61 protein-coding genes (2 of these 61 cut by a window edge) are annotated in these 53,985 nt (G+C 63.5%); 24 read left to right on the top strand and 37 right to left on the bottom strand.

What is annotated here, in order from left to right; genetic code table 11:
- Together tldD and AC04SH_RS19580 are read left to right on the top strand one after the other, a co-directional pair.
- On the top strand, window positions 1-314 hold the 3' end of the coding sequence (tldD, locus tag AC04SH_RS19585; protein WP_436258871.1) for a metalloprotease TldD. It extends 1,099 nt beyond the left edge of the window; 314 of the gene's 1,413 nt are visible here — the last part of the coding sequence; its start codon lies beyond the left edge, outside the window; the stop codon is at window positions 312-314.
- A gap of 135 nt (window positions 315-449) precedes the next feature.
- Window positions 450-1,103, top strand: a complete 654-nt coding sequence (locus AC04SH_RS19580) for a transglutaminase-like cysteine peptidase (RefSeq protein WP_488576284.1) — start codon at window positions 450-452, stop codon at window positions 1,101-1,103.
- Window positions 1,104-1,162: 59 nt separating this feature from the next.
- On the opposite strand, the gene AC04SH_RS19575 is transcribed toward AC04SH_RS19580, so the two are convergent.
- Both AC04SH_RS19575 and AC04SH_RS19570 read right to left on the bottom strand, forming a co-directional pair.
- Window positions 1,163-2,398 carry a class I SAM-dependent RNA methyltransferase gene (locus AC04SH_RS19575; protein ID WP_488576283.1) on the bottom strand — a complete coding sequence of 412 codons (1,236 nt, stop codon included), beginning with the start codon at window positions 2,396-2,398 and terminating at the stop codon, window positions 1,163-1,165.
- Window positions 2,395-3,159 carry a TlyA family RNA methyltransferase gene (locus AC04SH_RS19570; RefSeq protein WP_488576282.1) on the bottom strand — a complete coding sequence of 255 codons (765 nt, stop codon included), beginning with the start codon at window positions 3,157-3,159 and terminating at the stop codon, window positions 2,395-2,397. Before AC04SH_RS19570 ends, AC04SH_RS19575 begins: the two co-directional genes overlap by 4 nt.
- Window positions 3,160-3,299: 140 nt before the next feature.
- Here AC04SH_RS19570 and AC04SH_RS19565 point away from each other — a divergent pair, with 140 nt between their 5' ends.
- Complete coding sequence (locus AC04SH_RS19565; RefSeq protein WP_488576281.1) at window positions 3,300-3,701, top strand: GFA family protein; 402 nt, start codon at window positions 3,300-3,302, stop codon at window positions 3,699-3,701.
- Here the strand turns inward: AC04SH_RS19565 and AC04SH_RS19560 are convergent.
- The 8 genes from AC04SH_RS19560 to AC04SH_RS19525 all read right to left on the bottom strand — a co-directional run bounded on the left by AC04SH_RS19560 (window position 3,698) and on the right by AC04SH_RS19525 (window position 10,330).
- Window positions 3,698-3,982 (bottom strand): hypothetical protein, encoded by a 285-nt coding sequence (locus AC04SH_RS19560; RefSeq protein ID WP_488576280.1) that lies wholly within the window; start codon window positions 3,980-3,982, stop codon window positions 3,698-3,700. The genes AC04SH_RS19565 and AC04SH_RS19560 overlap by 4 nt on opposite strands.
- A 150-nt stretch (window positions 3,983-4,132) precedes the next feature.
- A complete protein-coding gene (dxs, locus tag AC04SH_RS19555) occupies window positions 4,133-6,046 on the bottom strand; it encodes a 1-deoxy-D-xylulose-5-phosphate synthase (protein WP_488576279.1) in 1,914 nt (637 codons plus the stop codon).
- A gap of 109 nt (window positions 6,047-6,155) precedes the next feature.
- Window positions 6,156-7,076, bottom strand: coding sequence for a pirin family protein (locus tag AC04SH_RS19550; protein ID WP_488576278.1), 921 nt, complete (start codon window positions 7,074-7,076; stop codon window positions 6,156-6,158).
- A gap of 10 nt (window positions 7,077-7,086) precedes the next feature.
- Complete coding sequence (locus AC04SH_RS19545; RefSeq protein WP_112563862.1) at window positions 7,087-7,353, bottom strand: DUF2277 domain-containing protein; 267 nt, start codon at window positions 7,351-7,353, stop codon at window positions 7,087-7,089.
- 45 nt (window positions 7,354-7,398) lie between these two features.
- The gene (locus AC04SH_RS19540; protein WP_112396785.1) at window positions 7,399-7,650 is read right to left on the bottom strand and encodes an exodeoxyribonuclease VII small subunit; all 252 of its coding nucleotides are present in this window, start codon (window positions 7,648-7,650) and stop codon (window positions 7,399-7,401) included.
- Between the two features lie 3 nt (window positions 7,651-7,653).
- Window positions 7,654-8,580, bottom strand: a complete 927-nt coding sequence (locus AC04SH_RS19535) for a histone deacetylase family protein (protein WP_488576277.1) — start codon at window positions 8,578-8,580, stop codon at window positions 7,654-7,656.
- A gap of 71 nt (window positions 8,581-8,651) precedes the next feature.
- Complete coding sequence (locus AC04SH_RS19530; protein ID WP_488576276.1) at window positions 8,652-9,629, bottom strand: hypothetical protein; 978 nt, start codon at window positions 9,627-9,629, stop codon at window positions 8,652-8,654.
- A 92-nt stretch (window positions 9,630-9,721) separates the two neighbouring features.
- Window positions 9,722-10,330, bottom strand: coding sequence for a TetR/AcrR family transcriptional regulator (locus tag AC04SH_RS19525; RefSeq protein ID WP_488576275.1), 609 nt, complete (start codon window positions 10,328-10,330; stop codon window positions 9,722-9,724).
- A 120-nt stretch (window positions 10,331-10,450) separates the two neighbouring features.
- On the opposite strand from AC04SH_RS19525, the gene AC04SH_RS19520 reads away from it, so the two are divergent.
- Window positions 10,451-11,674, top strand: a complete 1,224-nt coding sequence (locus AC04SH_RS19520; protein ID WP_488576274.1) for an MFS transporter — start codon at window positions 10,451-10,453, stop codon at window positions 11,672-11,674.
- 337 nt (window positions 11,675-12,011) lie between these two features.
- Here AC04SH_RS19520 and ribB read toward each other — a convergent pair whose 3' ends face one another.
- Window positions 12,012-13,112, bottom strand: a complete 1,101-nt coding sequence (gene ribB / locus AC04SH_RS19515) for a 3,4-dihydroxy-2-butanone-4-phosphate synthase (protein ID WP_488576273.1) — start codon at window positions 13,110-13,112, stop codon at window positions 12,012-12,014.
- Between the two features lie 115 nt (window positions 13,113-13,227).
- Entirely contained in the window at window positions 13,228-14,334 is a 1,107-nt protein-coding gene (gene aroC / locus AC04SH_RS19510; RefSeq protein WP_488576272.1) for a chorismate synthase, read from the bottom strand.
- Between the two features lie 184 nt (window positions 14,335-14,518).
- Between aroC and AC04SH_RS19505 the strand changes: the two genes are divergently transcribed.
- Window positions 14,519-14,773, top strand: a complete 255-nt coding sequence (locus tag AC04SH_RS19505; RefSeq protein ID WP_023747552.1) for a DUF1344 domain-containing protein — start codon at window positions 14,519-14,521, stop codon at window positions 14,771-14,773.
- Window positions 14,774-14,951: 178 nt separating this feature from the next.
- Here AC04SH_RS19505 and AC04SH_RS19500 read toward each other — a convergent pair whose 3' ends face one another.
- The 3 genes from AC04SH_RS19500 to mddA all read right to left on the bottom strand — a co-directional run bounded on the left by AC04SH_RS19500 (window position 14,952) and on the right by mddA (window position 17,368).
- Window positions 14,952-15,539: a histidine phosphatase family protein gene (locus AC04SH_RS19500; protein WP_488576271.1), complete on the bottom strand. Its 588-nt coding sequence runs from the start codon at window positions 15,537-15,539 to the stop codon at window positions 14,952-14,954.
- Between the two features lie 46 nt (window positions 15,540-15,585).
- Window positions 15,586-16,407, bottom strand: a complete 822-nt coding sequence (gene fabI, locus AC04SH_RS19495; RefSeq protein ID WP_203279085.1) for an enoyl-ACP reductase FabI — start codon at window positions 16,405-16,407, stop codon at window positions 15,586-15,588.
- A 226-nt stretch (window positions 16,408-16,633) separates the two neighbouring features.
- The gene (gene mddA, locus AC04SH_RS19490) at window positions 16,634-17,368 is read right to left on the bottom strand and encodes a methanethiol S-methyltransferase (RefSeq protein WP_488576270.1); all 735 of its coding nucleotides are present in this window, start codon (window positions 17,366-17,368) and stop codon (window positions 16,634-16,636) included.
- Between the two features lie 187 nt (window positions 17,369-17,555).
- On the opposite strand from mddA, the gene AC04SH_RS19485 reads away from it, so the two are divergent.
- On the top strand, window positions 17,556-18,191 hold the full coding sequence (locus tag AC04SH_RS19485) for a TetR/AcrR family transcriptional regulator (RefSeq protein ID WP_488576269.1): 636 nt from the start codon (window positions 17,556-17,558) through the stop codon (window positions 18,189-18,191).
- 142 nt (window positions 18,192-18,333) lie between these two features.
- Here AC04SH_RS19485 and AC04SH_RS19480 read toward each other — a convergent pair whose 3' ends face one another.
- A complete protein-coding gene (locus AC04SH_RS19480) occupies window positions 18,334-19,257 on the bottom strand; it encodes a DnaJ C-terminal domain-containing protein (RefSeq protein ID WP_436258855.1) in 924 nt (307 codons plus the stop codon).
- Between the two features lie 144 nt (window positions 19,258-19,401).
- Between AC04SH_RS19480 and AC04SH_RS19475 the strand changes: the two genes are divergently transcribed.
- On the top strand, window positions 19,402-20,829 hold the full coding sequence (locus tag AC04SH_RS19475; protein WP_488576268.1) for a M20 family metallopeptidase: 1,428 nt from the start codon (window positions 19,402-19,404) through the stop codon (window positions 20,827-20,829).
- 60 nt (window positions 20,830-20,889) lie between these two features.
- On the opposite strand, the gene AC04SH_RS19470 is transcribed toward AC04SH_RS19475, so the two are convergent.
- On the bottom strand, window positions 20,890-21,351 hold the full coding sequence (locus AC04SH_RS19470) for an RT0821/Lpp0805 family surface protein (RefSeq protein WP_477233773.1): 462 nt from the start codon (window positions 21,349-21,351) through the stop codon (window positions 20,890-20,892).
- Window positions 21,352-21,391: 40 nt separating this feature from the next.
- Between AC04SH_RS19470 and pdxH the strand changes: the two genes are divergently transcribed.
- Together pdxH and AC04SH_RS19460 are read left to right on the top strand one after the other, a co-directional pair.
- Window positions 21,392-22,009, top strand: coding sequence for a pyridoxamine 5'-phosphate oxidase (gene pdxH, locus AC04SH_RS19465; RefSeq protein WP_488576267.1), 618 nt, complete (start codon window positions 21,392-21,394; stop codon window positions 22,007-22,009).
- Window positions 22,010-22,065: 56 nt separating this feature from the next.
- Window positions 22,066-22,698: a LysE family translocator gene (locus AC04SH_RS19460; protein WP_488576266.1), complete on the top strand. Its 633-nt coding sequence runs from the start codon at window positions 22,066-22,068 to the stop codon at window positions 22,696-22,698.
- A gap of 99 nt (window positions 22,699-22,797) precedes the next feature.
- On the opposite strand, the gene AC04SH_RS19455 is transcribed toward AC04SH_RS19460, so the two are convergent.
- From AC04SH_RS19455 to AC04SH_RS19430, 6 genes are all read right to left on the bottom strand, one after another.
- A complete protein-coding gene (locus tag AC04SH_RS19455) occupies window positions 22,798-23,367 on the bottom strand; it encodes a hypothetical protein (protein ID WP_488576265.1) in 570 nt (189 codons plus the stop codon).
- Window positions 23,364-23,960 carry a hypothetical protein gene (locus AC04SH_RS19450; protein WP_488576264.1) on the bottom strand — a complete coding sequence of 199 codons (597 nt, stop codon included), beginning with the start codon at window positions 23,958-23,960 and terminating at the stop codon, window positions 23,364-23,366. Before AC04SH_RS19450 ends, AC04SH_RS19455 begins: the two co-directional genes overlap by 4 nt.
- Window positions 23,957-24,541 carry a hypothetical protein gene (locus AC04SH_RS19445; protein WP_488576263.1) on the bottom strand — a complete coding sequence of 195 codons (585 nt, stop codon included), beginning with the start codon at window positions 24,539-24,541 and terminating at the stop codon, window positions 23,957-23,959. The genes AC04SH_RS19450 and AC04SH_RS19445 overlap by 4 nt, the downstream gene beginning before the upstream one ends.
- Window positions 24,534-25,859, bottom strand: a complete 1,326-nt coding sequence (locus tag AC04SH_RS19440; protein ID WP_488576262.1) for a hypothetical protein — start codon at window positions 25,857-25,859, stop codon at window positions 24,534-24,536. Before AC04SH_RS19440 ends, AC04SH_RS19445 begins: the two co-directional genes overlap by 8 nt.
- Window positions 25,860-26,197: 338 nt before the next feature.
- A complete protein-coding gene (locus AC04SH_RS19435) occupies window positions 26,198-26,953 on the bottom strand; it encodes a crotonase/enoyl-CoA hydratase family protein (protein ID WP_488576261.1) in 756 nt (251 codons plus the stop codon).
- A 32-nt stretch (window positions 26,954-26,985) separates the two neighbouring features.
- On the bottom strand, window positions 26,986-28,755 hold the full coding sequence (locus tag AC04SH_RS19430) for an acyl-CoA dehydrogenase family protein (protein ID WP_488576260.1): 1,770 nt from the start codon (window positions 28,753-28,755) through the stop codon (window positions 26,986-26,988).
- Between the two features lie 201 nt (window positions 28,756-28,956).
- Here AC04SH_RS19430 and AC04SH_RS19425 point away from each other — a divergent pair, with 201 nt between their 5' ends.
- Together AC04SH_RS19425 and AC04SH_RS19420 are read left to right on the top strand one after the other, a co-directional pair.
- A complete protein-coding gene (locus AC04SH_RS19425) occupies window positions 28,957-29,193 on the top strand; it encodes a hypothetical protein (protein WP_488576259.1) in 237 nt (78 codons plus the stop codon).
- Window positions 29,194-29,356: 163 nt separating this feature from the next.
- A complete protein-coding gene (locus tag AC04SH_RS19420; protein ID WP_488576308.1) occupies window positions 29,357-30,469 on the top strand; it encodes a glycoside hydrolase family 25 protein in 1,113 nt (370 codons plus the stop codon).
- Between the two features lie 59 nt (window positions 30,470-30,528).
- Here the strand turns inward: AC04SH_RS19420 and purD are convergent, their stop codons facing one another.
- A complete protein-coding gene (purD, locus tag AC04SH_RS19415) occupies window positions 30,529-31,815 on the bottom strand; it encodes a phosphoribosylamine--glycine ligase (protein ID WP_488576258.1) in 1,287 nt (428 codons plus the stop codon).
- A gap of 132 nt (window positions 31,816-31,947) precedes the next feature.
- Window positions 31,948-32,742: a phytanoyl-CoA dioxygenase family protein gene (locus AC04SH_RS19410; RefSeq protein ID WP_488576257.1), complete on the bottom strand. Its 795-nt coding sequence runs from the start codon at window positions 32,740-32,742 to the stop codon at window positions 31,948-31,950.
- An 88-nt stretch (window positions 32,743-32,830) separates the two neighbouring features.
- Between AC04SH_RS19410 and AC04SH_RS19405 the strand changes: the two genes are divergently transcribed.
- Window positions 32,831-33,742, top strand: coding sequence for a LysR family transcriptional regulator (locus AC04SH_RS19405; RefSeq protein WP_488576256.1), 912 nt, complete (start codon window positions 32,831-32,833; stop codon window positions 33,740-33,742).
- Between the two features lie 51 nt (window positions 33,743-33,793).
- Window positions 33,794-34,777 carry a 4-hydroxybenzoate octaprenyltransferase gene (ubiA, locus tag AC04SH_RS19400; RefSeq protein WP_488576307.1) on the top strand — a complete coding sequence of 328 codons (984 nt, stop codon included), beginning with the start codon at window positions 33,794-33,796 and terminating at the stop codon, window positions 34,775-34,777.
- Window positions 34,778-35,027: 250 nt separating this feature from the next.
- On the opposite strand, the gene AC04SH_RS19395 is transcribed toward ubiA, so the two are convergent.
- The 3 genes from AC04SH_RS19395 to AC04SH_RS19385 all read right to left on the bottom strand — a co-directional run bounded on the left by AC04SH_RS19395 (window position 35,028) and on the right by AC04SH_RS19385 (window position 38,193).
- A complete protein-coding gene (locus tag AC04SH_RS19395) occupies window positions 35,028-35,594 on the bottom strand; it encodes a DUF6101 family protein (protein WP_112563807.1) in 567 nt (188 codons plus the stop codon).
- A gap of 184 nt (window positions 35,595-35,778) precedes the next feature.
- On the bottom strand, window positions 35,779-37,209 hold the full coding sequence (locus AC04SH_RS19390) for an FAD-binding oxidoreductase (RefSeq protein ID WP_488576255.1): 1,431 nt from the start codon (window positions 37,207-37,209) through the stop codon (window positions 35,779-35,781).
- Window positions 37,210-37,227: 18 nt separating this feature from the next.
- Complete coding sequence (locus AC04SH_RS19385; protein WP_488576254.1) at window positions 37,228-38,193, bottom strand: L-threonylcarbamoyladenylate synthase; 966 nt, start codon at window positions 38,191-38,193, stop codon at window positions 37,228-37,230.
- Window positions 38,194-38,351: 158 nt separating this feature from the next.
- Here AC04SH_RS19385 and AC04SH_RS19380 point away from each other — a divergent pair, with 158 nt between their 5' ends.
- A complete protein-coding gene (locus tag AC04SH_RS19380; RefSeq protein WP_488576253.1) occupies window positions 38,352-38,825 on the top strand; it encodes a hypothetical protein in 474 nt (157 codons plus the stop codon).
- 141 nt (window positions 38,826-38,966) lie between these two features.
- The gene (locus tag AC04SH_RS19375; RefSeq protein ID WP_488576252.1) at window positions 38,967-39,359 is read left to right on the top strand and encodes a hypothetical protein; all 393 of its coding nucleotides are present in this window, start codon (window positions 38,967-38,969) and stop codon (window positions 39,357-39,359) included.
- 148 nt (window positions 39,360-39,507) lie between these two features.
- Here AC04SH_RS19375 and AC04SH_RS19370 read toward each other — a convergent pair whose 3' ends face one another.
- The 3 genes from AC04SH_RS19370 to AC04SH_RS19360 all read right to left on the bottom strand — a co-directional run bounded on the left by AC04SH_RS19370 (window position 39,508) and on the right by AC04SH_RS19360 (window position 42,633).
- Complete coding sequence (locus AC04SH_RS19370) at window positions 39,508-39,822, bottom strand: ATPase (protein WP_488576251.1); 315 nt, start codon at window positions 39,820-39,822, stop codon at window positions 39,508-39,510.
- A gap of 121 nt (window positions 39,823-39,943) precedes the next feature.
- A complete protein-coding gene (gene glyS, locus AC04SH_RS19365) occupies window positions 39,944-42,163 on the bottom strand; it encodes a glycine--tRNA ligase subunit beta (RefSeq protein WP_488576250.1) in 2,220 nt (739 codons plus the stop codon).
- 68 nt (window positions 42,164-42,231) lie between these two features.
- Window positions 42,232-42,633, bottom strand: a complete 402-nt coding sequence (locus AC04SH_RS19360) for an endonuclease domain-containing protein (protein ID WP_488576249.1) — start codon at window positions 42,631-42,633, stop codon at window positions 42,232-42,234.
- A gap of 223 nt (window positions 42,634-42,856) precedes the next feature.
- On the opposite strand from AC04SH_RS19360, the gene AC04SH_RS19355 reads away from it, so the two are divergent.
- Window positions 42,857-43,033, top strand: coding sequence for a hypothetical protein (locus tag AC04SH_RS19355; protein WP_488576248.1), 177 nt, complete (start codon window positions 42,857-42,859; stop codon window positions 43,031-43,033).
- On the opposite strand, the gene AC04SH_RS19350 is transcribed toward AC04SH_RS19355, so the two are convergent.
- Complete coding sequence (locus AC04SH_RS19350) at window positions 43,030-43,950, bottom strand: glycine--tRNA ligase subunit alpha (protein ID WP_488576306.1); 921 nt, start codon at window positions 43,948-43,950, stop codon at window positions 43,030-43,032. The two genes, AC04SH_RS19355 and AC04SH_RS19350, sit on opposite strands and share 4 nt — an antisense overlap.
- A gap of 295 nt (window positions 43,951-44,245) precedes the next feature.
- On the opposite strand from AC04SH_RS19350, the gene AC04SH_RS19345 reads away from it, so the two are divergent.
- Complete coding sequence (locus tag AC04SH_RS19345; protein WP_488576247.1) at window positions 44,246-44,707, top strand: GNAT family N-acetyltransferase; 462 nt, start codon at window positions 44,246-44,248, stop codon at window positions 44,705-44,707.
- Between the two features lie 50 nt (window positions 44,708-44,757).
- On the opposite strand, the gene AC04SH_RS19340 is transcribed toward AC04SH_RS19345, so the two are convergent.
- The 5 genes from AC04SH_RS19340 to AC04SH_RS19320 form a co-directional block, all read right to left on the bottom strand.
- A complete protein-coding gene (locus AC04SH_RS19340) occupies window positions 44,758-46,536 on the bottom strand; it encodes a tetratricopeptide repeat protein (protein ID WP_488576246.1) in 1,779 nt (592 codons plus the stop codon).
- A gap of 192 nt (window positions 46,537-46,728) precedes the next feature.
- A complete protein-coding gene (locus AC04SH_RS19335; protein ID WP_488576245.1) occupies window positions 46,729-47,145 on the bottom strand; it encodes a DUF1284 domain-containing protein in 417 nt (138 codons plus the stop codon).
- A gap of 6 nt (window positions 47,146-47,151) precedes the next feature.
- Window positions 47,152-47,748, bottom strand: coding sequence for a biotin transporter BioY (locus AC04SH_RS19330; protein WP_488576244.1), 597 nt, complete (start codon window positions 47,746-47,748; stop codon window positions 47,152-47,154).
- 165 nt (window positions 47,749-47,913) lie between these two features.
- Window positions 47,914-48,582 (bottom strand): GntR family transcriptional regulator, encoded by a 669-nt coding sequence (locus tag AC04SH_RS19325; protein WP_455860045.1) that lies wholly within the window; start codon window positions 48,580-48,582, stop codon window positions 47,914-47,916.
- A gap of 88 nt (window positions 48,583-48,670) precedes the next feature.
- Window positions 48,671-49,687 (bottom strand): polyprenyl synthetase family protein, encoded by a 1,017-nt coding sequence (locus tag AC04SH_RS19320; RefSeq protein WP_112566998.1) that lies wholly within the window; start codon window positions 49,685-49,687, stop codon window positions 48,671-48,673.
- Window positions 49,688-49,886: 199 nt separating this feature from the next.
- Between AC04SH_RS19320 and AC04SH_RS19315 the strand changes: the two genes are divergently transcribed.
- From AC04SH_RS19315 to AC04SH_RS19285, 7 genes are all read left to right on the top strand, one after another.
- Entirely contained in the window at window positions 49,887-50,111 is a 225-nt protein-coding gene (locus tag AC04SH_RS19315; RefSeq protein WP_112567065.1) for a putative signal transducing protein, read from the top strand.
- On the top strand, window positions 50,111-50,905 hold the full coding sequence (locus AC04SH_RS19310; protein WP_488576243.1) for a tRNA1(Val) (adenine(37)-N6)-methyltransferase: 795 nt from the start codon (window positions 50,111-50,113) through the stop codon (window positions 50,903-50,905). The genes AC04SH_RS19315 and AC04SH_RS19310 overlap by 1 nt, the downstream gene beginning before the upstream one ends.
- Before the next feature lie 178 nt (window positions 50,906-51,083).
- Window positions 51,084-51,941 carry a S49 family peptidase gene (locus tag AC04SH_RS19305; protein ID WP_488576242.1) on the top strand — a complete coding sequence of 286 codons (858 nt, stop codon included), beginning with the start codon at window positions 51,084-51,086 and terminating at the stop codon, window positions 51,939-51,941.
- A gap of 82 nt (window positions 51,942-52,023) precedes the next feature.
- Entirely contained in the window at window positions 52,024-52,209 is a 186-nt protein-coding gene (locus AC04SH_RS19300; protein ID WP_112567004.1) for a hypothetical protein, read from the top strand.
- 26 nt (window positions 52,210-52,235) lie between these two features.
- Window positions 52,236-53,129, top strand: a complete 894-nt coding sequence (locus AC04SH_RS19295) for a 4-(cytidine 5'-diphospho)-2-C-methyl-D-erythritol kinase (protein WP_488576241.1) — start codon at window positions 52,236-52,238, stop codon at window positions 53,127-53,129.
- Window positions 53,116-53,670, top strand: a complete 555-nt coding sequence (gene moaB, locus AC04SH_RS19290) for a molybdenum cofactor biosynthesis protein B (RefSeq protein ID WP_488576240.1) — start codon at window positions 53,116-53,118, stop codon at window positions 53,668-53,670. Before AC04SH_RS19295 ends, moaB begins: the two co-directional genes overlap by 14 nt.
- A 184-nt stretch (window positions 53,671-53,854) precedes the next feature.
- A protein-coding gene (locus tag AC04SH_RS19285; protein WP_488576239.1) for a GFA family protein crosses the window boundary here: on the top strand, window positions 53,855-53,985 show its start. The gene runs 298 nt beyond the window's last position; 131 of the gene's 429 nt are visible here — the first part of the coding sequence; its start codon is at window positions 53,855-53,857; the stop codon falls past the right edge of the window.

The raw sequence follows: 53,985 nt of genomic DNA, 5'->3' as shown, positions 1-53,985 counted from the left end.
TCGCCTCGGTCAAGAACGGCATCTATGCCGTCTCCTTCGGCGGCGGCCAGGTCGACATCACCTCAGGCAAGTTCGTGTTCGGCTGCACCGAGGCCTACATGATCGAGAACGGCAAGGTGACGCAGCCGATCAAGGGTGCCATGCTGATCGGCAACGGGCCAGACGCCATGCACCGCGTGTCGATGATCGGCAACGACATGAAGCTCGACAACGGCATCGGCATGTGCGGCAAGGCCGGCCAGGGCGTGCCGGTCGGCGTCGGCCAACCGCATCTCAGGATGAACCAGATGACGGTGGGCGGCACCAGGGTTTGAGCGTATTCCGGTAACACGCTTCAAATCTCAGCCGGCACCTTGAAGCGAACACAATTCACATTAGGAAATTAGTAACTGTTCAATTGCCTGGGCTGCCGTTTTGGCAGTACCGGCCTTCTCGTTGCGGTGTTGGTGATGGCAATGCGGCCCGGCGTCCTGGCTCTCCTCCTTGGCTTCGTTTCGTTGACTGGCGCGACAGCGCTGCAAGCCGGTCCGGCGGCAGCACAGTCGACATGGTTCAAGGCGCGGTCGACCCAGTCCGCCGCCGCTGTCGGCGGAAGCACCAGCGTCCCCTACGGCTGGGTCGATTTCTGCCACCGCCGGCCAAAAGAGTGCAAGGTGCCTGCTTTGCCGGCCGCCGATGTCAAGCTGACCCCGCAGAAGCTGAGCATTCTCAAGCGGGTCAATCAGAAGGCGAACAGGTCGATCAAGCCGGTCAGCAATTTCGATCATTGGGGCACGATGGAGGACCACTGGGACTATCCTGTGGACGGCAAGGGCGACTGCAAGATCTACGCGCTCTACAAGCGCAAGCTGCTTCTGCAAGCGGGATTCCCGCGGCAGGCGCTGCTGATGACGGTGGTGCGCGACCTCAACAATGAAGGCCACACCATCCTGACGGTGAAGACCGACAAGGGCGATCTTGTCCTCGACAATCTGGTCGATGAGATCAGGCCCTGGAACGCGACGGGCTATTACTTCCTGAAACGCCAGTCGCAGCAGAACCCAAATACATGGGTATCGATCAACCAACGCGGCGGCACGCCGAAACGGATGTCGCCAAGCTAGGCCCCTTGTTTTTCGCAATTCCGGGCGGAAAACCGCTTCACACTTTTCCTGGAATTGCTCTACCGCCGTCTCTTTGGCTTCTCCAGCAGCGCCACCGCCTCGACATGCGGCGACCAGAGGAACTGGTCGATCGGCGTGACGCTTTTCAGCATGTAGCCGCCATCCATGAGGATGCGTAAATCCCGGGCCAGCGTCACCGGGTTGCAGGAGACGGCGGCGACGAACGGCACGTCGGAGCGGGCGATCTGCTTCGACTGGTCTTCGGCGCCGGCGCGCGGCGGGTCGAAGACGACACCATCGAAGGCGTTCAGTTCCTTGAACGTCAGCGGGCGCCGAAACAGGTCGCGGCGTTCGCCGGTTACCCGCTTCAGGCCGGTGGCGAAGCGTGATCCGCGGTCGAGCGCCGACAGAGCCGCCGCATCGCCTTCGACCGCATGCACCTCGGATTTCGCCGCCAGCCGAAGCGCAAAGCTGCCGCAGCCGGCGAACAGATCAGCGACTTTCTTGGCGCGTTTCAGATGTCCGCCAACGATATCGGCCATCGCCTGTTCGGCGGCTTCGGTTGCCTGCAGGAAGGCGCCGGGCGGTACGGCGACAGCGACTGTGCCGAACATGACCACCGGTTTTTTCGGCTCGATGACGATCTCGTCATCGATCGAAAGCCGGGCAAAACCGTTGGCCATGACGAAGTTGGAGGCGACCCGGCGCTGGTTCTCTCCCAGCTTGCCTGACTCATAGACCGCGACGTCGAGGCCCGAACCCGTCACCGTGACCACCATGCGGAACGATTTGGTGGTGGCACAAACCAGGTCGGCGACCGATCGCAAGCGATCGAGTGCTGCGACGATCTCCGGCAGCGAGATCGGGCATTCCTCGATGGGGATGATTTCCGGCGACAGATGGCGATGGAAGCCAAGCAGCATGCCGGTGTCGGCGCGCCGGGCAGCAAGCACGACGCGGCGGCGTGTGTGGGGTGCACACGGCACCAATGCGCCGATGTCGCCAGCAATGCCTTTCAAGGCGTGCACGACCTTGTCGCGTTTCCATTGCTGGTAAGCGTCGGCTTGCAGATGCTGGACGGCGCAGCCGCCGCATTCGGTGAAGTGCCGGCAGGCCGGGTCGATGCGCAACGGCGAGGCTTCCAGCACCGCCATCAGCGTGGCGCGATCCCTTTCGCGCGCCGCGGTGACGGTTTCGCCGGGCAGCGTGAAGGGAATGAACAGCTCGCCGGTTTCCGTCTCGGCGACGCCATCGCCTTGCGAGCCCAGTCTCTTGATGGTGAAGCGCGTGCTCATCGGTCCTTGATCCCACCGAGCAGGAATTCGCGGTTGCCGTCGCCGCCTTCGATCGGCGACATGTGCAGACCCAGTGTACGCCAGCCTGGGACGCCTTCGAGCCATTCCTGCAGCAGGCCGGCAACGCGGGCGGCGTCATAGGGGTCTTTCAACAGGCCGCCCTTGCCGATCGCCTCGCGGCCGGCCTCGAATTGCGGCTTGACCAGGAACACGGCACGCGCTCCCGGCCTGGCGATGGCGAGCGCCGGCGGCATCGCCAGTTTCAGCGAAATGAAGCTGACATCGGAGACGATGAAATCCGGAATGCGGCCGCCGAGATCAGCGGCGGTGAGCTCGCGGGCGTTCAAGCCCTCGATCACGGTGACGCGCGGGTCGGACGAGACATTGCGATGCATCTGGCCGTGGCCGACATCGATCGCCGTGACATGGGCCGCGCCGCGTTCGAGCAGCACCTGCGTGAAGCCGCCGGTCGAGGCGCCGATATCGAGCGCCTCGCTGCCGGCCGGATCGAAACTGAAATGGTCGAGCCCGGCAATCAGCTTCAGCGCCGCGCGGGAGACATAGCCCTGCGCGGGATCGTCGATGATGATGAGGCATTGCGGCAAAACGGTCTGGCCGGGCTTGCGGGCGATCACGCCGTCGACCGTGACGGTGCCACGCTCGACCGCGTCGCGGGCGCGCGAGCGGCTTGCAAACAGGCCGCGCTGGACGAGCACTTCGTCGAGCCGCTGGCGTGTGCGGGCTGGCAGAGGGGAGTTCATTGGCCTTCATGGCGAAAGCCGGCCGCGAAGGCAAGGACATTGGGACGAGAGAAGCCGGCCGGCCCGCCGCCAGTTGATAATCGCACCCAGTCCGGCAAGATGCCCGGGCGGGATGGCTCAGGCAATGCGGAGGAGGAGGAATGCTGACGGGAACCTGCCATTGCGGCGCCGCCCACTGGACCCTGGAGGGCGACCCCGGCCCGATCACCGCTTGCAACTGCACGCTTTGCCGCCGCTACGGCACACTCTGGGCGTATGATTTTGTCGACGAGCGCATCCGCGTTGCAGGACCTTTGCGTTCCTATGCGCGCGCTGGGAAAAACGAGTCCTCGCTCGAGATCCTGTTTTGCCCGACCTGTGCCTGCGTGCTTGCGTGGCGCGGCCTGCGCACCGGTTCCAGCGGCCGCACACGGATCGCCGTCAATGTCAGGCTGGCGCCGCCGGAGGCGGTCGCCGACCTGCCGATCGATCATTTCGACGGGCTGGACACTTTTGACGATCTGCCGCGCGATGGGCGCTGCGTGCGCGATATGTGGTTCTAGAAAATGGTGCGCGAAACCTCACGCTCGACGGCGGGCGTCAGCCCATCACCGGCGTCGCCGGAAGCCTGCTTGCGCGGCGTCTCGACAGGCACGACAGGCGCATCCGGCACGACAACGAGCTGCGGCACCTGCTTGTAGGAGAAGCCGCCCCTGATGTTGCCCATCTTGCCGGCGACGATCTCGACGACCGCCTGTTCGAGCTTGCGGTCATAGCGGGTTTCGGCCACGGCCGGCGCGGCGATGACGGCCAAAAGGGCCACGCCGCACAGAAGCGTTCGCATTGTTGTTTAACTCCCTGCCTTGGTCGGGTTCTAGCAGGGCGGCGTTGAAAAACGGCCAAAAGACAGGGTAAGCGAAACGCCAAACAGAAGCGTTAACAGAGCGTTACGACAGAAAGTCAGCAAACCGCTTCAAAGGCTTGAGATTTTGATTCAGGCGCGCTGGGCGCGGGCTGAGTGGCCAAGCGCAACGAATACGGTGCGCACGATGCCGGCGGCATCAAGCCCGGCGTCTGCATACATTTTTTCCGGCTTGGCGTGGTCGGTGAACTCGTCGGGCAGCACCAGCGGCCGCACTTTCAGGCCGCTTTCCAGCAGGCCTTCATGGGCGAGGAACTGCAGCACGTGGCTGGCGAAGCCGCCGACAGCGCCCTCTTCCACGGTCACCAGCACTTCGTGCGAACGGGCAAGCCGGCGGATCAGATCCTCGTCGAGCGGCTTGGCAAAGCGGGCGTCTGCAACCGTCGTCGAAAGCCCGGCCGCGCCGAGTTCCTCGGCGGCAATCAGGCAGTCCTGCAGCCGCGTGCCGAAGGACAACAGCGCCACCTTGGTGCCTTCCCTGACGATGCGGCCCTTGCCGATTTCGAGCACCGAGCCGCGCTCCGGCATGTCGACGCCGACGCCGTTGCCGCGCGGATAACGGAAGGCGATCGGGCCTTCGTCATACCAGGCGGCGGTGCGCACCATGTGGCGAAGCTCCGCCTCATCGGCTGCCGCCATCACCACAAAGCCCGGCAGCGTCGCCAGGAAGGTGGTGTCGAAGGCGCCGCAATGGGTGGCGCCGTCGGCGCCGACAAAGCCGGCGCGGTCGATGGGGAAACGCACCGGCAATTTCTGGATCGCCACATCATGGACGACCTGGTCATAGGCGCGCTGCAGGAAGGTCGAATAGATGGCGGCGAAGGGCTTGTAACCTTCGGTGGCGAGGCCGGCGGCAAACGTCACCGCATGCTGCTCGGCGATGCCGACATCGAAGGTCCGGGTCGGAAAAACTTCGCCGAACAGATCAAGGCCGGTGCCGTTCGGCATGGCAGCGGTGACGGCGACGATACGGTCGTCCAAGCGGGCTTCCTGGATCAGGCTTTCGGCGAACACCTTGGTGTAGGCCGGCGCATTGGCCGGCGCCTTGGTCTGCGCGCCGGTGATGACGTCGAACTTGTTGACGCCGTGATATTTGTCGGGCGCGGCCTCGGCTGGGCCGTAACCCTTGCCCTTCTGGGTCACGACATGGATCAGCACCGGGCCGTCGGCATTGTCGCGGACATTCTTCAAGACCGGGATCAGGTGTTCGAGATTGTGCCCGTCGATCGGGCCGATATGGTAGAAGCCAAGCTCCTCGAACAGCGTGCCGCCGGTGACGTAGCCGCGCGCATGCTCGACCGCCCGCGTGATGGCGCGATCGGCGCGCTTGCCGAGATAGGAGGTCAGCTTCTTGCCGAAATCGCGCAGGCCGAGATAGGTCTTGCCTGAGGCGAGCCGCGCCAGATAGGCGCTCATCGCGCCGGTCGGCGGCGCGATCGACATGTCGTTGTCGTTGAGGATGACGATCAGCCGGGCATCGAGCGCGCCGGCATTGTTCAATGCTTCAAATGCCATGCCGGCCGACATGGCGCCGTCGCCGATGACGGCAATGACATTGTTGTTGCCGCCCGAGAGGTCGCGCGCCATGGCCATGCCGAGGCCGGCGGAAATCGAGGTCGAGGAGTGGGCGGCGCCGAACGGGTCGTATTCGCTCTCGGCGCGGCGGGTAAAGCCGGACAGGCCGCCCTCCTGGCGCAGCGTGCGGATGCGGTCGCGGCGACCGGTCAGGATTTTGTGCGGATAGGCCTGGTGGCCGACATCCCAGATCACCCGGTCTTCCGGCGTGTTGAAGACATAATGCAGCGCCACGGTCAGTTCGACGACACCGAGGCCGGCGCCGAGATGGCCGCCCGTATGCGAGACGGTATCGATCAGCTCGGCGCGCAGCTCCGAGGCCAGCTGCGGCAGCTCGCTTTCGTCAAGCTTCTTCAGGTCGGCTGGAATGCGAACCTTGTCGAGAAGCGGCGTATGCAGCGTTGCGTTCACTGTTTAGGAGCCTGCCCAGCTATTTTCGTTCATGCGCGTTGATCATGGGCGAAATATGCCTCCGCCCGCCGAATGTAAATGCGTGTCAGTGACGCGGGTGTTGCTGACGTTAATTGTCCGGTAACGGAATGAACTCTTCCTCATCTCCAGGAACGATATCGAAGCGGCCTGTCTTCCATTCCTGCTTGGCCTGTTCGATGCGCTCCTTCGACGACGAGACGAAGTTCCACCAGATGTGGCGTGGGGAGCCGAGCGATGCCCCGCCGAACAGCATGAAATGGGCGCCGCGCTCGGACGAGACGACGAATTCGTCGCCGGGCCGGAACACCAGCAGCCGCTCGGCCGGAAAACGGTCGCCGGAGATCGAGACATCGCCGTCCAGCGTGTAGATGGCGCGTTCCTCGGCGTCGGCTGGAATTTTCACGCTGGCGCCGGGCGCCAGGCGCAGATCGGCATAGAGCGTCTCGGTGTCAGCTCTTACCGGCGAGCGCAGCCCCTGGAAATCGCCGATCACCACGCGGCCGCTGACGCCTTCGGCGTCGATTTCGGGCAGACGCAGCGCTGCGGTGTTCTCGAACACCGGCGCCACTTCCTCCTTGCCGTCGGGCAGCGCCAGCCAGGTCTGCAGGCCGGAGATCGACATCGGCGCGCCGCGCAATTCCTCGGGCGTGCGCTCGGAATGGACGATGCCGCGGCCGGCCGTCATCAAATTCACGTCGCCGGGCTGGATGACCATTTCGGTGCCGAGCGAATCGCGGTGCCTGATCTTGCCGTCGAACAGATAGGTGACGGTGGAAAGCCCGATATGCGGGTGCGGACGCACATCCATTGCCTGGCCGCCGCGCAATATGGCCGGACCCATGCGGTCGAAGAAGATGAAGGGACCGACCAGCCGCCGCCTTGCCGTCGGCAGAGCGCGGCGAACCTGGAAGCCGCCAATGTCCTTGGCGTTCGGAATGACCATCAGCTCGATCTGATCGCTGGCGAAGGCGTCGCCAGGCTCAGGGTCCTTGCCGGGGAAGAAGCTCATCTGGATTTCCTCAGGCGAAGCGCAGCGCCGATTTGGCTTTTGCTTTGGCCGCCACCTCTTCGCGATTGCGTGGATGATGGTTGGTTTCAAGTGAATGCAGCAATTCATGCGCCGATTCAGCGATCGCCTCGACGGCGCGGTCGAAGGCCGCCTGGTTGCGCTGCGAGGGCCGCGTCGTTCCGCTCAATTTGCGCACGAACTGAAGGGCGGCGTCGCGGATCTCGTCATGGGTTGCCGGCGGATCGAAATTGAACAGGGTCTTGATGTTTCTGCACATGCTTGAACTCCTTACCTGCTTTCTCTGCCCGCCCCGTTTGACAAATTACTCCGCGTCGAGCGGCTCGGTTCCCACCGGCTTGCCGTCACGAGACAGCCTGATCTTCTCGACCTTGTCTTCAGCCGACTTCAGCAGCCGGTCGCAATGGGCCTTCAGCGCTTCGCCGCGCTCATAGATCTTGATCGACTGGTCGAGCGGCACGTCGCCGCGTTCGAGATCATCGACGATCTTTTCCAGCGCGTCGAGTGCCTGCTCGAAGCTCATCGCCTTGACGTCTTCATTTGCTTCGCCAGCCATACTCTATCCCTTCATCAGCCGCCCGACATGGGCTGCGACCGAAAATGCCAGTCCCTGCAGATCGTAGCCGCCCTCGAGCAGGCTGACGAGCCGGTTGCCGCTGTGGCGCCCGGCGCGCTCCAGCAGTTGGCCGGTTGCCCAGTCGAAATCGTCCTCGCTGAGATTGATCTCGGCCAACGGGTCGCGATGGTGGGCGTCGAAGCCGGCGGAAATAATGATCAGGTCCGGCGCAAAATTGTCGAGCGCCGGCAGGACACGCGACAGCAAGGCATCGCGGAACATGTCCGAGCCGGTCTGTGGCGCCAGCGGCGCGTTGACGATGTTGCCGGCGCCGGTTTCGTTCTTGGCGCCGGTGCCGGGATAGAGCGGCATCTGGTGCGTCGAGCAATAAAGCACCGACGGATCGTCCCAGAAAATGTCCTGCGTGCCGTTGCCGTGGTGGACGTCCCAGTCGACGATAGCGACGCGCTCGGCGCCGTGTTTCTTCTGCGCATAACGCGCCGCGATGGCCGCGGTGTTGAACAGGCAGAACCCCATCGCCGTGGTCTTTTCGGCGTGGTGGCCGGGCGGACGCGCGGCAACAAAAGCGTTGGCGACGCGGCCCTCGAAGACATCGTCGACGGCGGCGTTGGCCGCGCCGATGGCGGTGACCACCGCCTGCCAGCTTTTCGGACTGGCGCTGGTGTCGGCATCGATAGAGGCAATGCCACTCTCGGGGATCGCGGCGCGGACGCGGGCGACGAAATCCTCGGGGTGGGCATAGAGAATGGTGGCCTCGTCGCCTTGCGGCGCCGTGACCCGGTCGAGCGCGGCAAAGGCCTCGTCGTCGAGCACGCGCTCTATGGCGCGCAAGCGATCTGGCCGCTCCGGATGACCGGGCGGCGTCAGATGTTCGAGGAAGATCGGATGGGTGTAGAGCCTGGTGACCATGACCCGATATAGGCGCGCCCGGCCGCTTTGACCATGGTTTCAGGCCACACCGCCCCGACGTTCAACAGGGTTTAGGTGCTCGGCTGCGTCCAGCGCGAGCCGCCGAACGAGGCCAGCGCCTTGTCCTTGAGCTCCCGGAACTTGGACGAGGCCTCGGCCAGCCGCTGGTCCCATTCGGCATTCGGCACCTGGCCTTCGATGGTCTTGAAATAGACCTGCATCAGGCAGGCGATGGCGAAGGGCTCGATGAAGGCCGCCTTGAAGGCCCAGGCCAGCAGGATCGCCAGCACGAAGGCCCAGCCGCCGAGCTGCCCTGGGATGAACCACATGATGGCGGCGGCCGGCGCCAGCATCAGCAGGAAGATGACGAAGGAGACGCCCCACATGATGACAGCCAGCCAGACGGCGTTCTTGACCATGATCTTGCCGTTCTGGGCATAGAGCACGACGCCTTGCCGCGCCGTCTCGAAGGGCGAGGACGAGTTGATGCGGATGTTGTAGCCGAGGATGATCTCGTCGACATAGGTCAGCGACAGGCGGATCACCGTGTTGATGAAGGCGACCAGACCGCTGAGGCCGGGAATGGGCAGGAAGGCGGCGATGCCGCCGATCAGGCCGGTGATGGCGCGGATGGCACCCTTGACCAGCTGATCGAGCACGAAAAGGATGTTGGCCTCGGCGAAACGCTCCTTCACCACATCCTGGGCATAGGCGATCTGGTCCTGGCCATTGGGGACGTCGCGGCCGTCGATCAGATGGACCATGACGGCGATATGGCCGGCCTTGACGACGTAGAGGATGTACTCGCGGATCCAATAAAGCGCGATCGAAACGACACCGATGCCGACGATGCCGCCCCAGAGCGCAAAGGAAAGCGGCCCGTCGGGATCGGTGGAGATATGGCCGACGCCATAGCCAACGGAGGCGCCGCTTCCGGTCGCCACGATGTAGGCGAGCGTGATGCCGAAATAGACGATCATGCGAAAGACGATGAACGGCCATGTCCTGATCATCATGGACACCGACCTGCCGATATCGAAATCCCACATGCCCGAATCTCCCCTCAGAGATGGGTGGGAAGGATGAGCCTGGGCCGAAAATTGTCAATCTCGGCAGATGCCGGGTATTGGCTGGTGAGACTTCAGACCGGCTGCGAATCCTGCTTTTTGAGCAACCCTTCGAGCAGCTGCTTGAAGGCCGCCACCACCGTCTTCGATGTCGCTTCGGGGTCGTTCGAATTGGCGATGCGCTGCGCCGCCTGGCTGCTGGCGCCGTTGATCAGCCGCGCGGCGGTTTCGGGATCGACGCCGGGGACGACCACCCCCTCCTGCTGCAGACTGGTCAGATGATCGGTCATTGAACCGACGCAGGCATTGGCATTCGGCCATTGCGCCGGGTCCCCCAGCACGGCCGGGCCATCCCTGAACATTATGCGCTGGATTTCGGGCTCCAGCGCCATTTCGATATAGGTCGTGCATTCGTCAACGAAATGCTGCCAGCGGGTCGGCGCTTTCGACGCGATCTCATTGATGCGAACCGCCATCTCGCCGTCTATTTCGGCGATGACCGCCTGCAGCAGCCCCTTCTTGTCACCGAAATGATGGTAGAGCGCGCCACGCGTCAGCCCGGCCGAGGCGGTGAAATCGTCCATCGACGCCTCGGCATAGCCGATCGTGCCGAAGGCATTGCGGGCCGCCGTGATCAGCTTGGCGCGCGTCTCGGCGATCATCTCCTTGCGGGGTCTGTGCATGGTTCTGGCCTTATTAACATACGCTCCGTATGCCAATTGACATACGATGCGTATGCTCTATCTAATAATCATACGCATCGTATGTAATTGTCGAATTGGCCTTTGTCGAGGAATCAAGCCATGCAAAACCCCTACGCCGAAATCTTTCGCGCCCCAGGAGCCAAGGGCTTTGCCGCTGCCGGCTTCCTGGCCCGCCTGCCGATCGCCATGGCGCCGATCGGAATCGTGGCGATGCTGTCGCAAACGCATGGCGAATACTGGCTGGCCGGCGCCGTCGCGGCGACCTTCGCGCTGAGCAATGCTTTCGTTGCACCGCAAATCTCAAGGCTGGTCGACCGGCTCGGCCAGACGCGCATCGTTGTTCCCACCACCATCGTCACCGTGCTCGCCTTTGCGATCCTGATTGCGGCGGCCAATCAGGACTGGCCGGTATGGACACTGTTCGTGTCGGCGCTGGCGGCCGCCGCCATGCCCAGCATGCCGGCCATGGTGCGCGCGCGCTGGACCGAGATTTTTCGCGGCCGGCCGCAGATGAACACCGCTTTCGCCTTCGAGTCGGCGGCGGACGAACTGGTCTACATCGCCGGGGCATCACTGTCGGTGGGGTTGAGTGCCGCCCTGTTCCCGGAAGCTGGTGTTCTGGTGAGCACGCTGTTCCTCGCCATCGGCTCGACAGCCTTCATCCTGCAGCGCTCGACCGAACCGCAAGTCCGGCCGGTCGATCATGTCTCGAGCGGCTCGGCAATCCGGCTGCGGCCGGTGCAGATCATCACCTTCGCCCTGATCTTCGTCGGCGCCACCTTCGCCACGACGGAAGTGACCACGGTTGCGATCACCAAGGAGCTCGGCCAGCCCGGCGCCGCCAGCCTCGTCATCGGTGTCTATGCTTTGGGATCGTTCGTGCTTGGCCTCGTCGTCGGCGCCGTCAGCCTGAAGGCGCCGCTGCAACGCCAGCTGGCCATCGCGGTCGCCCTCGTCGCGCTCGGCACGCTGCTGCCGCTCACAGCCGGCACGGTACCGCAGCTGGCGCTGACCGTGTTCGTCAGCGGCGTGGCGATCTCGCCGACCTTCATCACCGCCTTCGGCCTGATCGAGCGGCACGTGCCAGAAGCGATGCTGACCGAAGGCATCACCTGGGTGATGACCGGTATCGGCATCGGCATGGCGCTCGGCTCGTTTGCCGCCGGCGCGGTGGTGGATGAGTTCGGCGCCCGGAACGGGTTCTGGGTTTCGGTGGCGGCCGGCACTATCGCTCTGGTCACGGTGCTCGCCGGCCAGCGCAGCCTGGCCACCCATGAATGCGAGCTGGACGGATGCGACGCGGCCGCCGTTCCTGCGGAGTGACGTGGACAAGCATCCAGCCGTTTGTTTTCGATAGTGACGACGTTCGCGATTGGCTGAAGCCTCTACGCGGTCGTCATCCCAGGGCGAAGCAGGAGCGAAGCTCCGTCGCGAAGACCCTGGGATCCATGCCGCGACCAAAGGCGAAGGGTACAACGGAACAGGATCCTGCACCGTGGCGGCACGTGGAAGTCGCGGCATGGATCCTCGGGTCTGCGCCGCGTCGCTACGCTCCTTGCTTCGCCCGTGGATGACGAAGAGATGGGCGTTTTACGCCAATCTCCAAAGCATGCGATTGCTAGGTGCGGCTGGTTCCGATCCGCCAACCCGAAGCTTGGGATTAGATAATCTCGGTCTTGGCGATGTGGATGCCAAAGCCTTCGAGGCCGACATAGTGGCGTTCGCGCGAGGCGATCAGGTTGATCGAGGAAATGCCGAGATCCTTTAGGATCTGCGCGCCGAGACCGATCTCGCGCCATTCGTTCTCGCGGCGTCGTGCCTCTTCATGGTCCTCGCGGTCGCCGCTCAGCGGCCGCTTGCGCTCCTGATGGGCGACGCCCACGGAACCCTCCCGGAGATAGACGATGACGCCGCGCTTGCGTTCGCCCATCGCCTTCATGATGCCGTCGAGCCGGTGGCTGGTGCCGAATACGTCCGTCACCACATCCTCGGAATGCAGCCGCACCGGCACGTCCTCGCCGTCGCGGATATCGCCGAAGACGATCGCGACATGGTGCATGGAATCCCAGGGCAACGTGTAGGTGAAAACCTGCGCCTTGCCGCCGAGCGTATCGATTTCGGAACAGGCGACGCGCTCGACCAGCGTTTCCTTGCGCTGCCGGTAGGCGATGAGGTCGGCGACCGAAACCTGCTTGAGGCCATGTTCTTCGGCGAAGGCCGCCACTTGCGGACCGCGCTTGACGGTGCCGTCGTCGTTGACCAGTTCCGAGATCACGCCGACAGGCGGCAGGCCGGCGAGCTTGCACAGGTCGACCGCGGCTTCGGTATGACCCGAGCGCATCAGCACCCCGCCTTCGCGGGCGATCAGCGGAAAGATGTGGCCGGGACGGACGAAATCCGAACCGCCGACATTGCCGTTGGCGAGGTTGCGCACGGTCAGCGTGCGGTCGTCGGCTGAAATGCCGGTCGTAGTGCCATGTTTGAAATCGACGCTGACGGTAAAGGCGGTGGTGTGGGCGGAATCATTGTCGGCGACCATCGGCGACAGGTTCAGGCGCTTCGCCTCCTCGCGCGGCATCGGCGTGCAGACGATGCCGGAGGTGTGGCGGATGATGAACGCCATCTTCTCCGGCGTGCAATGGACGGCGGCAACGATCAGATCGCCCTCGTTCTCGCGTCCGTCATCGTCCATGACGACAACGATCTCACCGCGCTCGAAAGCGCGGAGGGCTTCGACGATTTTCTTCTGGTCGTAAGGCATTGGCTCGCTTCGCTCACAGGGCAGTAGGGGAATAGGGCAGTAAGGCAGTAGGGAAAAGGAAAATCTGGCTGTGTTCGGCGGGCTGCGTAACATATTGCCCTACTGCCTTACTGCCCTATGCCCCTCCCTTTCCCGTCTGTCCTCGGTGCCGCAAATAGTGATCGGCAATCGCGCAGGCAACCATGGCCTCGCCGATCGGCACGGCGCGGATGCCGACGCAGGGGTCGTGGCGGCCCTTGGTCATGACATCGACGTCGTTGCCGTCCTTGTCGATGGATTTGCGCGGCGTCAGGATCGACGAGGTCGGCTTGACGGCGAAACGGGCGACGATCGCCTGTCCGGTCGAGATGCCGCCCAAAATGCCGCCGGCATTGTTGGACAGGAAGACCGGCTTGCCGTCATTGCCCATGCGCATCTCGTCGGCATTCTGTTCGCCGGTGATGCGGGCGGCCTCGAAACCATTGCCGATCTCGACGCCCTTGACGGCGTTGATCGACATCAGGCCCGACGCAATGTCCTGGTCGAGCTTGGCATAGATCGGCGCGCCGAGGCCTGCCGGAACGCCGTCCGCAACGATCTCAATCACCGCGCCGACCGAGGAGCCGGCCTTGCGGATGCCGTCGAGATACTGCGTGAAGACGGGAACGGAAGCAGGATCAGGGGTGAAGAACGGGTTTTCGGCGTCGCCAATAAAATTCCAGTTCCAGTTGGCGCGGTCGATGGATTTCTCGCCCATCGAGACCAGCGCGCCGCGCACCACCATGCCGGGCACCACCTTGCGGGCAAGCGCGCCGGCAGCCACGCGCGCTGCCGTCTCGCGCGCCGAGGAACGACCGCCGCCGCGATGGTCGCGCACGCCGTATTTGACGTCATAGGTGTAGTCGGCGTGGCCGGGACGGTACTGGCGGGCGATCTCGCCATAGTCCTTGGAGCGCTGGTCGACATTCTCGATCAGCATTGAGACCGGCGTACCGGTGGTGATCATCGTCTCGCCGTCCTCGTCGAGGATGAAGCCGGACAGGATCTTCACCTCGTCCGGTTCGCGGCGCTGCGTCACAAAACGTGACTGGCCGGGACGGCGCTTGTCGAGCTCGGCCTGGATTTCCGCCCGTGTGAAACGGATGCCGGGCGGGCAGCCGTCGACGACGCAGCCGAGCGACGGGCCATGGCTTTCGCCCCAGGTGGTGACGCGGAAGAGATGGCCGAACGTGTTGTGAGACATGGAATTTTGCCCTGCCCGGCAGCGGAACCGGATCAAGGGTGCCTTCTATTGGCGTTTTCCACAGCGGTCAAACTGTGATCCGGCGGTTTTAGTTTTGACACATTCGGTTGGTTTCTGCTCTCTTCCATCCGCCCGTTGAAAGCTCGCCGCCACCCGTGCAGGCGCAATGACAAAGAGGACGACGATGCGTACCCTGATCGGCGCTGCTGCCGCCATGTTGCTGATTTCCACCGCCGCCTATGCCGGCCAGACCGAAGGCCTGATCAAGAAGGTCGACAAGGACGCGCTGACGCTGACGCTGGAGGACGGCAAGTCCTACAAGCTCAACGCCGAGACCGATCTCGACTCGCTGAAGCCCGGCATGGATATCGTGATCGCCTATGACGTGACGAATGGCGAGAACGTCGTCACCGACATGGAACTGCCTGATACCGAGTAAGGCCGACACCGAGTAAGGCCGACACCGAATAGGACCGGCATCGAACAGGGTTTTTCGCTCTGCGGACAAAACAGGACGGACGTCCTGTTTGTTCGGCCGCTCGATGCTCCGGCTATCTCTTTGATTCACGCAATTCCGGACGGAAAACCGTTTCACACTTTTCCTGGAATTGCTTAGCCTAAAGCCACTCCAGACGCCCGTCTTGCAGCCTGAGCACGCGGTCCTGCGGTACTTCCAGCCTCGCCGCTTCGTCTTCGGAAACACCTTCGACCATCCGAAACAGGGTCCGGACAACGCCGCCATGGGTGACGCAGACCGTCTGGCGGTCCAGCGCTTCGAACCACGGCTTCACCCGTTCGAGCAGCATCTGGTAGCTTTCGGCGCCCTCACCCGGGGGCTGGAAATTCCATTTGTTGCGCCGGCGCGGCTTGACCGAGCCGGGGCTACGCGCCTCGAGTTCGGCAAAGGTGAACCCCTGCCAGTCGCCGAAATGCACCTCGACCAGGCGCGGGTCGGTGCGAAAGGCGTCGGGATCGAGCTGCATTGCCAAGCGTAGCCGCTGCATCGTCTCGCGCGTCCGCTTCATCGGGCTGGCGACAAAGTCGAAATCTTCGGGCTTCTCAATCAGTTCGGCCAGCCGTCGACCGTTGCGGGTCGCCTGCTCGCGGCCGAGTTCATTGAGATCGGTGTCGGCCTGCCCTTGCAGCCGGAACTCGGCATTCCACTGCGTCTGGCCGTGGCGCACGATGTAGACGAGCGGAACCATCAGGTCTTCCGGAAAGCAGGACAGACGGGCAGAGATAGCGGCAGAACTAATCCTTGACGGTCGAAATATCCGGCGCGTCGACCGCCTTCATGCCGACGACGTGGTAACCGGAATCGACATGGTGCACTTCGCCGGTGACGCCACGCGACAGGTCGGACAGGAAATAGACACCGGAATCGCCGACTTCTTCCTGGGTGACGGTCTGCTTCAGCGGCGAGTTGTACTCGTTCCACTTCAGGATGTAGCGGAAATCGCCAATACCCGAAGCAGCCAAGGTCTTGATCGGCCCGGCCGAGATGGCGTTGACGCGGATCTTCTTGCCGCCGAGATCGACGGCGAGATAGCGCACGCTGGCTTCGAGCGCGGCCTTGGCGACACCCATGACGTTGTAATGCGGCATCACTTTTTCGGCGCCATAATAGGTCAGCGTCAGCAGCGAGCCGCCATCGGTCATCAAGGCCTCGGCGCGCTTGGCGATGGTGGTGAAGGAATAGACCGAAATGTCCATGGTGCGCAGGAAGTTGTCGCGAGTCGTCTCGACATAGCGGCCGGTCAGCTCGTCCTTGTCGGAAAAAGCGATGGCATGGACGAGGAAGTCGAGCTTGCCACCCCAATGGTTGGCGACATTGGCGAAAACCTCGTCGAGGCTCGCCGGGTCGGTGACATCGCAATGGCCGGCGACAAAGGCGCCGAGTTCCGCCGCCAGCGGCTCGACGCGCTTCTTGAACGCCTCGCCCTGATAGGTCAGCGCGATCTCGGCGCCGTGGTCGACGCAGGCCTTGGCGATGCCGTAGGCGATCGATCTGTTGTTGGCGACGCCCAGTATAAGCCCGCGCTTGCCGGCCATAAGGCCCTGTCCACCCGCCATGTCAGCGCTCTCCGAAAGATTTTCTGCTTTGGAGTGCCTATCGCACAGGCAGAAAGGCGCATCAAGCGCAGACGGGCCGCGCGTTCAATTCAGACACTGGGCAAACAACGATTAGGGGTATGTAACGTGTTTGTGAGCTTCAAATGGCTCACTGCGGCCAGCGCGCCTCGACGGCACAGGTCCGCGACCGACCAGCCGAATCGGCCGGTCGGCATCGGATGCGACCCTATTCAGCGACTTTGCGCCAGGGAATGAGCATGCCCACCCGCTTGCGGTAGAGGCGGTACTGATCGCCGAACATCGCGACGAGATCGCGTTCCTCGAGGAAGATGCCGAGCAGGATGTAGCCGGTGCTGCCCGCTGCGAAGAGCAGATGGCCCCATGTCATGGACGGCGTCGCCCAGAAGGCCAGGAGAAAGCCGACATAGATCGGGTGCCGGACCCATTTGTAGAAAAGCGGCGTCCTGAACACCGGCTCCGGCAGTTTGCCCTTGCGCAAAGCCGCGAAGACCTGGCGCAGGCCGAACAGCTCGAAATGGTTGATCAGATAGGTGCTGATCAGCAACACAGCCCAACCGAGCCAGAACACGCCATGGAGGACGGCGACCCAGAACGGGTTCTCGACCGTCCAGACGGGGCCGGGGACCGGCCGCCATTGCCAGTAGAGCAAAAGCAGGATGAGGCTGGCCAAAAGCACATAGGTGCTGCGTTCGGCCGCGTGCGGGACAATCCGCGTCCACCAGCGCTTGAAAACCGGCCGCGCCATGATGCTGTGCTGGGCGGCGAAAAGTCCGAGCAGCAGCGCGTTGACGAGGACAGCTTCGACCGGACTTCCCACGATCCCTGAATCGATCGATTTCGGCACGGCAATGTTGCCGACGAAACCAACCGCATAGAGAAACGAACCGAGAAATATCAGGTATGCGGCAACGCCGTAGATAAGGGTGATTACGCCCGCCATGACTGCCCCTCCTGCCAAGCATCAAGATTCGGTCGGTCGACCGAATTCATGGTCAAAAACCACAAATTTACTAGCGAGTCAACTTGATCGGTCGCTCGACCGAGATATGGTGGCGAGACGCCCAGCCTCGGACAGGAGAACCGATGACCCGCCCAGATTGTGCCGATTCCAACGGCAGGCACACCGTATGACGGACGCTGTCAAAGCCGTCGCCCCGCCCCAGAACAAGCCAAAGCGCGACACGCGCGCCGAACTGATTTCGGCAGCCGAACTATGCCTGTATCGAGGTGGCTATGCCGACCTGTCGACGCGCCGGGTTGCCGAGATCGCCGGCGTTCCGCTCAGCCAGATCCACTATCATTTCGGTTCCAAGGAACGGCTGTTCCTGGCCCTGCTCGACCATCTGAACGAGGGGCTGTTAAAGCGCCAGGCGGAGACGTTTGCAGCACCGATGCCGCTGTGGCGGCGTTGGGAGCGCGCCTGTGATTTCCTCGATGATGATCTGGCGTCCGGCTATGTCCGGATCCTGCACGAGATGATCGCTGCAGGCCTGTCGAGCCCCGAAATCGCCAAGGCGGTGCGCCGCGACCTGCGCGGCTGGTTCGAACTGCTGGACGGACTGGCGCAAGAGGCGGAGCGGCGGTTCGGCGGCCTCGGGCCATTCTCCGCCGCCGAAGTGACCAGCCTTGTCAGCGCGGCCTTCCTTGGCAGCGAGACGATGATCCTGCTGGAGATCGAGAGCCCGCATGTCCCGGTGCGGCAGGCCTTGCGCCGCTTCGGCGAAACCATCCGGCGCATGGAGGAAGCAGCGCCCGACGCCTAGAGCGTTTCACCGTTTCACGGAAACAGCGAACCGCTCTATCTCTTTGTTTTTACGCAATTCCCAAGGGGAAGCGCTACGCGCTTTTCCGGGAAACCGCACACACTTTTCCTGGAATTGCTCTAGCAGGCGAAATGCAGCCGCGTCAGCCCTTGCGGCCGCGCATCAGCGCTTCGAGCTCGCTGTCGCCACCTTCCGGCAGCATGATGCGGACATGGGCGTAGAGATCGCCATGGCCACCGGCCTTTTCCGGCAAGCCCCTGCCCTTGAGACGCAGAACCTTGTCCGAGCTCGACCAGGCCGGGACATTGACCGCCAGCCTGCCGGTGGGCGTGTCGACCGGTACCTTGGCGCCCAGCACCGCATCGGCCAACGCCACCTCCAGATCGGCATGCAGATCGCGGCCCTCGATGCGATAGCGTGGGTGCCTGCGGATATGGATCTTGACCAGTGCATCGCCCGGCTGCCCCGGTCCCTGCTCGCCCTGGCCCTTCAACCGGATGGTCTGGCCCTCCTCGACATAGGCCGGCAGCTTGACCGCGATCTTGCGGCCGTCGGGGAACATAGCCGTCACCTTTTCGGCGGTCGCCATCTCCTCGATGGTGACGTCGAGCGTCACGTTGAGGTCCGCTGCCTGCACCGGCTGGCGGCGGTCGCCGGCGCCGCGCGCGCCGGAAAAAGCGTCGCCAAAGATCTGGCTGAAAATGTCGCTGTTGCCGTCGAACGGATCGCCACCTGGACGGCCCGAGCGGAATTCGAAGCGCGAGCCGCCGGCGCCCTGCTGGCGGCGAAAGCCGCCAAACGGATCGCCGCCACCGGCTGCGCCCTCAAAACCCTGGAATTTCGGCTTGCCGTCGGCGTCGATCTCGCCGCGGTCGAACGCCGCACGATTCTTCTCGTCGCCGATCACCTCATAGGCCTGGTTGGCCGCGGCAAACCGGTCCTTCGCCTTTGGATCATTCGGGTTCTGGTCCGGATGATGCTTCTTGGCGAGTTTGCGGTAGGCCGATTTTATGTCCTTGGCCGATGCGTTCTTGGCAACGCCCAGCACCTCATAGGGGTCGCGCATGCGTCCTGCCCTGGAAAAAGAGTGAATCCACGTTGCCCCCTATATGCGCTCGCATAGGAAGAAATTCCAGTGGCGCATAGCCACATAGACGGCGAAATTGAAGCACGACTGGCCGTCCAAGACCACCGATGCTAGGCTGAAGGCATGACACGCGAGGCTGCGATAGCTCGATCGGAGGCCTACTTCGATTCAGGCGCTTTTCGGGAGGATTTGGCCCGTCGGGTTGGCATGCCGACAGAAAGTCAGAACCCTGATCGCGAACATGTGCTGGTTGAATATATCGAGGCTGAGATAAAGCCGACATTCGAACTGCTTGGCTTTGCCTGCCGAACGCTTAGCCAGAACGGCTGGCCATTCTTTTTCGCCGAACGCACAGAAGACACGGCACGTCCGACGGTACTTGGCTATGGCCACGGCGACGTGATTCGCGGGTTGGATGACGAGTGGGACGAGGGACTTTCCCCGTGGCGTCTGACCGAACGTGACAACAAATGGTACGGACGCGGCGTCGCCGACAACAAGGGTCAGCATTCGATAAACGTCGGCGCTCTTCGAGCCGTGATCGAGACGCGCGGAAGGCTCGGCTTCAATGCCAAGTATCTGATCGAAATGGGGGAAGAACGGGTCTCGCCTGGCCTGCGGGAACTGGCCAAGACCCACAAGGAATTATTTCGATCGGACGTGCTGATCGCCTCGGATGGTCCCCGCCTCACCGCCGAAAGGCCGACCGTTTTTTTGGGCTCGCGCGGCTCTATCTCCTTCGACATCTGGATCGACGCGCGCAAGGGCAGCCATCATTCGGGAAACTGGGGCGGTCTCCTCTCGGATCCCGCCATTCAACTTGCCCATGCCATTGCGAGCATCACCGAGCCGACTGGAAAAATTCGGATTCCGGAGTGGCTTCCGACAAGCATTCCCGACGATGTACGACGCGTACTTGCGGACTGTGAGGTGGAGAACGGCACGGACGAGCCCAAAATCGATCCCGATTGGGGCGAGCCTGGGCTGACCTCTGCGGAGAAGGCTTTTGCGTGGTGCTCATTTTCGGTTCTGGCTCTCGAGGCGGGGAACCCAAGGACGCCTGTTGGCGCCATCCCATCCCGAGCCTGGGCGCGTTGCCAGCTTCGCTTCGTCATCGGCGTGGACGTGGAGAAAATCCTCCCTGCCTTGCGCCGTCATCTGGACCGCAACGGATTTTCGACCGTGCAGATTGCGAAAGCACGCGACGAAGTTTTTCACGCGACGCGGCTCGATCCGAACCATCCATGGGTCAATTGGGTGGTAGATTCGATCGCCCGTACGACGGGAAAGAAACCCGCTATTCTGCCAAGCCTCGGCGGGTCACTCCCGAACGACGTCTTTTCCGAAACTCTTGAAATGCCTACCATTTGGGTTCCGCATTCTTATCCGGGGTGTTCGCAGCACGCACCCAATGAGCATCTGCCGCTTGCCATTGCCCGAGAAGGCTTGGGGCTGATGGCAGGACTTTACTGGGATTTGGGCGTGCCGAACGGACAGCCAATGACTCGCTCAGGCCTTCGGAAAGCAGACATTGGTGTCGAGGCCACTTGAGGTCAGCTCTTGGCGCACAGTCGCCCTATCGATGTGGGCCAAACATGCGGTCTGGAACACTTAAAGCGCCTTGAAGTCCTGCATGTGCCAGCCGCCGGCGCCGGCCATGCACAGTTCTCCCTTGAACAAAGCGACGCCGTCGAAGCTTTCGCGCGAGGCGGTGAAGCTCCGGCAGGTCTGGCCATTGTCCTGCAACTCGGCGAGTTCCGTGATGGAACCGCGCGAACCGGTGCCGGCATTCGCCCATGGCACGGCCTGGCCGCGAAGCTCCTCTAAGTCGGCTGAAGAGACCGCATTGCCGATCGTGGTCTGGTCGGAAGCGTTATCGGCGTCCGTCGATGTCGCCTGCGCCGGCGCACTCGAGGTGACGATGGAGCGGTCGACCTCGGCTTTTTCCAGGCTGAAGCCGCCGGCGCCGCAGGCGGCAAGCGGCAAGGCGACGATCACGATCACGGCTTTCGAACTGGCCGAAGCGAAAGCGCTCCATTGACCGCTGTCAAAAGCTTGCGCGATACGCGACAATCGGCAACCTCCTGAGTTTCGAGACAATTTGAGAAAAACTATGAGTGACACTGAGTTAACAACTGGTGACTTTACCGAGGCCGCCGAGCCGTTCCGGCTCTTTGCCGCCTGGCTGGAGGACGCCACAAAGAGCGAAATCAACGATGCCAACGGCGTCGCGCTGGCAACCGTCGATGCCGACGGCATGCCGGATGTGCGTATGGTGCTGCTCAAGGGGTTCGATGAAAGCGGCTTTGTCTTCTACACGAATTTCGAGAGCGCCAAGGGCCGCGAGATTCTTGGCAGCATGAAGGCCGCGATGTGCTTTCACTGGAAATCGCTGCGCCGCCAGGTGCGCATACGCGGTCCGGTGGAGATCGTCAGCGACGCCGAAGCGGACGCCTACTACGCGACGCGGCCGCGCGGCAGCCGCATCGGCGCCTGGGCTTCGAAGCAGTCGCGGCCGCTGGAAAGCCGCTTCGCGCTGGAAAAAGCGGTGGCCGAGTACACGGCACGCTACCCGATCGGCGAGATCCCGCGGCCAAAGCACTGGTCTGGCTTCCGCATCGTGCCGCAGGCGATCGAGTTCTGGCACGACCGGCCGTTCCGGCTGCACGACCGCCTGGTCTTTTCGCGCAACGCCGAAGGCGGCTGGGACAAGACGCGGCTTTACCCCTGACGCTTGTGAAATGGCGCGGCGATCCTAAACTGATCTGGCTGCAAAGGGAGAATCCAATGAGCCTGTTCCTGGCCTTTCTCGGTGTCTCTTTCATCGTGCTTGCGACGCCCGGTCCCGACACCGCCATCACCATCCGCAACACGCTGCTTGGCGGGCGTGCGGCGGGCGTCTTCACCGCGCTCGGTATCTCCAGCGGCCAGACGATCTGGGCGCTGGCCACCAGCGCCGGCATCGTCGCCCTGCTGGTTGCTTCGGAGCCGCTGTTCCTTGCCGTCAAATATGCGGGTGCCGCCTATCTCGTCTATCTCGGATTTAGGGCGCTGCAGGAGGCGCTATGGCCGTCCCACCAGCAGGACATGGCTGATGTCACGAGGCCGGCACGGCGGCTGACGGCGGCGACCGCCTACCGCCAAGGGCTGATCAGCGATCTCGGCAATCCCAAAATGGCGGTGTTTTTCGCCAGCCTGCTGCCGCAATTCGTACCGCCCGGCGGGGAAAGCTTCGCGGCGCTGCTCGGTCTCGGCGTGGTGTTCGCCGTCATGACCTTCACCTGGCTGGCGCTCTATGCCACGGTCGTGGCCAAAGCGGGGGATTTCCTGCGCCGGCCATCGATCCGCCGCACCATCGAAGGCGTGACCGGAATTGTGCTGATCGGCTTGGGTATCCGCATCGCCGCCGAACACCGGTAGCGGCTCATCCGTCCAGGCGGCATCAGGCCCATAACCATGCCATTTTCTGCGGCGGGTTGAATGGCGTGATGATCCGGGAATTACTGCGACAGCGCGGGATCAATCGTTTTCCAGCTGAAACAGCAGGAAATGCGGCCGTTCGCTGCCGAGCCCGACCGCCGGACGTATCGTCTTGGTCGCCTCCTTCGGCACCAGGAACGTCTCGCGCAGATTGAGCGTGTCGCCGGTCTTGGCGCCGGAGAAGATCGCCGAAACGCAGGTCTGCACATTGTCCGGCGTTCTCAGTGAGACAATAGACGTCGGCGACCAGCGCCGTCCCTCGCCATCGATCAGCATCACCTTGCAGCCAAGCCATCGCTTCTGCAGGTCGGGATCGCCCACGGTCACCGAAAAATCGGCCAGCACCGGTTCGGAATCGGGCGGCAGGTTCTTCATGCCGAAGGCGCCGCGCAGGTCGGTCAATTTCCAGTCGCTGCCGCCGAAATGCGCACTCTGGCCCCAGGCGACGCGGCGCCCAAACAGATCATTGTCGCCGAGCAGCGCCTTGACGCTGTCGTAGGCTTCCACAGCCAGGGTCAGTGGAATGAGCACAAGCAGCGCCCAAAGGCTGCGGCGCCGCCACTTTTTCTCCCCAACGCCATTGTCCTGAACCACACTCTGCGCCGTCATTTCGGTTGCCCATCAATCGGCTGCGACAGATCGAGCGTGTCGACGGTGCCGACAGGCATGCCGTCGGAACCGGCAGCGACCGGTCCGATCGAAATCTCGGCCTGTGAATCGAGCGCCGCCAGCAGCTTGCTCGAGATCAGCACCGTCGCGTTGCCGACGTCCTCCGGTCTCACCTCGAAGACCAGCCTCGCTTTCCGCGGCAGGCCGGGATCGATCGTCACGGGGAGAAAGCCGTTGTTGATGAAGGACAGCCGCTCGGTGTGGTCGTAGGTCAGCCCCGTTGGTCCGCGCCAGGACGCCACCGCGACTGATGTCGATCTGTCTGTGGCCGCGAACGCCACCGTGACCACGACCCACACGCCGCCGGTGGTCAACACCTTCGTCTCGCCGAACCGGTCCGTCTTGAGCTTGCGCGCAAACTCCAGCTTTTCGGCGCGAACCTCGAAGCTGCGTCCAACGATTGTATCTCCCACCTTGCCCCATACGGGAATGGGGCCGATCAGGTCGGCATAATGCGGCTTCGACATCTGCAGGCCGTAGCAGAACGCCACGGCGACAAGCAGCAGGACGAGATTGGCCAGTCTGCGCATCATGGCTGGCCTCCAGTATCGGGTGCGACAGGAATGATCAGTGTGCCGACCGGGCTCGGATTGAACCAGCCGGGCAGGCCGTAGAGGTTGTCGCGCTGTTTGTAGATCTTGCGGATGACCGTCAGGCCAAGGTTTGCCGGCACGGCGCCACCTTCCGGCAGATCCCAGACATAGGCCATGCGCTCCGTCATGCCGGGATGCAGTTCCGGCGACAGCGTCTCGTCGCGCGTCAGCACGATGTAGGGTTTTGTTGCCGGGTCGAACAGCGGCCGGGTTGCCTGGAGGAGCTCGAAATAATCCTTCGTCGATTGGGCCGTACGGTTGGTCATGTCGACCTCGAAGACCAGCGCTTTCGTGCCGGGCTTGCGCAACGTGCCGTAGACATATTTCTCTGCGCTGACATAGGCCTTCACCGGCTGCAGCAGCCATTGCCCGGTTTCGATCGGGCCAGCAGGAGCCAGAACCGGTACTTGCGCATGCCTTGCCTCGAAGGCACCGAGCACACCGGCAACGGCAATCGCCGCCGCCGTGCCGATGCCGGCGGCGAGCCATGCTTTCAGCTTGGAGCGGGCGGTCTCAAGCATCCTGCGCCGCCCTCGCCGGACCGGCCTGTTGCACACTTCCGCCGGTCTGGCGCTTGGTCAACGCGAAGGCCGTTTCGAGGATCGCGGCGAGGAAGCAGATGCGCAGCGGCTCGACCAGAATGCCGGTCGAAGAGTCCTGGAAGGCACTGCCGAACAGCAGCGAGACACCCTCGGACAGCACCTGCCAGGTGTCGAGATCGTGCGGGCCGATGATGCGGGTCGCGCCCAGCCACGCCCAGGCCGCCAACCAATCGATCAGCCGATAGCCGACAACAAGCGTGACGATGAGCACGAAGCCGGAGCTCAGCGTCAAGCGCACGCCATTGGCGATCGGCAGATAGCGCGAGCGATAGCCCGAGATGAAGTGCTCGACGAAGTCGCGCATGAATTTCGGAATGGTGCGGTAGCGGGCGCCGAGGCGCTCGACCCGTTCGTGCACGCGAAGCAGTTCCTTGTCGTCGCGCACGTCGTAGCCATAGATCAGCGCCGTCATGACCAGCCAGATCACGGGCAGCAGCATGAAGAAGAACAGCGCGATGAGTTTTGTTGTCGTGTCGATGGAGGTGACCTCGACCGGAACCATCGGATCGGCAAAGGCTTTTGCGACGGGGTTGGCCACGCCGTCGGCTGCGGCCTGCAGGACGGAAAAAATGTTGCGGCTCATGATCCAGCCGACGATGTCGTCCTTCCAGCGCGAGATGACGTAGAGACCGACGAAGATCCAGTTGGTTTCGCAGATCACCACGACGATCTGCCAGAAGGATTTTGCCCCGCCGCGTTTCTGCATCGCCTGGGCCAGACGCCTGACCAGCCAGGAGATGACGACTGAAAACACCAGCCAGCGCGAGTCCAGCACATCCAGCACGTTGCCCGCGCCTTCGCCGAACGGCGCCATGTCGAGGGTGACGCGCGAATATTGCCGCACCGTGTCGCCGAGAAAGCCCCAGGCGGCGTAGTAGGCGAAGAACGGCAGCAGCGCGACGGTGACCATGCGCGCCAGCCGCGAAGCACCGCTGCTCGTTTCGGCACCTGTCTCGCCGGACGCCTGTCCACGAGCCGCCTGCTGCGCGGCGCGGATCGCCGGCAGGCCGGGAAGCAGCGTCTGGAACATGGCGACGGTGACGATGAGCTGCGTCAGCGCCACCAGCGTCAGCAGCGCCAGCCCGGCCATGTGGTTGAGGAAGGCGGTGCGCGCGGCGATCTGCATGAACAGATCGCTGCCGACAATGCCCAGCAGCACCATGGCGACCAGTTGCGGCCAGAAGCGCCACCAGAGCCTGAATGTCAGGCCGAGCGGCTTCAAGACATCGGCAAGCATCGGACGCTCAATCCGTCAATGCAGGCCTCTTGGCATCTCGGAAGGTTGCATTGCTGGCAGCGACGTTGCGGGCCATGTCCTCTCCACCGACTAGAGCTGTTTACCGTTTCGGGGAAACGGCAAACCGCTCTATCTCCTAGCTTTGACGCAATTCCCTTCGGGAAAGCGCTATGCGCTTTCTCCGGGGAAAACCGCTTCACACTTTTCCTGGAATTGCTCTAAGCCCCCCGCCCGCCGGACTAGTGAGATAGGACGTGAAAACTGCGGTGTACAGGTCAAAAACACGCGCCTGACGTGTGTTTCGTTCGAAGCTGCCAGCAGCTGACAGTGCCGTGAGATCAGCTTGCCTTCTTGCGCGTCATGAACGCGGTCAGCGCGGCGCGCGCTTCATCGGACTTCAACCGCTCAAAGAAATGCTCGCTCTCCACCTTGATGCGGGCGAGAAGTTCGTCGCGTGGCGCGCGCATCAGGTCACGCGCGATCTTCAGCGCTTCCGGCGGCTTGGCGGCGATGGCGCCGGCAGCAGCCAGCACAGCGGCCTCGAGCGCAGCCTCCTCGACCACCTCGTAGATCAGACCGGCGGCCTTGGCGCGCTCGGCGGAAAAGCCTTCGCCGAGGCCAAGCAGCGCGAAGGCGCCCTGCCTGCCGAGGACGAGCGGCGCCAGCAGGCTGGAGCCTGCCTCCGGCACCAGGCCGAGGTCGACGAAGGGCGTGCGGAACACGGTGCGCGGCGTGGCAAAGGTCAGGTCGCAATGCAGGTTGAGCGTGGTGCCGATGCCGACCGCGATGCCGTCGACGCCCGAGACCATCGGCTTTTCGGTTTTGGCCAGCGCCATCAGGAAGTCCCAGACTTCGTTGCCGCCCTCGCCGCCGGTGGCGATGACCAGGAAGTCGGCGAGGTCGTTGCCAGCCGAGAAGGCGCCCGGCACGCCGAGGAAGACATGGACGCGGACCGCCGGATCGGCGTCGCCTTCGGCCAGTGCCGTGGACATTGTCGCGTACATGGCGCGCGTCAGCGCGTTCTTCTTGTCCGGGCGGTTCATGCGGATGATCTGAATGGCGCCCTGGCGCTCGACGAGAATATGGTCTGTCACGGTCATCTTTCCCTGGTGAGCGCTTTAGGTATTCAGGCTGATATCAGCGTCTTGCCGGCGGCGGCGAGGCTGTCGGCGCCATCGATGACGCGTTCCTTCAAGGCGCCGACTTCGCCAAGCAGGTTTTCGGCGAAGAAACGGCAAAGGGCGATACGGTTTTGCTCGGCAAGCCCGCCACGCGCCAGATAGGCGCCGCCGGCCGCAAGCGAGATCAGCCTGAGATAGGGCGTCGCACCGGCCTGCGCTTCGTCGAGACGGCCTTCGGCCAGCAGCTTCTGCAGGAAACGCGTCGCTTCGGTGAGATCGTCGAGCGCGCGGTCGAGGGTCTCGGCGGTGCGGCCGAACCCTTGCAGGTTCGAGGTCCGCACCTCGTCGGCGACCGCCTTCAGTTCGCCGATGTAGCCATGCACATGTTCGCCGCCGCCGAGCGGCAGTTTGCGCGCTACCAGGTCGATCGCCTGGATGCCGTTGGTGCCCTCATAGATCGGCGCGATGCGGGCATCGCGATAGAGCGCTGCCGCGCCCGTCTCCTCGATGAAGCCCATGCCGCCATGCACCTGGACACCGAGCGACGCGACGTCGACGCCGACATCGGTGGAGAAGGCCTTGGCCAGTGGCGTCAGGAGATTGGCGCGGTCGCGCCAATGCGCGGCCTGATCGCCGGCCGAAACCCGCGCCAGGTCGATGGCGTGGGCGCAGGAATAGGAGATGGCGCGGGCGATCTGAGTTAGCGCCTTCATAGTCAGCAGATTGCGCTGCACGTCCGGGTGATGGACGATCGGCGCCATGCCGGCGCCGGCATAGCCCGACGCCTTGCCCTGGCGGCGCTCATTGGCATAGGCGATCGCCTTCTGCGTCGCGGCTTCAGCAACCGCTACGCCCTGCATGCCGACGCACAGCCGAGCGTTGTTCATCATGGTGAACATGCAGGCGAGCCCCTTGTTCTCCTCGCCGATCAGCCAGCCTATGGCGCCGGGCGCAGCACCCCGGAACCCATCGCCATAGATCATGGTGCAGGTCGGCGAGGCATGGATGCCGAGCTTGTGCTCGAGGCCCGAACAGAAGACGTCGTTGCGCGCGCCCAACGTCCCGTCATCATTGACCAGGAGTTTCGGCACAAGGAACAGCGAAATGCCGCGCGTGCCGGCCGGCGCATCGGGCAGCCTGGCCAGCACCAGATGGATGATGTTGTCGGTGAAATCGTGCTCGCCATAGGTGATGAAGATTTTTTGGCCGAAGATGCGGTAGGTGCCGTCGCCGGCAGGCTCGGCGCGGCTGCGCAGTGCGGCGAGATCGGAACCGGCCTGCGGCTCGGTCAGGTTCATCGTCCCCATCCATTCGCCGGAGACGAGCTTTGCCAGATATTTGGCCTTGAGCGCCTCGGAGGCGTGCTTGTCCAGCGCCTCGACCGCGCCCATGGTCAGCGTCGGGCCGATGCCGAAGGCCATGGCTGCGGAGTTCCACATTTCGAGCGCGGCGACGCCGAGCATGGTGGGCAGGCCCTGGCCGCCGAATTCTTCCGGCCCCGACAGCGCGTTCCAGCCGCCGTCGACCCAGCTGCGGTAGAGCGCCTTCCAGCCGGGCGGCGTGGTGACGGCTGCATCTTTCAGCACCGCGCCGTGCTCATCGCCGATCTTGTAGAGCGGCGCCACCTCTTCGCTGGCGAAGCGGCCGGCCTCGGACAGGACGGCGTCGACAAGGTCTTCGCCGAGGTCGCCGAACGCGCCGCTGTCGAGCGCCGGCTTGAGGCCGGCGACATGCTTCAGCGTGAACGAAATGTCGTCGACCGGCGCCTTGTACATGCCGCTTTCTCCTCCGCTTCTCGCCCTCTCGATCCTAGGACCCGGGACGACGCAAAACCATCCGCCTTTGGGCGGCCTGCGACTTTCTTTTTACGTAAACGTCAAACTTTGTCACGCGGATTTTGCAATCTTTGCCAGCCGCGCTAGACTCCGGGCAGCCGACCGTTGACGCCCCGGCGCCAGAGCGAACCGGAACCTGCCATGCTTGCCAGACCCGAGACTTACCGTTGCATCGAATGCGGGTTGCCGTATCAGGCAAGCGGCTTCTGGTATTATCACGGCGAGCTCGAAAGAGGCCCCGCCTATTGGACCGATCGCGGCATATTGTGCTCGCCCAAATGCTCGCTTGCCCATCACCGCAAGCGCGCTGCCGAAGGCACACTGCAGCAGGAGCCCGCGCCGGATCCGTTCGAGGTGCAGCCGATCACGCGTCGCTGAATTCCGGAGCTGGCAATCTCCCCCCTCGTGGGGGAGATCGGATGTCGCCCTGAAAGCATTTCCTTAACCATAGCAGTTCACCATCGGTGTTTGGTCAGCGGGGATTCCCTGTTTGAAAACGCCGGCGCATCTTCTTCGCCGCTCAGCGATCGCTCTCGCGGCGATGATGGCGCTGATATCTGCGGCACAAGCTTCCGATTTCTCGGAGCCGTGGCGGGACGGCGACCGCGCGCTCGTTGTCGACGCCTATGAATACAATTCCATCGACTGGTCGCAGCTTGCTACCGACAAGCGCATTGTCGGCTTCATCAACAAGGCCTCCGACGGGTTGCCGCCGCCCTATTTCTGCTATGGCGACGAGATTACGGTCAAACTCTGCAAGACGCTGTGGAAACGCTATGCGGTGACGCGCGAGCTGTTCCAGACACGCAAGGTAGTGGCCAAGGCGCTCGGCCTGAAATGGGGCGCCTATCATCTTGCCCGCCCCGGCAATCCGGTCCAGCAGGCCAACAATTTCATCGATTTTGCCGAACCGGCGCCGGACGATCTCATGGCCCTCGACCTCGAAGGCAATGATCCGACACAGTGGATGTCGCTGGACGATGCCGAGGAATTCGTGCGCCAGGTGCACCGGCGTATCGGCCGTTTCCCGATACTCTACGCCAATGGCAAGACCGCCCAGTTCATCGCCGACAACCGCTATCAATATCGGCTCTTGTCGCGGCTGCCGCTCTGGTATGCGCGCTACAAGCCCGACATCGACGTGCATTTTCCGATGGGCAACTGGCAGGGCTATGCGCTGTGGCAGTTTTCGGCGCAAGCCAATTGCGGACGTTTGCGCTGCCCCTACCGGGTCGCCGGCACGCCCAACGACATCGACGTCAACGTCGCGCCGATGGATGCAGCCGTGCTGCGCCAGCAATGGCCCTTTGGCGGCCTGATCAATGTGCCGGCCGATTACCTCGCCTCGATCCCGGTGCCGGTTTCGCGTGAGGCGGGGCTGGCCGGCAAAGTCACCATCACCTATGCCGATGTGGCGACGCCGCCGACCGTCGAGGAAATGGTGGCGGTGCTCGGCGCGCGCTGGCAGACATTCCGCGCCGCCTTCCGCATGCCGGTGGTCAAAACGGTGCCGCGCCGCGCCCGCTTCGGCATTGCCGAATATGTCGCGTGGAAGCGGACCGCGTATCGCTCGGACGCTCTGCTCGAGGCCGCCTTCTCCCAGGCCGCCGATCCGGTCAGCACCGCTTCGACGGAGTTCGTTCGCGAGCGCTGAACTCTTTGTTTTTGCGCAATTCCGGACGGAAAACCGGTTTCCACTTTTCCTGGAATTGCTTACCCGGCCGCGCCGGCCTTTTCCCGCGCCACCGCCTGCCAGCCTATGTCGCGGCGGCAAAAGCCTTGCGGCCAGTCGATGCGATCGAGCGCGGCGTAGGCGCGGCTTTGCGCTTCACCGACCGTCTTGCCTGACGCGGTGATGTTGAGCACGCGGCCGCCATTGGCGACCAGCGCACCGCCATTGATGGCGGTGCCGGCATGGAAGATCTCAACGCTGTCGCCGGCGGCTTCTTCGAGGCCGCGGATGACCGAGCCCTTTTCCGGGGTGCCGGGATAGCCGCGCGCCGCCATCACCACGGTCAGCGCCGCCTCGTCGCGCCAGCGGATAGAGCTGTGCGCCAACTGGCCGTCGACAGCGGCGTTGAGCAGAACCAAAAGGTCGTCCTTCAGCCGCATCATCAGCACCTGGCATTCGGGATCGCCGAAGCGGGTGTTGTATTCGATCAGCTTCGGCCCCTTGTCGGTGATCATCAGCCCCGCAAACAGAATGCCGGCGAAGGGTGCGCCAAGCTCGGCCATGCCGCGCATGGTCGGCTCGACGATCTCGCGCATGGTGCGCTCGACCATCTCAGGCGTCATCACCGGCGCCGGCGAATAGGCGCCCATGCCGCCGGTGTTGGGGCCGGTGTCGCCGTCACCGACGCGCTTGTGGTCCTGCGCGGTACCGAAGGGAAGTGCTGTGGTGCCGTCGCACAGGCAGAAGAAACTCGCTTCTTCGCCGGTCATGAATTCCTCGACCACCACTTCGGCGCCGGCTTCGCCAAAGGCGCCGTCGAAACAGGCATCGAGTGCAGCAAGCGCTTCATCCAGCGTCATGGCGATGGTGACGCCCTTGCCGGCGGCGAGCCCGTCGGCCTTGATGACGATCGGCACGCCGACCTTTTCGACATAGGCTTTGGCCGCGGCGAGATCGGTGAAGCGGCCATAGGCGGCGGTCGGGATATCGTATTTCGCGCAGAGGTCCTTGGTGAAACCTTTCGAGCCTTCGAGCCGTGCCGCCCGCTTCGACGGGCCGAAGACGCGGATGCCCTGATCGCGCAGATCATCCGCAATGCCGGCGACGAGCGGGCCTTCCGGCCCGACGACGACGAGGTCGATCGCGTTGTTCTTGCAGAAGGTGGCGACGGCGGCATGATCGGCGATGTCGAGCTTGACCAGTTCCGCCTCGCGAGCGATGCCGGGATTGCCGGGCGCGGCATAGAGCTTGGTCAAGAGCGGCGAGGCAGCGATCTTCCAGGCCAGGGCATGTTCGCGGCCGCCGGAGCCGATCAACAAAACGCGCATGCCGATGTCCCTTGTCATTTCACGACAGGGACTGCGCTATTGCGCCAAGCGCAGCGGGTCAAGAGTTTTACCTTGCGCGATGCCGGTTGCGCACGGGAACGTCGCGCGGAGGGCACAACGTTCCCGGCCGGATCAGCTCTGGTAGATGACGGGGAACCAGTCCTCACGCAGTTTCTGGCCGGGCTTCATGTCATGGCCGGGATAGGGCGGCGAGGTGCGGCCGGGGCGCTCGACATAGCGCGCGTCATCGCCGACCCAGCGCAGCGACAGCGCCCGGCGCCGCGCCGACGTCAAATTGCCACGCGCACCGTGCGCGGTGCGGAAGTCGAACAATATGGCGTCGCCCGGCTCCATCTCCCATTCCAACACCTTCAGCGACGGGTCGTTGTCGGGATCGGGCACCGGCCGATAGTCGCCCTCGCCGGCGTAGAAATTGTCATCGTTCAGCCAGCGCACCGGCAAGACCATCTTGTCCCATTTGTGCGAGCCGGCGATCAGCCGCAGCGTCGCTTCCTTGACCGGATCGATCGGGATCCAGAAGCTGACGGTCTGAGTGCCGTCGACGAAGTAATAAGGGATGTCCTGGTGCCAGGGCGTCGGCTTTTGCGTGCCTGGCTCCTTGACCAGCACATGATCGTGGAAGAACTGCGCGCTGCGCGACTGCATCGCCGCCGCTGCCAGTTCGGCGGCCGGCGAATTGCGCACGACATCGACGAGTTCGGGGATGCGCTCCCAGTTGCAATAATCGTCGAAGAAGCTGCCCTTGCCATTGGCGATGTCAGACGCTGTGGCGCTGCGATTTTGCATGTTGCGCTCTATGCCGGCGGCGATGGTGCCGACCCAGTCCTTGAAGGCGCCGCGTATGCAGACCGCGCCATCGCGCTGGTAGTCGGCAATCGCGGCGGCATCGATATGTCTGGTGGCCATCTCATGTCTCCCCTGTTTGGATCGACTATCGCAGCCGCCGCACATCGCGTAAAATAATAACTTCTCATCCCTCTTATAGCTTTGGCCTATGAGCCTGACTCTCACCCAATTGCGCTATCTCGTTGCCGTCGCCCGGCATGGCAGCGTCACCGCGGCCGCCCGGATGCTGAACGTCTCGCAGCCGTCGATCTCGGTGGCAATTGACAATGTCGAAGCGACGCTCGGCCAGAAACTGTTCGTGCGCCAGCGCGGCAGCGGCATCGCGCTCACCTCGTTCGGTCGCGGCGCGGTGGCGAAGGCGAAGCAGGTGCTGGCCGAGGCGGACGAACTGGTTGGGCTGGGGACGCGTGACGCCGATGTCGGCGGCGAGCTGGTGCTCGGCTGTTTCGAGGATTTGGCGCCCTATTTCGCGCCGGCGCTGATCCGCGCTTTTTCGCAGCGCTGTCCGGCGGTCACTGTGGTCGTGCGCGACGAGACCTTTGAGACGCTGGGCCGGCGCCTCGGCGATGCGGCAATAGATCTCGGCCTGACCTATGATCTCGGCCTGCCCGTGCACTTCGCCCGTATCCTGCTGCATGAGCTGCGGCCGCACGCGCTGCTGCCGCAAGGCCACGCGCTGGCCAGCCAGGCGAGCGTCAGCCTGGCGGAGCTGGCGACCCATCCTCTCATCACCACCGACCAGCCGCACAGCTGGCAGCACATGCTGGACCTGTTCCTCAGCCGCGGCCTGTCGCCGGTCTCGCAATCGACGACGAGTTCGTTCGAACTGCAGCGCAGCATGGTCGCCAACGGCTTCGGCGTCGCGGTGAGCTACACCAGGCCCTTTGGCGACAGGAGTTATGACGGCCGGCCGCTGGTCTGCAAGCCGCTGTCGGATCCACTGCCGATGCAGCGCATCATCCTCACCCATGACACAAGGCAAAGGCTGTCGAAGGCGGCGCTGGCCTTCATCGAAGTGGCGAAGGAATGGTTCGCCAGCCACGATGTTTTCACCGCCTGAGCGACAATGCGGCCGCTTGACGGCGCCTGCTGCTGCTGCCACTCCAGCACGATGGAAACCATCCAGTCGAAAGCGGCCCAGGGCCGCGTCGCCGACGCGCCGAGCGGCCATTGGGTCTACAAGATATTGCCGCGCTGGCTTTGGCCTTACGCGCAGCTTGCGCGCTGGGACCGGCCGATCGGCTGGCAATTGCTGCTGTGGCCCTGCTGGTGGTCGGCAGCGCTTGCGGCCAGCGCCTATCCGCGCCCCACCGACCCGCTGCTGACGCTGCTGCCGTCACCGTGGTTCCTGTTCCTGTTCTTTGTCGGCGCCGTCGCCATGCGCGGCGCCGGCTGCACCTATAACGACATTGTCGACCAGGACATCGACAACAAGGTCGAGCGCACGCGCTCGCGGCCGCTGCCGGCCGGCAAGGTGACCCGCCGCCAGGCCTGGATTTTCCTGGTGATCCAGGCCTTGCTGGGCCTTGTCGTGTTGTTGCAGTTCAACGACTTCGCCATTCCGCTCGGCATTGCCTCGCTGGTCATCGTCGCCGTCTATCCCTTCATGAAGCGCTTCACCAACTGGCCGCAATTCGTGCTTGGTCTCGCCTTCTCCTGGGGCGCGCTGATGGGCTGGGCGGTCGAGTTCGGCGATCTCGATGGCCCGGCCGTCATGCTCTATATCGGCTCGATCCTGTGGGTGATCGGCTACGACACGATCTACGCGCACCAGGACAAGGAAGACGACGCCATTGTCGGCGTACGCTCGACGGCGCGGCTGTTCGGCGACAACACCAAGACCTGGCTGGTCGGGCTTTATGGCGGCACGCTGGTCTGCTTTGCCATCGCCTTTGCCTCGGCACAGGCGCCGGTGGTGGCGCTGGCCGGGCTGATCGCCGCCGGCGCCCATATGGCGCGGCAGATAGCGGTGCTGGATATCGACGATGCCGACCAGTGCCTGCGGCTGTTCAAATCGAACAACCAGGTCGGCTGGCTGATCTTCGTCGGCCTGATCGGCGGTGCACTGTGGGTGGCGCTGAAGCCGCTGGTGTAGGCTCCCTTCTCCCCGTCTCTGTACGGGGAGAAGGTGGCGGCAGCCGGATGAGGGGCAGCGCCAACCTTTGCAGTTAAGGTGAGATGCACAGCGGCGATGGCACGCGCATTAGATCAGGTTTTTGAAGTAGACAACCGGCTTGGTCAGCGCCGCCCCTCATCGCCCTGCCGGGCACTTCTCCCCGTATAGTGACGGGGAGAAGAGGCGGTCATTGGCGGTTCGCCAATCGCCAACGCGTGTAAAGCAAAAACTACTCCCGCGAAATAATCTCTTCGCCATCAATAACCAGTCGCAGGCCGAGGTCGCCGGCCCTGCGGCGGGCGAGGAAGCGCGGACGGCGCGTGGTCGAGACCCGGCCCTTGCGGCGATCCTTGGCCGGCAACGCCTTGATGGCGGCGCCGAGCGATTCTTCCAGTGTGCGGGCAATGCCGTCGGATTCGATCAGCAGCATCTGCAGCCGATAGGCATCGGCCCAGGCGCGCCAGTCGGCGGCGACGTCGTCGAGATCGTCGGCCACCAGCAGCGGCACCGACAGCATCGGGTCGTTGTGCAGCAGTTCCAGGGTTACCGTCACATTGCCTTCCGGATCCTCCATCGCGCGGGCGGCGACGCCGCGAAACGCATTGGCGGGCAGCGCGATGATCGCCGGCAGGCCGCTCATCTCGAGCGTGCGGCGAATGACGGCGCCTCGCTGGTCGATGGTGAAGGTAACGTCGCCATAGTCGTCGCGCGTGGCATAGCTCACCACTTGCGGCAGGCGGAATGGGTCAAGACGCATGTTGCGCCCGGCCCAGACGGGCTTCAGTACACTGTTCATCAACTGCCTTCCTGTGTTTCTCCTGAGAGCCGTTTTGCGGTTCTCACCGGGCCAGTTTTCCCGGCCTCGTTATGCGAAACAGTAGCGCGGGCTCCTTACCGCTGCGCTTAAGAAAGTCAGTTAAATTTTGCTGATCTCAGGGGATGGTTATCGGAATGAGACCAGCCCCAAGATGTTGAAAGGATCAGATAACCTTACCGGGATTCATGATGCCCGCCGGATCGAAGGCGGCCTTCACCCGGCGCATCAGATCGATCGCCATTGGCGGCGCGGTGGCGATCAGTTCGTCGCGCTTCAACTGGCCGATGCCGTGCTCGGCCGATATCGAGCCGTGGAAGGCGCGCACGACATCGTGCACGGCATGGTTCATGGCGTGGTAGAGGCCGAGAAACGCTTCGTCGTCACCACCCTCCGGCCGCGAGATGTTATAGTGGAGATTGCCGTCGCCCATGTGACCGAAGCAGACGACACGCGCCTGCGGGCTGACCGAGGCGACAGCGCCGGCAGCCTTGGCGATGAACGCCGGTATGGATGCCACCGGCACCGAAATATCGTGCTTGATCGAGGCGCCTTCAGGCTTTTGCGAATCCGGCAGCACCTCGCGGAAATTCCAGAAGGCGTCGCCCTGCGCCAGGCTTGCGGCGATCACCGCGTCGCCGACAATGCCTTGCTCGAGGCCTTCCGACAGCACCTCCTCGATCAGCCCCCTGGCGTCCTCGGCCGAGCGGCCCGATGAGATCTGCATCAGCACGTACCAGGGCCAGTCTTCGGCCAGCGGCCGGGCGACGCCCTGCGCGTGGCGCAGCGTGAAATCATAAGGGCGCTGTCCGATCAATTCGAAGGCGGTGAGTGCCGCCCCTGCCCGGTCCATCGCCAGGCTGAACAGTGAAAGGGCGGCTTCCGGCGACGACAGGCCGGCAAAGGCGACTTCACGGCCCTTGGGCTTTGGGAACAGTTTCAGCACCGCGGCAGTGATGATGCCGAGCGTACCTTCGGCGCCGACGAACAGGTTCTTCAGATCGTAGCCGGTGTTGTCCTTCTTCAGTTTGCGCAAATCGTCGAACACCTCCCCGGTCGGCAGCACCACTTCGACGCCGAGGCAGAGTTCGCGCGCATTGCCATAGGCAAGCACGCCGGTGCCACCGGCATTGGAGGATAGATTGCCGCCGATCTGGCAGGACCCTTGCGCGGCAAGCGACAACGGAAACAGACGGTCAGCGGCATCGGCCGCTTCTTGCAGCGTCTGCAGGATAACGCCGGCCTCGACGGTCACCGTGTTGGAGAACACGTCGATCTCGCGGATGCGGTTCAGCCGCGACAGCGACAGCACGATCTCGCGACCGGACGCGTCGGGCACCTGGGCACCGACCAGCCCGGTGTTGCCACTCTGCGGCACGACCGGCGTTCCCGTCTCGCTCGCCAGCCGCATGATCCGGCTGACCTCGTCGACGCTGCCGGGCCGCAGGACCAGCCCTGTCCTGCCGTGCCACAGCCCGCGCCGCTCGGTGAGGTAGGGCGCGATATCGGCCTGGTCGCGCAATGCATATTTGTCGCCGACGATTGCGGCGAAGCGGTCGATGAGGGCGGGGTCGAGATCGAAAGGGGCGTCGTTCATGGGCAGAAACTATGGCGCTCAGTCGAGCTTGTCACGTGGGGCAGCGGCACGAAACAGCCGATCGTTGATCGCCTCGCCCAAGCCTTCGACCGGGATCGGCTCGACGGCGATCGTTGCCGCGCCGCTGCGATCTAGTTCCTGCAGATAGGCGAACAGATTGCTTGCGGCTTCGCGCAGGTCGCCTGACGCGGACAGGTTGCGCAAGGCGACGGCCGCTTGCCAGCCTTCGGCGCGGTGGCCTCCAAAGGCCAGCAAGGCCTCCCCCTTGGCTACGCTTTTGACATTGAGTCTCACCGATGCGCCCGGCGCATAGTGCGACGCCAGCATGCCGGGCGCCTCGATGCCTGATATAGCGCCGCGCAGCAACTTGGTTCCGACGGCCGCCTCGATGTCGGCGGCGGCAATGCCGCCCGGCCTCAGCAGCCGCACTGTATCGCCTTCGACCTTGACGATGGTCGATTCCAGCCCTACCGGGGTTGCGCCGCCATCGACGACAAGCTGGATTTTCGCACCGAGATCGGCCGCTACGGCCTGCGCCGTGGTGGCGCTGATCTTGCCCGAAGAGTTCGCGCTGGGCGCGGCCAGCGGCCGGCCGAGCCTGGCGATCAGCTCGCCGCCGAACCCCTTCGGCATGCGCAGCGCGATCGTATCCAGCCCCGCGGTGACCAGTGGATGGATGCCGTTGCCGGGCCGCAGTGCGAGCACCAGCGTCAGCGGCCCCGGCCAGAACGCCTCGGCCAGGCGTTTCGACAGCGGATCGAAGGTCGCAATGCGCTCGGCCATCGCCAGATCGGCGACATGGGCGATCAGCGGGTTGAAGCGCGGCCGGCCCTTGGCTTCGAAGATGCGGGCGACGCCGACGCCATTGGTCGCATCGCCGGCCAGTCCGTAGACGGTCTCCGTCGGGATGGCGACGACGTCGCCGCCCTCGAGCAGCGCCAGCGCCCGCTCCATCGCTTCGCCGACGGGTAATATCTCAGCCACTTGCATCACCTCACAGGCGCCGGACCTAGTACGGCAGTGATTTTCGGGCAAGCCGGCGTTGGTGAATTATCAATGCCTAAAATGCTATGTTTCCCTGCAAGCCGGCATCAATCCACTGGGGATAGGCTACCGGCTTGTTGGGCAAGGGGATGGTTTCGATGTCGATGCGTGTGCTTGGAGCGCTTGGTTTCACCCTGGCGGCGATGACCGGTGGAGCACAGGCCTCGTCGATCGTCTTTCTCGGCGTCTCGAAATCCACGCCATCGGTCATCAAGGTCGGCACACCCCAACCGATGAAGATCGCCTCGGCGCCATCGATCGTGGCGCTCGGCGATGCCCAGCCCGACGTCACCTATGAAAAGGTCGCGGCGATCCCCGAGAAGCCCAGGCACGGACAGGCCCCGATGATCATTCGCGGCGGCGTCGTCGGCGGCGCCTTCGCTTCGCCGGCGCCGGCCAAGCCAGCCGCCACCGCTACCGCGGCACCCACAGCGGATACGAAGCCCGGGGCAGAGACCGCACCCGCAGGAACTGCGACGGCATCGAACGGCAAGCCGGAGTCGGAACCGGCAGCGCCACAGCCGGCGGCAACGCCGCAGCAGCCGATCCAGGGCGTCGGCAAAGCCGAGTAAGCCATTCGGCCGAAACAGTCGGCCAGTCCGCTTTACGCCGATCGACGCCCCGGCGCACGATCGGCCCGGCGGCGGCGGCCCCAATTTCGCCAATCGGTTTTGGCACGAGCGCGCCGGGTTTCAAGTGAGCAAGGGGGTATCATGAACAAGGCGAAATCATTGACCGTGGCCGGCCTGTTGTTGGCGTCATTTCTGGGCGTCGGCAGCGCGCAGGCCGGTGACGACATGCTGGGCTCCTATGTCGCGCGCATTTCCGATCGCGACCACCATGCCAGCGACGGCTACGAGCTGAGCAGCGCGGCGCAGATGGTGCGGCAGGACCGCGCCAACTGGCACAAGTTCCACCGGCGCGATGCCGACGACCAGGGCGACGACTGGTTCCGCAGCAATGAAGACCGCGCGTATCTGGAGCGCCTGCTGAAGCGCGGCGGCGCGATGAGTTCCTCGACACGGCGCGCCATCGTCAATGGCGAGCCGCTGATCCAGGTCGACGTCTATCCAGACAGCGTGCATGTGAGCATTTTGGAGGACTGACTTCGTCAACCTCGGGAAGACTGACGGAGTCAGTTTCCGGGAAGACTGACGGAGTCGGTTTCAAGAGGGCCGACAAGGTCGGCCTCGATAACAAGAAGGGCGGCGTGTGAACGCCGCCCTTTTCGTTTGATGTCAGTCGCCTGAAAGCTCAGGCCGCTTCTTCCTCGTCGTCGGATTCCTCGGTCTCGTCAGCGCCGCGGGCTTCGGCCTTCACGCCGTCGTCGTCTTCATCTTCGTCGTCTTCCTCGTCCTCATCGTCGTCGGAAGAAGCGATGGTTTCGGCACCTTCTTCCTCGTCCGATTCGTCGCTGTCTTCGTCATCGCCTTCCTCGTCATCCGACAGGTCGGCGGCCTCGACCGCCGTGGCGGCGGCATGGTCGAGACTATTTTCGGAAGCGGATTCAAGCGCCTCGGGAGTGCCCGAGGTTTCTTCTGTCACTTCGATGTCGTGAGCGGAATTCATGGAAGCCTCCGTGGGGGTTGGGAACATGTCCTTTTTGCCACGGAGAGATCATCGCCATATGACTGTAAGCCGGCTCGAACGGCCGGCGGGGGAGAAAATTTTTAGCGTTATTCCCGCGCCTTTAGCCAGCTATTCTGGAGAAGTCCGCGACCTGGTCGGTGGCCGCGCGGATGCGGGCCAGCAACGCCAGACGGTTGGCGCGCACGGCCTGGTCCTCATCATTCACGAGAACGCGTTCAAAGAATGAATCAACCGGTTCACGCAACACGCTAAGCGCCAGCATGGCGGCGGAAAAGTCTTCCTTTTGAATCGCTTCGCCGGCTTGCTTCTCAGCCTGATTCACCGCGGCAAACAGCGACTTCTCAGCCTCCTCGCGAAACAGTGCCGGCTCAACAGTTTCGCCGACGACTGTTTTCTTCTTCTCCTCGGCCGCCAGAATGTTGGCCGCGCGCTTGGTGCCGGCGAGCAGGTTCTTGCCGTCCTCGGTGTCGAGGAAGGAGCCGAGCGCTTCGACGCGGCGCACGATCTGCAGGAGGTCATCGGACTGCGGCGTGATCACTGCGTCGATGAGATCGTGACGGGCGCCCTGGTCGCGCAGGTAGACTTTCAGGCGGTCGTGGAAGAAAGCCAGGAGATCGGTCGACTGGCCTGCACCGCTGTCCTTGAAATTGGCGGCAGCGCGATCGAAAATGGACGACAGGGCCAGACGGATGCCGTTCTCGACCAGCATCCTCACCACACCCAAAGCCGCTCTCCGTAGCGCATAAGGATCCTTCGACCCCGTCGGCTTTTCATCGATCGCCCAGAAGCCGACCAGCGTGTCGAGCTTGTCGGCCAGCGCGACGGCAATCGACACGGGATCGGTCGGCACGCGATCCGACGGACCTTGCGGCTTGTAATGTTCCTCGATGGCCGCGGCCACGGACGGATGTTCGCCCTGCAGCAGCGCATATTTGCGCCCCATGGCGCCTTGCAGTTCGGGAAACTCACCCACTGCTTCGGTTGTCAGATCGGCCTTGGCCAGCACGGAGGCACGCCCGGCGCGCTCGTGCAGGTATTTCTGCTCGGTGTTGAGGTCGTCGGCCGACAGAAGCTTTCCGTCGAAGAATTTCGGCTGCGTCGACAAGGTGTCGGCGATATCTTGCGCCAGCCGCTTGATCCGCTCCACCCTCTCGCCTTGCGTGCCGAGCTTGGCGTGGAAGGTCACATTGAGATGGTCGAGGCGGGCCATGCGCTGGTCGAGCGGCTTTTTCAGGTCGAGCCCGAACTTTTTCGCCGATGCCTCGAGCTGCTCCAGATCGGGCAGGTCGCCCTGGTCGGTCTTCCAGAAATAGAGCGCGTCCGACAGGCGTGCGCGCACCACCTTGCCATTGCCGTGCGCGATCTCCTTGCCGCCGTCCTTGGCCTCGATGTTGGCGGTGAGGATGAAACTGTTGGAGAGGTTTTCGCCATCGCCCTGCGGCCGGGTGACAAAGCATTTCTGGTTGGCGCGGATGGTCAGCCGGACCACTTCAGGCGGAATAGCGAGAAAAGCCTGCTCGAATTCGCCCATCAGCACCACCGGCCATTCGACAAGGCCCGACACTTCTTCCAGCAGCCCTTCGTCCTCGACCAGGTCGAGCCCGTTGGCAAAGGCGAGGTTGCGGGCGTCGGCCAGGATGATCTCCTTGCGACGGTCGCCATCGAGCACGACCTTGGCCGCTTCCAGCTTGGTCACGTAATCGTCGAAGCGGCGCACTGTGATTTCACCGGGCGCCATGAAACGGTGGCCGTAGGTGATATTGCCCGAGCGAATGCCGTCGATCTCGAAATCGACCACGACCGGCTCCTCGGTCTCCGGGCCGAAGGTGCACAGGATCGTCTGCAGCGGCCGCACCCAGCGCAGCGAGCCGGGTTTTGCCGAAGCCGGCCCCCAGCGCATCGATGTCGGCCACGGGAAGTTGCGGATGATGGTAGGTACCAGTTCGGCAATGATCGCTTCCGCGGCTCTGCCGGGCTTCGAAATATGGGCGACGTAGAAATCGCCCTTCTTCGGGTCGGAATGGACATGCGCCTCGGCAACCGAGGCCAGGCCTGCCTTGCGCAGAAATCCCTGCACGGCCTGTTCCGGCGCCGTCGTCGACGGCCCCTTGATCTCCTCGTGGATATCCTTCGAGCGCGCGGTCAGGCCCCTGATGTCGAGCGCCAGGCGCCGCGGCGTCCAATATTCGCGCGCCGCGTCATAGGTCAGACCCGCCTCGACCAACCCCTCGGTCAGCATCTTCCTGAGATCGCCCGCCGCCTTGCGCTGCATGCGGGCCGGTATTTCCTCGGAGCGAAGTTCTAGAAGCAGGTCAGGCATGGTCAGGCTCCCACCCTCCCCTTGATGGGGAGGGTCGGCGCGCAGCGCCGGGGTGGGGTGGCGGCCTCTCAGCCGCCGATACCTTCGGCACCATCGCGCAAATGCAGGTGTGATTTCTGTTCTTCCACCGCCGCATAGATCGTATCGAGCACGGAATCCAGTTCGTTTTTGATTTCATGGTTCCAGAAGCGGATGACACGGTAGCCCTGACTCTCGAACCATTTCGTGCGGCGCTCATCATGGCGCTGCTGGTCATCAAAACTGTGATGGTCGCCATCAACTTCGATGATCAGCTTCAACCGGTGTGAGATGAAATCAGGGAAATAGACCCCTACCGACGCCTGCCTGCGAAAATGCGTACCTTCGACAGGAATGCGCCAGAGATGTCGCCACAGGGTGCGCTCCTCGTCTGTCATCGCCGCGCGGAGCCTTTTTGCAGACTGCAGCTTGAACCGATCGAGTTTTGGCATGGGACGTCGCGCTGTCACCCCCACCCGCCGCTTCGCGGCGACCTCCCCCATCTAGGGGGAGGTAGGGGCGCATAACAACTCGGCTCACCGTCAATTTCCAGAAATTCTCAGCACCCTGTCGGACCGCAGCCAGCCCGCCCGTCCTTGGATCAAAGATTTCCATGAACCAAACGCAGCGCTGAAGCGACCAACGCTCAGGCAGGGACCTATTGGCTGAACGACCATGAAAACGGCATCGAGACTTCTCCAGATACTCGCACTCAGCGCCTGTTTCGCCGCGCAGGCCCATGGCGCCTTCTCGATGCCGGGCGTGCGGCAGGCCATGCGGACGATCGATAGCGCAAGCGCTCAAGGCGCAAAGCCGAGCGCCGCCACCATCCAAATCGCAGCCTTGAGCTAGGCCGCCAGTCCGCCGGCTTGAGTCAGCAAAAACGCCTCGCCGCAGGCTTTCGCAAGATTGCGCACTCGCAGGATGTAACTCTGTCGCTCAGTCACCGAAATCACGCCGCGCGCATCGAGCAGGTTGAAGACATGGCTGGCCTTGATGCACTGGTCATAGGCCGGGAAGACCATGCGGTGCATCGGCAGATTGTCGTTCGAGGCCGGGGCGCCGGCCGCGAGTAGTGCCTTGCATTCGGCTTCGGCGTCCTCGAAATGCCGGAGCAGCATGGCGGTGTTGGCATATTCGAAATTGTGCCTGGAATATTCCTGCTCGGCCTGCAGGAAGACCTCGCCATAGGTGACTTTTTCAGCGCCTTCGCGGCCGTTGAAGTTGAGGTCGTAGACATTGTCGACGCCCTGCACGTACATGGCCAGCCGCTCCAGGCCGTAGGTCAGTTCGCCCGCCACCGGCGCGCATTCAATGCCGCAGACCTGTTGGAAATAGGTGAACTGCGACACTTCCATGCCGTCGCACCAGCACTCCCAGCCGAGCCCCCAGGCGCCCAGCGTCGGGCTTGCCCAGTCATCCTCGACGAAGCGGATGTCGTGCAGCAGCGGATCGACGCCGATTGCCTTGAGCGAACCGAGATAAAGCTCCTGCAGGTTCGGCGGGTTGGGCTTCAGGATGACCTGGTACTGGTAATAATGCTGCAGCCGGTTGGGGTTCTCGCCATAGCGGCCGTCCTTCGGTCGGCGCGAAGGCTGGACATAAGCGGCGTTCCAACCCCTGGGACCGAGCGCGCGCAGCGTGGTTGCCGGATGGAAGGTGCCGGCGCCGACCTCCATATCGTAGGGCTGCAGGATGACGCAACCATAGGCGGCCCAGTAATTGTGCAGGGTCAGGATCAACCCCTGGAACGAGCGGCTGGGATGCATATGGTCTGACGTCACGGCGGCCTCGCAAAGCGCGAAAAAGAAGACATTCCCTTAAAGCATGATCCCGAAAAGTGGAAACCGGTTTTCGGAAAAGATCATGCTCTAAAAAGCAACTGGATCAGGTCGACGATTCAACCGAACGTCGGCCCGATCCAGTTGCCGGGCCGGCAAGCGTCAAGGCAGCGCCTTGCGCCGCCTTGCCCGAGAGGTTGAACGCTTTGCTTCTCGCTGGCCCATTGCCGGACGGCGCCGGCGGCCCTCTGCTGAACTCAGTTCCACCGACAAAGGTTCAGCCATGCAAGGCCAGCTCACCGTACGCCCCGTCACCCGGCAGGATTACGAGCAATGGCTGCCGCTGTGGGACGGATACAACGCTTTTTACGGCCGCTCGGGAGAAACCGCCCTGCCCGGCGACGTCACCGCAATGACCTGGTCGCGCTTCTTCGATGCCTATGAGCCGATGCATGCGCTGGTCGCCGAGAGCGAAGGCAAGCTTCTCGGCCTTGTGCACTATCTCTACCACCGCACCACCACGGCGATTTCGCCGAACTGCTATCTGCAGGACCTCTTCACCACCGAAGCGTCGCGCGGCAAAGGCGTTGGCCGGGCGCTGATCGAAGGCGTCTATACCAGGGCGCAAGCAGCCGGCGCAGGCCGGGTGTACTGGCTGACACACGAGACCAACCACACGGCGATGAAGCTCTACGACAAGATCGGCGAGCTATCGGGGTTTGTGGTCTATCGAAAAATGTTCTGAAAATAAAACGGGGCTCAGCGAGCCCCGTTTAATCAGAAGTATGACTTGCCTCACCCCTTCGGCGCAGGCGCCGGTGCGACCGGCTTGACCTTCGGGGTCTCCTGCGCGGTGTTGGATTCGATCGGCGGCAGGCCCTTCATCAGCTTCTGCTGCAAGGTGGCAAGCACATCGGGATCGGGCTTCAGATCACGCGCCTGGTTCCACTGGAAGGTGGCTTCGAGCTTGCGGCCGACGCGCCAGTAGGCATCGCCGAGATGGTCGTTGAGCACCGGATCTTCCGGCTTGAGCGACACGGCGCGCTCCATTTCGCGCACGGCGTCGTCGAACCGGCCCATGCGGAAATAGGCCCAGCCCAGCGAATCGACGATGTAGCCATCGCTCGGCCTGAGGTCGACGGCCTTCTGGATCATCGCCAGGCCTTCCTTGAGGTTCATGTTCATGTCGACCCAGGAATAGCCGAGATAGTTCAGCACCTGCGGCTGGTCGGGGAACAGTTCCAGCGCCTTGCGGAAATTCGGTTCGGCCTTCGGCCATTCCTTCAGCCGCTCATAGGCGATGCCGCGCTGGTAATAGATGTTCCAGTTGGCATTGGTCGGCGTCTTCAGCACCGCGACCGCCTTGTCGTAGAGGGTGGCGGCGGAGCGGAAGTCCTCCTTCGAGGCATAGACCCCGCCCAGCGCCAGATAGGCGCGCATGTCGTCGGGGTGGGCGTCGACGAAGGCCTTCAGATGGGCGATCGCCTCGTCGTGACGGTTAAGATCGGCAAGGTTGAGGCCGAGCTGCAGGTCGGAAAGCTCCTTCAGCGGCGAGGAGGCCGGAATACGGCGGTAGAGCGCAATGGCGCCTTCGCCGTCCTTCAGCTGCTCCGCAACGGCGGCAAGCTGTACCAAAGCGGCGTCGCTGTCGGGCTTCAGTGCCAGCGCATATTGCAGATAAAGGCGCACGAACGGCTCGCCGCCCCCGCGATTGAGCGCGATGGCGAGGTCGAGCAGGATTTCGGAGGCGCCTTCCGACGGGCTGGAGACGAAGGGCTCGATCTTGTCGCCCTTGCTGATCCTGTCGCGAAGCGCCTGGATGTCCAGCTTGCCCGGCGCGAACGCCTCGGCCTTGTCGAGCACGTAGAGCGCCTTGTTCTTGTCGCCCTTGCGCGCCAGGAAAGACGCATAGGCCTGAGCGTTGCGCATCCATGTCTCCGGCGCAGCACCTCCGGCCGTGGTGTCGGTCAAGGTCGCGTCATAGAGCGCATCGGCCTTGTCCGACATGCCTGAGGCATCGGCGATCAGCGCGCGGTGGAAGGACTTGAACAGGCCGAACCAGTCAGGCCCCTGCAGCTTGTCGATGGAGGCCATCGCCTCGGTGGCATTGCCGGCGCCCTCTTGCGCCCAGCCGGACATGACGCCGGAAATCAGCCGATCGAGATCGGATTCGAGCGACAGCTTGAGCCAGTACTGCGCCTTGGTGAAATCCTTCTTGTGGAAGGAGTCGACCGCCAGCGCCAGCCGCGAGAAGCGCTCGACATCGGGAACTTCCTTGAGCTTGTCGGCATAGACAAGCGATTCCTCGAAGCGCCCCTGCGCGATCAGCGACAGCATCAAGCTCTGCTGCAGCGAGGTGTCGCCGGGATTGAAAGCCAGCGCCTGCTTGTAATAGGCGATGGCATTGTCGAGGTCGTTGTCGCCTTCGGCGATGCGGGCGGCGAGATAGGCGCCCGAGAAGGAGGTGATCTTGACCGGGTCGGTCGATTCCTTGGCGTAGGCGGGCAACGGAGAAATCGCCATCCCTGCCATAATTGCCAGCCCTGCGAGCCAGCGCGCACGTCCTTGCCGCATCGTATCCCTTTCAGCCAGACGCGACCCGCACACAGGCGGGACCGCCGTAGACTCGATGTTTCCGGACAAAGCATGGCCTTTTTGGGGTCAGGCTTCAATCCGGGCCGAATTCACAATCGGGTCACCCGATTAACAAACCATGGCGACGCCCACACTGCCAGTTTCGGGATAATAGCAGATCGGGGTTGGGAGCTACAGCCTGACATCGCGATATCCGCCTGCCGCGACAGTGGTGCACAGGCCGGCCCATTCGCAACCCTGGCAGGCCTCACGCGTCACGCCGGTTGAAAAGGCCGCGCGCAGGCTCGCAAGCGTTGCCGCGTCGAGGCTGAAGCGGGCGCCGTCCTGGATCGGCCGGGCCAACAGTTTGCCGACGTCGCGCGCTGCCAGTTCGTCCCGGCCGGCGGCGCTTTCCCCCGAACAGTGGGATTCGGCCTCGCCGAGCATCGGCTGGCAGATGTCGTCTGGGCCGGAGACGATCAGAACATCCTCGCCCCGGCCAAGACGTTTCGCGATCGCGTCATAATTGGCGATGAAAGCTGCGCTGTACCCTTTGCCGACATAGGTCAGCAGGCAAAGCAGGTGATGGGAGCGCAGTCTGACGGTCATCGGTCCTTATGATGCCTTCCGAGCCGGTTCGGCCTTGCCCGAAAACAGCTTGAGTGTCGCGGCGCCGAGCGCCGATTTCAGCAAGCCGCCGACGAGGAAGGGCAGGAAGCCGAAGGTGATGGCCTGTTCGAGGCCGATCATGACGGCGAGCCAGGCGGTGCCGAGAACCAGGCAGGCGAGATTGCCGAGGACCATGGCGGCGAAGGCGAGCATTACCCGGTTGCCGTTCCAGCCGCGTTCGGCCAGCCAGCCGACGAGCGCGCCGACAAGCGGGAAAGCGAAGAGATAACCGCCCGTTGGTCCGACGAAATGCGACGCACCCGCTGCCCCTCCGGCCAGAACCGGAAAGCCTACGGCGCCCTCGACGAGCCAGGCCGCAATGGTGATGGCGCCAAGCCGCCAGCCATAGAGCGCGCCAATCAGCGTCACGGCGAAGGTCTGCATGGTTACCGGGACCGGCACCATCGGCACTTCGATGTAGGACGACAGCGCCAGAAACAGCGTGCCGAGAACGACGGCTCCGGCCTGCCAGCCAAGCGAGCGGGTTTGCAGGCGCAACGGGCTGAAGGAGGGCTTGGCGGGCGAAAAGACGATGTCGGTCATGGCGGGCTTCCCTGGCTGGTTTCAAATTATAGATAATTTTGTTGTTCGATCTATTATCGAATCCATATTTGCACGGGGATGGCAAGGGGTGGCTGGGAAAAGACTGGGGAATTGGAGAACTGGAGAAATGAGGAATTGGAGAAATGAGGAATTGAGTGCTGCCGCCTACCCAACAATAGCAAACGCTTCACGCATCTTGCCTGACGCGGTCTTGACCGGTTTCTGGCCGATCCACTGCACGTGCCGGCCAAGGGTGGCAGCGGCCGATTCGATGTTGCCTTGCCTGAGCGCGCTGAGAATTGCGCGGTGATCCTGGTCGGTGCGGATTTCCCATTCCGAGCGCCAGGCGGCGAACAGGAAGCGCGCGCTTGCCGCATGCAAATCATCGATGGTCGCGATGAGCCGCGGCATGCCGCAGGGCGCCAGGATCAGCCGGTGGAAAGTGCGGTTGGCCTCCTCCCAGGAGCGGACATCGCGGGATTTGTCGCCGGCCTTTGTGGCTTCTTCGGCAAGGTTGAGAATGGCCGCCGTCAGGTGCGGCGCGGCATGGCGCAGCGCCAGAACTTCGAGCGCCGCCCGCATTTCGGCGACTTCCCTGACCTCGCCGAGATCGAAAGCGGCAACGCGCACGCCTCGCCTTGGCTCGCCGATCGCCAGCCCTTGCGCCTCCAGACGCCGGAAGGCCTCGCGAACCGGGACATGGCTGGTCTGGAACTCCTCGGCGATATGATCCTGCCGCAGCCGGGCCCCCGGCTCGATCGCGCCCGATATGATGCGGTCGGCCAGCACCTTGCTGATGCGCACGGCGATGGTGTCGTCTGCGGTCTTTGCCATGTTTTATAGATAATTTGCGGCGTGCCGCTTTGTCGAGCCGGCCGCTGTGCGATTTCGCGGCAAAATCGCTCGGCGCGCCAGGCGCCGGTCAGTTCACCCGGCTGATGCAGAAGTCGATGACGTCGATCAGCGCCGATTTCTGCGGCGTCGCTTCCAGCGGCGCCAGCGCGTCGCGGGCGATCTCGCCGAAATGGCGGGCTCGGCCGATAGTGTCGGCGATCGCGCCATGGCGGGTCATCAGGCCGATCGCCTTTTCCAGCCCGGCATCGTCGGTGACATTGTCTTCGATGGCGCGCTTCCAGAAGGTGCGCTCGGCCTTGGTGCCGCGCCGGTAGGCGAGGATCACCGGCAGCGTCACCTTGCCCTCGCGGAAATCGTCGCCGACATTTTTGCCCAGCTCCTGGCTGGAGCCGCCATAATCCAGCGCATCGTCGATAAGCTGGAAGGCAAGGCCGAGATTCATGCCGTAGGAGCGTAGTGCGGCGCGATCGTTGCGCGTCGCCAGCGCGATGACTGGGCCAACCTCGGCGGCGGCCGAGAACAGGGCGGCGGTCTTGGCCTTGATGACAGCGAAATGCTCGTCCTCGGTGGTGTCGAGGTTCTTGGCCGCGGCCAGTTGCATCACCTCGCCCTCGGCGATGATGGAGGCGGCGCTGGACAGGATGTCGAGCGCTTCGAGCGAGCCGACATCGACCATCATGCGGAAAGCCTGGCCGAGCAGGAAGTCGCCGACCAGCACGCTGGCCTGGTTGCCCCAGATCATGCGGGCGGTCTTCTTGCCGCGACGCATGCCGCTCTCGTCGACGACATCGTCATGGAGCAGCGTGGCGGTGTGCATGAATTCGACCGAGGTGGCGAGCTTGACGTGGCCCTCGCCGGAATAGCCGAACATCTGGGCGGCGGCGAGTGTGAGCATGGGACGCAGCCTTTTGCCACCCGACGAGATCAGATGGTTGGCGACCTCCGGGATCATCTCGACGTCGGAGCCGGCCTTGGACAGGATCAATTCGTTGACGCGGCCCATATCGGCTGATGTCAGCTCGATGAGATCCTTGATGGAAGCGGGTTCCCGCTTCCCGTTTTCGATGTTGAGAACGACACCCACCAACAAACACTCCCGTCTTGATCACGTGTGCGACGGCACCCTGGTCCCTGCAAGGACTCTAGGGCGGCACATACCGGCACGGCAAGAGGCGAATTGGCGCGGCTGCGGTGACGGCGTGTCAACCCCTAGAGCCGCTTCACACTTTTCGGCACCATGCTCCAGCGTTTACATCAACGCCGCAACCTGCGAACTTCATCCGATGATAGAACTCGTCCGCACCAACGATGCCGTGATCATCTCCTTTGTCGAATCGCTGATGCGCGATGCCGGGATTGCCTGCTTCGTCGCCGATCAGAATATGAGCATTCTCGAAGGGTCGATCGGTCTTTTGCAGAAGCGCGTCATGGTCGACGCCGACCAGGCCGATCAGGCGCGGCGCATCCTGAAAGACGCCGGCATCGAGAACGAAATCCGCCAGAAATAATGGCTGAAGCGAGCGCCTTCGCCAATGACACGCCGGCCCACACGGTCGATGCCTTCCATCGCGGGCGCTTCTGGCTGGTGCAGCCCAGGACCGGCCATCGCGCCGGCATGGACGCCATGATGCTGGCGGCGGCGGTGCCGTCCGCCTTTGCCGGACGGCTTGCCGATTTCGGCGCCGGCGCGGGTGCGGCGGGCCTTGCTGTGCTGTCTCGTTGCCCAGCGTCTGAGGTCGTGCTTGTCGAACGCTCGACCGAGATGGCGGGGTTCGCCGCGACGACACTCGCCCATCCCGGCAATGCGCATCTCGGCAACCGCGCCTCGGTGCTGACAGCCGATGTCACGCTGTCGGGCCGGGCGCGCACGCAGGCCGGCCTTGCCGACAATTCCTTCGATTTCGTCATCATGAACCCGCCCTTCAACGCCTCCGAGGACCGCGCCACACCTGACCCGCTGCGCAGGCAGGCGCATGTCATGGAAGACGGATTGTTCGAAAGCTGGATCAGAAGTGCGGCTGCCGTCGCAAAACCCCGCGGTGGCCTGGCCGTCATCGCACGGCCTGAACAGCTCCGCGACCTCCTCGATGCCTTGTCGGGCCGCTTCGGCGACGCAGAGATGCTGGCCGTCCACCCACGCCCGGAAGCAGCCGCAATCCGCATTGTCGTGCGGGCAGCACTCGGCGCGCGTGGAAAATTGTCGATCCGCCCGCCGCTGATGCTGCATGCCGAGACGGGCGACGGCCCGTCGGAACGGACCGAGATGATCAACAACGGACTGGCATCGCTGTTCAGCGATTGATTTGGGGCTGAGCATTCCGTTGCAGCAAAAGCAGCAGCGCGACATGCATTCGCCCCAAAACCGCGGCATTGCCGTTGGCCAGCAAATCCCTACATGCCAGAGCAAGATCCGCGCCGCCCGAGGAATTTCTTCCAAAACTGATCTATCTTGCTCTTTTGCCACTGGAGACAGCCACCTCGTGAAACGCCTTTTCAACCGCCTGCTGCCGAAATCCTGGCGATCCAGCGTCGTCACCATTCCCGTCATCAGGCTGCACGGCACGATCATGGCCGGTGGCGGCCAGTTCCGACCGAGCCTGTCGCTCGCCTCCACAGCCGCGCTCATCGAAAAGGCGTTCCTGTTCGACGCGCCCGCGGTCGCCATCTCGATCAATTCGCCCGGCGGCTCGCCGGTGCAGTCTCGGCTGATCTTCAAGCGCATCCGCGACCTGGCGATCGAGAAGAACAAGAAGGTACTGGTCTTCGTCGAGGACGTGGCGGCCTCGGGCGGCTACATGATCGCGGTTGCCGGCGACGAGATCTTTGCCGATCCATCCTCCATCGTCGGTTCGATCGGCGTGGTCTCTGCCTCGTTCGGTTTTCCCGAACTGATGAAGAAGATCGGCATCGAGCGCCGCGTCCACACCGCCGGCCAGAACAAGGCTGTGCTCGATCCGTTCAAGCCGGAAAAGAAGGAAGATGTCGAGCGCCTGAAGGCGCTGCAGCTTGAGGTGCACGATACCTTCATCGACCTGGTCAAGGAGCGCCGCGGCAGTAAGCTGAAGGACGATCCGGACCTGTTCACCGGTCTGTTCTGGACCGGCAAGAAGGGGCTGGAGCTTGGCCTCGTCGATGCGTTGAGCGACATGCGCACGGTGCTGAAGACCCGCTTCGGTGCGAAAACCCAGCTCAGGCTGGTTACCGCGCCGCGTGCCCTGTTCGGCCGCATCGGCCTGTTCGGCTCACGCTTTTCAGCGCCCGAGATTGCGGCCGCTGCCGCCAGCGGCGTGATCGATGCGGCGGAAGAGCGCGCATTGTGGGCGCGCTTCGGGCTTTGAAAAAGCAGGGAAACCGTCTAGCATAACAGCCTGACCGACCCGATCGGCCGCCTTTGCCGCCTTGCGAGGGAGGAGTTTTGAGATGCCGCAGATCATTTTCTTCGCGATTGTCGGCGCCGCCGCCTATTTCGGCTACCGCACCTTCATCCGCGAAGCCGAGCGCGTGACGGCCAAGGTGCGGCGCACCGAAAAGCAGGCGGCCAACGGCGCCAACGGCACGCTGGTCAAGGATCCGAAGACCGGCGAATACCGCCTGGCCAAGGACTGAACCCCATCCCGCTTGCAGCCGACACTGTGGATGCCGTGAGCCAGACATGGCTTGCGCCTGCCAAGATAAATCTGGCGCTGCATGTCACCGGCAGGCGTGGCGACGGCTACCATCTGCTCGAAAGCCTGGTCGTCTTCACCCGCTTCGGCGACAGGGTGGAGATCGAGCCTGCCGACAGCGACCGCTTCTCCATAGCGGGCCGCTACGCAACTTCGGTGCCAATAGACGACAGCAATCTGGTGGTGAAGGCGCGCGAAGCGCTGCGCAGCCGGGCAGGCCAGCAGAGCACGCCGCCGGTTGCCATCCGGCTGGAAAAGAACCTGCCGGTCGCCTCCGGCGTCGGCGGCGGTTCGAGTGACGCCGCGGCGGCGCTGCGCGGTCTTGTCCGGACATGGGGGCTCGATATCGGCGAAGCCGAACTGGCGCGGATTGGTCTCACCCTCGGCGCCGATGTGCCGATGTGCCTTGCGGCAAAACCACTGATCGCGCGCGGTGTCGGCGACGAGCTGTCGCTGGTGGCGGATTTTCCGGCACTGGCGCTGGTGCTGGTCAATCCCGGTGTCGCCGTTTCAACGCCTGAGGTGTTCAACGCCCTCGACAAACGCGACAATGAAGCACTACCGCCGTTGCCGCGCGGTTTCGACTTCCACAGTATCCGCAACTGGCTGGAGGTCACCCGCAACGATCTTGAGGCACCGGCGCTGGCAATACAGCCTCCCATCGGCAGGGCGCTTTCCCTGTTGAACCGGGCCGGGTCGGGATTCTCGCGCATGTCGGGGTCCGGCGCGACATGCTTCGGGCTGTTCGAGACCGGCAATGTCGCCAAGCGCGCCGCGGCCGAGATCCGCAGCCGCGAACCGAACTGGTTTGTCGCCGCGACACGAAGCATCGCTTCGGAGGGAACCGATGGCCAAAATTGACGAAAGCCGCCCGTTCATTCCGGTGCGCATCGCGGTGCTGACGGTTTCCGATACGCGCAGCCTCGCCGACGACAAATCCGGCCAGACCCTGGCCGACCGCATCACGGAAGCCGGCCATGTACTGGCCGCCCGCGATATCGTCACCGACGACCGCGACAAGATCCGCGATACGGTCCTGGCGTGGTCCCGGGACAAGGACATCGATGTCGTCATCACCACCGGCGGCACCGGCTTCACCGGCCGCGACGTGACGCCGGAGGCCCTGGAGCCGATCTTCGAAAAGCGCATGGACGGCTTTTCCGAAGTCTTCCACCGCATTTCCTACGACAAGATCGGCACCTCGACGGTGCAAAGCCGGGCGACCGGCGGCGTCGTCAATGCCACCTTCGTCTTCGTGCTGCCGGGCTCGCCCGGCGCCTGCAAGGACGCCTGGGACGGCATATTGAAACCGCAGCTCGACTACCGCCACATGCCCTGCAACTTCGTCGAGATCATGCCGCGCCTGGACGAGCATTTGCGCCGCGGCAAGGCCGGCTCGTAAAGCAAGGCGGATAGCGGTTCAGCGCTGCCTTTGTCAGGCGGAATGGCAGCTACGCCTTCGAGAGGTCATTTCCTGCGAGTTGCCTAAGGCGTAGTCTGCCGCCAAGTCCTCTTTGTTGACGCAATTCCGGACGGAAAACCGCTTCACACTTTTCCTGGAATTGCTTTGAAGGCGGAACGATACGATGAGCACGCACACGGGCGGCTGCCATTGCGGCAACATCCACCTGACATTCGAAACCGGGATCGAGCCGTCCGAGATGGAGATCCGCGCCTGCCAATGCGCCTTCTGCGTCCGGCATGGCTCGCGCGCTGC

The organism is Mesorhizobium sp. CNPSo 4688 (assembly GCF_057784295.1).
The sequence above is the reverse complement of the archived record's forward strand: the minus strand, read 5'-3'. Positions and strand labels throughout refer to the sequence as shown.

Excerpts from the sequence above, each read along its gene's own strand:
- AC04SH_RS19570 (WP_488576282.1), bottom strand. The coding sequence starts at position 3,159 with ATGAACTCCCCTCTGCCAGCCCGCACACGCCAGCGGCTCGACGAAGTG.
- AC04SH_RS19375 (WP_488576252.1), top strand. The coding sequence starts at position 38,967 with ATGAACAAGGCGAAATCATTGACCGTGGCCGGCCTGTTGTTGGCGTCA.
- AC04SH_RS19355 (WP_488576248.1), top strand. The coding sequence starts at position 42,857 with ATGAAAACGGCATCGAGACTTCTCCAGATACTCGCACTCAGCGCCTGT.
- AC04SH_RS19500 (WP_488576271.1), bottom strand. The coding sequence starts at position 15,539 with ATGGTTCCGCTCGTCTACATCGTGCGCCACGGCCAGACGCAGTGGAAT.
- AC04SH_RS19450 (WP_488576264.1), bottom strand. The coding sequence starts at position 23,960 with ATGATGCGCAGACTGGCCAATCTCGTCCTGCTGCTTGTCGCCGTGGCG.
- AC04SH_RS19300 (WP_112567004.1), top strand. The coding sequence starts at position 52,024 with ATGCCGCAGATCATTTTCTTCGCGATTGTCGGCGCCGCCGCCTATTTC.
- AC04SH_RS19580 (WP_488576284.1), top strand. The coding sequence starts at position 450 with ATGGCAATGCGGCCCGGCGTCCTGGCTCTCCTCCTTGGCTTCGTTTCG.
- AC04SH_RS19530 (WP_488576276.1), bottom strand. The coding sequence starts at position 9,629 with ATGTGGGATTTCGATATCGGCAGGTCGGTGTCCATGATGATCAGGACA.
- AC04SH_RS19330 (WP_488576244.1), bottom strand. The coding sequence starts at position 47,748 with ATGACCGACATCGTCTTTTCGCCCGCCAAGCCCTCCTTCAGCCCGTTG.
- AC04SH_RS19520 (WP_488576274.1), top strand. The coding sequence starts at position 10,451 with ATGCAAAACCCCTACGCCGAAATCTTTCGCGCCCCAGGAGCCAAGGGC.
- AC04SH_RS19370 (WP_488576251.1), bottom strand. The coding sequence starts at position 39,822 with ATGAATTCCGCTCACGACATCGAAGTGACAGAAGAAACCTCGGGCACT.
- AC04SH_RS19310 (WP_488576243.1), top strand. The coding sequence starts at position 50,111 with ATGGCTGAAGCGAGCGCCTTCGCCAATGACACGCCGGCCCACACGGTC.
- AC04SH_RS19425 (WP_488576259.1), top strand. The coding sequence starts at position 28,957 with ATGCTTGCCAGACCCGAGACTTACCGTTGCATCGAATGCGGGTTGCCG.
- AC04SH_RS19525 (WP_488576275.1), bottom strand. The coding sequence starts at position 10,330 with ATGCACAGACCCCGCAAGGAGATGATCGCCGAGACGCGCGCCAAGCTG.
- glyS (WP_488576250.1), bottom strand. The coding sequence starts at position 42,163 with ATGCCTGACCTGCTTCTAGAACTTCGCTCCGAGGAAATACCGGCCCGC.
- AC04SH_RS19405 (WP_488576256.1), top strand. The coding sequence starts at position 32,831 with ATGAGCCTGACTCTCACCCAATTGCGCTATCTCGTTGCCGTCGCCCGG.
- AC04SH_RS19575 (WP_488576283.1), bottom strand. The coding sequence starts at position 2,398 with ATGAGCACGCGCTTCACCATCAAGAGACTGGGCTCGCAAGGCGATGGC.
- AC04SH_RS19440 (WP_488576262.1), bottom strand. The coding sequence starts at position 25,859 with ATGCTTGCCGATGTCTTGAAGCCGCTCGGCCTGACATTCAGGCTCTGG.
- ubiA (WP_488576307.1), top strand. The coding sequence starts at position 33,794 with ATGGAAACCATCCAGTCGAAAGCGGCCCAGGGCCGCGTCGCCGACGCG.
- AC04SH_RS19505 (WP_023747552.1), top strand. The coding sequence starts at position 14,519 with ATGCGTACCCTGATCGGCGCTGCTGCCGCCATGTTGCTGATTTCCACC.
- AC04SH_RS19475 (WP_488576268.1), top strand. The coding sequence starts at position 19,402 with ATGACACGCGAGGCTGCGATAGCTCGATCGGAGGCCTACTTCGATTCA.
- purD (WP_488576258.1), bottom strand. The coding sequence starts at position 31,815 with ATGCGCGTTTTGTTGATCGGCTCCGGCGGCCGCGAACATGCCCTGGCC.
- mddA (WP_488576270.1), bottom strand. The coding sequence starts at position 17,368 with ATGGCGGGCGTAATCACCCTTATCTACGGCGTTGCCGCATACCTGATA.
- AC04SH_RS19360 (WP_488576249.1), bottom strand. The coding sequence starts at position 42,633 with ATGCCAAAACTCGATCGGTTCAAGCTGCAGTCTGCAAAAAGGCTCCGC.
- AC04SH_RS19560 (WP_488576280.1), bottom strand. The coding sequence starts at position 3,982 with ATGCGAACGCTTCTGTGCGGCGTGGCCCTTTTGGCCGTCATCGCCGCG.
- AC04SH_RS19480 (WP_436258855.1), bottom strand. The coding sequence starts at position 19,257 with ATGCGCGACCCCTATGAGGTGCTGGGCGTTGCCAAGAACGCATCGGCC.
- AC04SH_RS19485 (WP_488576269.1), top strand. The coding sequence starts at position 17,556 with ATGACGGACGCTGTCAAAGCCGTCGCCCCGCCCCAGAACAAGCCAAAG.
- ribB (WP_488576273.1), bottom strand. The coding sequence starts at position 13,112 with ATGCCTTACGACCAGAAGAAAATCGTCGAAGCCCTCCGCGCTTTCGAG.
- fabI (WP_203279085.1), bottom strand. The coding sequence starts at position 16,407 with ATGGCGGGTGGACAGGGCCTTATGGCCGGCAAGCGCGGGCTTATACTG.
- AC04SH_RS19540 (WP_112396785.1), bottom strand. The coding sequence starts at position 7,650 with ATGGCTGGCGAAGCAAATGAAGACGTCAAGGCGATGAGCTTCGAGCAG.
- aroC (WP_488576272.1), bottom strand. The coding sequence starts at position 14,334 with ATGTCTCACAACACGTTCGGCCATCTCTTCCGCGTCACCACCTGGGGC.
- AC04SH_RS19430 (WP_488576260.1), bottom strand. The coding sequence starts at position 28,755 with ATGTACAAGGCGCCGGTCGACGACATTTCGTTCACGCTGAAGCATGTC.
- AC04SH_RS19460 (WP_488576266.1), top strand. The coding sequence starts at position 22,066 with ATGAGCCTGTTCCTGGCCTTTCTCGGTGTCTCTTTCATCGTGCTTGCG.
- pdxH (WP_488576267.1), top strand. The coding sequence starts at position 21,392 with ATGAGTGACACTGAGTTAACAACTGGTGACTTTACCGAGGCCGCCGAG.
- AC04SH_RS19395 (WP_112563807.1), bottom strand. The coding sequence starts at position 35,594 with ATGAACAGTGTACTGAAGCCCGTCTGGGCCGGGCGCAACATGCGTCTT.
- AC04SH_RS19455 (WP_488576265.1), bottom strand. The coding sequence starts at position 23,367 with ATGACGGCGCAGAGTGTGGTTCAGGACAATGGCGTTGGGGAGAAAAAG.
- AC04SH_RS19535 (WP_488576277.1), bottom strand. The coding sequence starts at position 8,580 with ATGGTCACCAGGCTCTACACCCATCCGATCTTCCTCGAACATCTGACG.
- AC04SH_RS19390 (WP_488576255.1), bottom strand. The coding sequence starts at position 37,209 with ATGAACGACGCCCCTTTCGATCTCGACCCCGCCCTCATCGACCGCTTC.
- AC04SH_RS19420 (WP_488576308.1), top strand. The coding sequence starts at position 29,357 with ATGATGGCGCTGATATCTGCGGCACAAGCTTCCGATTTCTCGGAGCCG.
- AC04SH_RS19335 (WP_488576245.1), bottom strand. The coding sequence starts at position 47,145 with ATGACCGTCAGACTGCGCTCCCATCACCTGCTTTGCCTGCTGACCTAT.
- AC04SH_RS19380 (WP_488576253.1), top strand. The coding sequence starts at position 38,352 with ATGTCGATGCGTGTGCTTGGAGCGCTTGGTTTCACCCTGGCGGCGATG.
- AC04SH_RS19445 (WP_488576263.1), bottom strand. The coding sequence starts at position 24,541 with ATGCTTGAGACCGCCCGCTCCAAGCTGAAAGCATGGCTCGCCGCCGGC.
- AC04SH_RS19345 (WP_488576247.1), top strand. The coding sequence starts at position 44,246 with ATGCAAGGCCAGCTCACCGTACGCCCCGTCACCCGGCAGGATTACGAG.
- AC04SH_RS19350 (WP_488576306.1), bottom strand. The coding sequence starts at position 43,950 with ATGCATCCCAGCCGCTCGTTCCAGGGGTTGATCCTGACCCTGCACAAT.
- AC04SH_RS19545 (WP_112563862.1), bottom strand. The coding sequence starts at position 7,353 with ATGTGCAGAAACATCAAGACCCTGTTCAATTTCGATCCGCCGGCAACC.
- AC04SH_RS19565 (WP_488576281.1), top strand. The coding sequence starts at position 3,300 with ATGCTGACGGGAACCTGCCATTGCGGCGCCGCCCACTGGACCCTGGAG.
- moaB (WP_488576240.1), top strand. The coding sequence starts at position 53,116 with ATGGCCAAAATTGACGAAAGCCGCCCGTTCATTCCGGTGCGCATCGCG.
- AC04SH_RS19340 (WP_488576246.1), bottom strand. The coding sequence starts at position 46,536 with ATGCGGCAAGGACGTGCGCGCTGGCTCGCAGGGCTGGCAATTATGGCA.
- AC04SH_RS19315 (WP_112567065.1), top strand. The coding sequence starts at position 49,887 with ATGATAGAACTCGTCCGCACCAACGATGCCGTGATCATCTCCTTTGTC.
- AC04SH_RS19410 (WP_488576257.1), bottom strand. The coding sequence starts at position 32,742 with ATGGCCACCAGACATATCGATGCCGCCGCGATTGCCGACTACCAGCGC.
- AC04SH_RS19550 (WP_488576278.1), bottom strand. The coding sequence starts at position 7,076 with ATGAGCTTCTTCCCCGGCAAGGACCCTGAGCCTGGCGACGCCTTCGCC.
- AC04SH_RS19325 (WP_455860045.1), bottom strand. The coding sequence starts at position 48,582 with ATGGCAAAGACCGCAGACGACACCATCGCCGTGCGCATCAGCAAGGTG.